The 57,671-nt window shown below is 53.9% G+C and carries 46 protein-coding genes and 1 pseudogene (2 of these 47 only partly in view); 14 read left to right on the top strand and 33 right to left on the bottom strand.

The window, feature by feature from the left end:
* A protein-coding gene (locus H7U12_RS03820; RefSeq protein ID WP_186633121.1) for a glycosyltransferase crosses the window boundary here: on the top strand, window positions 1–918 show its 3' portion. The gene continues 48 nt to the left of window position 1, outside the view; 918 of the gene's 966 nt are visible here — the last part of the coding sequence; the start codon falls outside the window, past its left edge; its stop codon occupies window positions 916–918.
* Window positions 919–1,220: 302 nt separating this feature from the next.
* Here the strand turns inward: H7U12_RS03820 and H7U12_RS03815 are convergent, their stop codons facing one another.
* The 10 genes from H7U12_RS03815 to H7U12_RS03770 all read right to left on the bottom strand — a co-directional run bounded on the left by H7U12_RS03815 (window position 1,221) and on the right by H7U12_RS03770 (window position 14,162).
* Entirely contained in the window at window positions 1,221–3,041 is a 1,821-nt protein-coding gene (locus tag H7U12_RS03815) for a HAMP domain-containing sensor histidine kinase (RefSeq protein ID WP_186633118.1), read from the bottom strand.
* A gap of 306 nt (window positions 3,042–3,347) precedes the next feature.
* Window positions 3,348–3,806 carry a hypothetical protein gene (locus H7U12_RS03810; RefSeq protein WP_186633115.1) on the bottom strand — a complete coding sequence of 153 codons (459 nt, stop codon included), beginning with the start codon at window positions 3,804–3,806 and terminating at the stop codon, window positions 3,348–3,350.
* A 144-nt stretch (window positions 3,807–3,950) separates the two neighbouring features.
* The gene (locus H7U12_RS03805; RefSeq protein ID WP_186633112.1) at window positions 3,951–5,087 is read right to left on the bottom strand and encodes a sensor protein KdpD; all 1,137 of its coding nucleotides are present in this window, start codon (window positions 5,085–5,087) and stop codon (window positions 3,951–3,953) included.
* Between the two features lie 169 nt (window positions 5,088–5,256).
* The gene (locus tag H7U12_RS03800; RefSeq protein ID WP_241749101.1) at window positions 5,257–6,405 is read right to left on the bottom strand and encodes a porin; all 1,149 of its coding nucleotides are present in this window, start codon (window positions 6,403–6,405) and stop codon (window positions 5,257–5,259) included.
* Between the two features lie 392 nt (window positions 6,406–6,797).
* On the bottom strand, window positions 6,798–7,361 hold the full coding sequence (locus H7U12_RS03795; protein WP_186633109.1) for a K(+)-transporting ATPase subunit C: 564 nt from the start codon (window positions 7,359–7,361) through the stop codon (window positions 6,798–6,800).
* Between the two features lie 23 nt (window positions 7,362–7,384).
* A complete protein-coding gene (gene kdpB / locus H7U12_RS03790) occupies window positions 7,385–9,442 on the bottom strand; it encodes a potassium-transporting ATPase subunit KdpB (RefSeq protein WP_206683861.1) in 2,058 nt (685 codons plus the stop codon).
* Window positions 9,443–9,553: 111 nt separating this feature from the next.
* Window positions 9,554–11,269, bottom strand: coding sequence for a potassium-transporting ATPase subunit KdpA (gene kdpA / locus H7U12_RS03785; RefSeq protein WP_186633106.1), 1,716 nt, complete (start codon window positions 11,267–11,269; stop codon window positions 9,554–9,556).
* Between the two features lie 44 nt (window positions 11,270–11,313).
* Window positions 11,314–11,391: a K(+)-transporting ATPase subunit F gene (gene kdpF, locus H7U12_RS22935; RefSeq protein WP_123134921.1), complete on the bottom strand. Its 78-nt coding sequence runs from the start codon at window positions 11,389–11,391 to the stop codon at window positions 11,314–11,316.
* A gap of 30 nt (window positions 11,392–11,421) precedes the next feature.
* Entirely contained in the window at window positions 11,422–11,775 is a 354-nt protein-coding gene (locus tag H7U12_RS03775; RefSeq protein ID WP_186633104.1) for a DUF7674 family protein, read from the bottom strand.
* Window positions 11,776–12,794: 1,019 nt separating this feature from the next.
* The gene (locus tag H7U12_RS03770; protein WP_186633101.1) at window positions 12,795–14,162 is read right to left on the bottom strand and encodes a sigma-54-dependent transcriptional regulator; all 1,368 of its coding nucleotides are present in this window, start codon (window positions 14,160–14,162) and stop codon (window positions 12,795–12,797) included.
* A gap of 132 nt (window positions 14,163–14,294) precedes the next feature.
* Between H7U12_RS03770 and H7U12_RS03765 the strand changes: the two genes are divergently transcribed.
* The gene (locus H7U12_RS03765) at window positions 14,295–15,101 is read left to right on the top strand and encodes a hypothetical protein (protein WP_186633098.1); all 807 of its coding nucleotides are present in this window, start codon (window positions 14,295–14,297) and stop codon (window positions 15,099–15,101) included.
* A gap of 168 nt (window positions 15,102–15,269) precedes the next feature.
* On the opposite strand, the gene H7U12_RS03760 is transcribed toward H7U12_RS03765, so the two are convergent.
* On the bottom strand, window positions 15,270–15,668 hold the full coding sequence (locus H7U12_RS03760; RefSeq protein ID WP_186633095.1) for a response regulator: 399 nt from the start codon (window positions 15,666–15,668) through the stop codon (window positions 15,270–15,272).
* A 283-nt stretch (window positions 15,669–15,951) separates the two neighbouring features.
* Here H7U12_RS03760 and H7U12_RS03755 point away from each other — a divergent pair, with 283 nt between their 5' ends.
* On the top strand, window positions 15,952–17,166 hold the full coding sequence (locus H7U12_RS03755; RefSeq protein WP_186633091.1) for a sensor histidine kinase: 1,215 nt from the start codon (window positions 15,952–15,954) through the stop codon (window positions 17,164–17,166).
* An 82-nt stretch (window positions 17,167–17,248) separates the two neighbouring features.
* On the top strand, window positions 17,249–17,743 hold the full coding sequence (locus H7U12_RS03750; RefSeq protein WP_186633088.1) for a 2'-5' RNA ligase family protein: 495 nt from the start codon (window positions 17,249–17,251) through the stop codon (window positions 17,741–17,743).
* Window positions 17,744–17,803: 60 nt separating this feature from the next.
* On the opposite strand, the gene H7U12_RS03745 is transcribed toward H7U12_RS03750, so the two are convergent.
* Both H7U12_RS03745 and H7U12_RS03740 read right to left on the bottom strand, forming a co-directional pair.
* On the bottom strand, window positions 17,804–19,591 hold the full coding sequence (locus H7U12_RS03745) for a cytochrome-c peroxidase (RefSeq protein ID WP_186633085.1): 1,788 nt from the start codon (window positions 19,589–19,591) through the stop codon (window positions 17,804–17,806).
* Between the two features lie 105 nt (window positions 19,592–19,696).
* Entirely contained in the window at window positions 19,697–21,199 is a 1,503-nt protein-coding gene (locus H7U12_RS03740; protein ID WP_206683860.1) for a PhoX family protein, read from the bottom strand.
* Window positions 21,200–21,582: 383 nt separating this feature from the next.
* Here H7U12_RS03740 and H7U12_RS03735 point away from each other — a divergent pair, with 383 nt between their 5' ends.
* Both H7U12_RS03735 and H7U12_RS03730 read left to right on the top strand, forming a co-directional pair.
* Entirely contained in the window at window positions 21,583–22,329 is a 747-nt protein-coding gene (locus H7U12_RS03735) for a peptidase (protein ID WP_186633082.1), read from the top strand.
* Complete coding sequence (locus H7U12_RS03730; RefSeq protein WP_186633079.1) at window positions 22,319–23,161, top strand: transglutaminase-like domain-containing protein; 843 nt, start codon at window positions 22,319–22,321, stop codon at window positions 23,159–23,161. Before H7U12_RS03735 ends, H7U12_RS03730 begins: the two co-directional genes overlap by 11 nt.
* 386 nt (window positions 23,162–23,547) lie before the next feature.
* On the opposite strand, the gene H7U12_RS03725 is transcribed toward H7U12_RS03730, so the two are convergent.
* Window positions 23,548–24,579 (bottom strand): spore photoproduct lyase family protein, encoded by a 1,032-nt coding sequence (locus H7U12_RS03725; protein ID WP_186633076.1) that lies wholly within the window; start codon window positions 24,577–24,579, stop codon window positions 23,548–23,550.
* 205 nt (window positions 24,580–24,784) lie between these two features.
* Between H7U12_RS03725 and H7U12_RS03720 the strand changes: the two genes are divergently transcribed.
* Entirely contained in the window at window positions 24,785–25,864 is a 1,080-nt protein-coding gene (locus tag H7U12_RS03720; protein ID WP_186633073.1) for a spore photoproduct lyase family protein, read from the top strand.
* A 463-nt stretch (window positions 25,865–26,327) separates the two neighbouring features.
* Here H7U12_RS03720 and H7U12_RS03715 read toward each other — a convergent pair whose 3' ends face one another.
* The 7 genes from H7U12_RS03715 to H7U12_RS03685 form a co-directional block, all read right to left on the bottom strand.
* Window positions 26,328–27,023, bottom strand: coding sequence for a LytR/AlgR family response regulator transcription factor (locus H7U12_RS03715; RefSeq protein WP_241749094.1), 696 nt, complete (start codon window positions 27,021–27,023; stop codon window positions 26,328–26,330).
* 15 nt (window positions 27,024–27,038) lie between these two features.
* Entirely contained in the window at window positions 27,039–28,547 is a 1,509-nt protein-coding gene (locus H7U12_RS03710) for a sensor histidine kinase (RefSeq protein ID WP_186633070.1), read from the bottom strand.
* Between the two features lie 621 nt (window positions 28,548–29,168).
* Window positions 29,169–29,348: a hypothetical protein gene (locus tag H7U12_RS03705; RefSeq protein ID WP_186633068.1), complete on the bottom strand. Its 180-nt coding sequence runs from the start codon at window positions 29,346–29,348 to the stop codon at window positions 29,169–29,171.
* Between the two features lie 236 nt (window positions 29,349–29,584).
* Window positions 29,585–29,968: a DUF3037 domain-containing protein gene (locus tag H7U12_RS03700; protein ID WP_186633065.1), complete on the bottom strand. Its 384-nt coding sequence runs from the start codon at window positions 29,966–29,968 to the stop codon at window positions 29,585–29,587.
* Window positions 29,946–30,743 (bottom strand): HipA family kinase, encoded by a 798-nt coding sequence (locus H7U12_RS03695; RefSeq protein ID WP_186633062.1) that lies wholly within the window; start codon window positions 30,741–30,743, stop codon window positions 29,946–29,948. The genes H7U12_RS03700 and H7U12_RS03695 overlap by 23 nt, the downstream gene beginning before the upstream one ends.
* Window positions 30,744–30,983: 240 nt before the next feature.
* Window positions 30,984–31,418: a hypothetical protein gene (locus tag H7U12_RS03690; protein ID WP_186633059.1), complete on the bottom strand. Its 435-nt coding sequence runs from the start codon at window positions 31,416–31,418 to the stop codon at window positions 30,984–30,986.
* 236 nt (window positions 31,419–31,654) lie between these two features.
* The gene (locus H7U12_RS03685; protein ID WP_186633054.1) at window positions 31,655–33,211 is read right to left on the bottom strand and encodes a DUF3943 domain-containing protein; all 1,557 of its coding nucleotides are present in this window, start codon (window positions 33,209–33,211) and stop codon (window positions 31,655–31,657) included.
* 403 nt (window positions 33,212–33,614) lie between these two features.
* Between H7U12_RS03685 and msrB the strand changes: the two genes are divergently transcribed.
* Entirely contained in the window at window positions 33,615–34,088 is a 474-nt protein-coding gene (gene msrB, locus H7U12_RS03680) for a peptide-methionine (R)-S-oxide reductase MsrB (protein WP_186633051.1), read from the top strand.
* 470 nt (window positions 34,089–34,558) lie between these two features.
* Here the strand turns inward: msrB and H7U12_RS03675 are convergent, their stop codons facing one another.
* The gene (locus tag H7U12_RS03675) at window positions 34,559–36,787 is read right to left on the bottom strand and encodes a M3 family metallopeptidase (protein ID WP_206683859.1); all 2,229 of its coding nucleotides are present in this window, start codon (window positions 36,785–36,787) and stop codon (window positions 34,559–34,561) included.
* A 173-nt stretch (window positions 36,788–36,960) separates the two neighbouring features.
* Entirely contained in the window at window positions 36,961–37,248 is a 288-nt protein-coding gene (locus H7U12_RS03670; protein ID WP_186633048.1) for a hypothetical protein, read from the bottom strand.
* Here H7U12_RS03670 and H7U12_RS03665 point away from each other — a divergent pair.
* A complete protein-coding gene (locus H7U12_RS03665; RefSeq protein ID WP_186633045.1) occupies window positions 37,247–40,639 on the top strand; it encodes a DEAD/DEAH box helicase in 3,393 nt (1,130 codons plus the stop codon). The two genes, H7U12_RS03670 and H7U12_RS03665, sit on opposite strands and share 2 nt — an antisense overlap.
* A 36-nt stretch (window positions 40,640–40,675) precedes the next feature.
* Here the strand turns inward: H7U12_RS03665 and drt2 are convergent, their stop codons facing one another.
* Together drt2 and H7U12_RS03655 are read right to left on the bottom strand one after the other, a co-directional pair.
* Entirely contained in the window at window positions 40,676–42,121 is a 1,446-nt protein-coding gene (drt2, locus tag H7U12_RS03660; RefSeq protein WP_186633042.1) for an antiviral reverse transcriptase Drt2, read from the bottom strand.
* Between the two features lie 717 nt (window positions 42,122–42,838).
* Window positions 42,839–42,985 (bottom strand): hypothetical protein, encoded by a 147-nt coding sequence (locus H7U12_RS03655; protein ID WP_186633039.1) that lies wholly within the window; start codon window positions 42,983–42,985, stop codon window positions 42,839–42,841.
* Between the two features lie 218 nt (window positions 42,986–43,203).
* Between H7U12_RS03655 and ggt the strand changes: the two genes are divergently transcribed.
* Window positions 43,204–44,895 (top strand): gamma-glutamyltransferase, encoded by a 1,692-nt coding sequence (gene ggt / locus H7U12_RS03650; RefSeq protein WP_317170744.1) that lies wholly within the window; start codon window positions 43,204–43,206, stop codon window positions 44,893–44,895.
* A 330-nt stretch (window positions 44,896–45,225) separates the two neighbouring features.
* Here the strand turns inward: ggt and H7U12_RS03645 are convergent, their stop codons facing one another.
* The 6 genes and pseudogenes from H7U12_RS03645 to H7U12_RS03620 form a co-directional block, all read right to left on the bottom strand.
* Window positions 45,226–46,401, bottom strand: coding sequence for an MFS transporter (locus H7U12_RS03645; protein WP_186633036.1), 1,176 nt, complete (start codon window positions 46,399–46,401; stop codon window positions 45,226–45,228).
* 107 nt (window positions 46,402–46,508) lie between these two features.
* Window positions 46,509–47,933 (bottom strand): erythromycin esterase family protein, encoded by a 1,425-nt coding sequence (locus H7U12_RS03640; protein ID WP_186633033.1) that lies wholly within the window; start codon window positions 47,931–47,933, stop codon window positions 46,509–46,511.
* A 113-nt stretch (window positions 47,934–48,046) separates the two neighbouring features.
* Window positions 48,047–49,342, bottom strand: a pseudogene (locus tag H7U12_RS03635) (SDR family oxidoreductase); the annotation flags it as partial.
* A gap of 298 nt (window positions 49,343–49,640) precedes the next feature.
* Window positions 49,641–50,474, bottom strand: coding sequence for an alpha/beta fold hydrolase (locus tag H7U12_RS03630; RefSeq protein ID WP_186633027.1), 834 nt, complete (start codon window positions 50,472–50,474; stop codon window positions 49,641–49,643).
* A 120-nt stretch (window positions 50,475–50,594) separates the two neighbouring features.
* On the bottom strand, window positions 50,595–51,299 hold the full coding sequence (locus H7U12_RS03625) for an N-formylglutamate amidohydrolase (RefSeq protein ID WP_186633024.1): 705 nt from the start codon (window positions 51,297–51,299) through the stop codon (window positions 50,595–50,597).
* 78 nt (window positions 51,300–51,377) lie between these two features.
* The gene (locus H7U12_RS03620) at window positions 51,378–52,283 is read right to left on the bottom strand and encodes a S66 peptidase family protein (protein WP_186633021.1); all 906 of its coding nucleotides are present in this window, start codon (window positions 52,281–52,283) and stop codon (window positions 51,378–51,380) included.
* Between the two features lie 357 nt (window positions 52,284–52,640).
* On the opposite strand from H7U12_RS03620, the gene H7U12_RS03615 reads away from it, so the two are divergent.
* From H7U12_RS03615 to H7U12_RS03600, 4 genes are all read left to right on the top strand, one after another.
* A complete protein-coding gene (locus H7U12_RS03615; protein ID WP_186633018.1) occupies window positions 52,641–53,432 on the top strand; it encodes a hypothetical protein in 792 nt (263 codons plus the stop codon).
* A gap of 70 nt (window positions 53,433–53,502) precedes the next feature.
* Window positions 53,503–53,724 (top strand): hypothetical protein, encoded by a 222-nt coding sequence (locus H7U12_RS03610; RefSeq protein ID WP_186633015.1) that lies wholly within the window; start codon window positions 53,503–53,505, stop codon window positions 53,722–53,724.
* Window positions 53,725–53,849: 125 nt separating this feature from the next.
* Complete coding sequence (locus H7U12_RS03605) at window positions 53,850–54,545, top strand: alpha/beta hydrolase (RefSeq protein WP_186633012.1); 696 nt, start codon at window positions 53,850–53,852, stop codon at window positions 54,543–54,545.
* A gap of 153 nt (window positions 54,546–54,698) precedes the next feature.
* A complete protein-coding gene (locus H7U12_RS03600; RefSeq protein WP_186633009.1) occupies window positions 54,699–55,517 on the top strand; it encodes a hypothetical protein in 819 nt (272 codons plus the stop codon).
* Between the two features lie 381 nt (window positions 55,518–55,898).
* On the opposite strand, the gene H7U12_RS03595 is transcribed toward H7U12_RS03600, so the two are convergent.
* Both H7U12_RS03595 and uvrA read right to left on the bottom strand, forming a co-directional pair.
* Complete coding sequence (locus H7U12_RS03595) at window positions 55,899–56,444, bottom strand: REP-associated tyrosine transposase (protein ID WP_186633006.1); 546 nt, start codon at window positions 56,442–56,444, stop codon at window positions 55,899–55,901.
* A 482-nt stretch (window positions 56,445–56,926) separates the two neighbouring features.
* On the bottom strand, window positions 56,927–57,671 hold the 3' portion of the coding sequence (gene uvrA / locus H7U12_RS03590; protein ID WP_186633003.1) for an excinuclease ABC subunit UvrA. 1,799 nt of this gene lie beyond the right edge of the window; only the last 745 of its 2,544 coding nucleotides appear in the window; its start codon lies beyond the right edge, outside the window; its stop codon occupies window positions 56,927–56,929.

Here is a 57,671-nt window from a genome sequence, read left to right as displayed (position 1 = left end):
ACCTATAATCACGAGGCTTTTCTGCGGCAATGCCTGGAAGGCATTTTCATGCAGCAGACCGATTTTCCCTTTGAAGTGGTCATAGGAGAAGACTGCAGTACGGACGGCACCAGGGTCATTTGTGAGGAGTACCGGACCAGGTACCCCGAGGTAGTCACCCTACTCATGCACCAGCAAAACGTTGGAGCCCAGGAAAACGCCAGAAGGACAAGAGAAGCTTGTAAGGGGAAGTACATCGCCCTGTGCGAGGGAGATGACTACTGGACTGACCCTTTGAAACTACAAAAGCAGGCCACTTTCTTGGAAGAAAATGGAGAATTCACCCTTTGCTTCCATAACTGCTATGTCAGGCACGAGACAGCTCCCTCTGAAACCCAGGAACTGTTTCAGCACTACTCCAAGGATATCTACGGCATCCAAGACCTGTTCGGGAAGTGGCTTATTCCAACCGCCTCTGTCATGTTCCGCAATCATCTGTTCGAAGACTATCCAGATTGGCTTCGCAACGCCATCGTGGGAGACACTCCCTTTTATATCCTTATTGCTTCCTTTGGTAAGATCAAACTACTCCCTGGGGTAATGGGGGTATACCGCCGACACCCCGGGGGAGCCACCAATTTTCTGCATGGGTACCACTATTGGGAAAGGATGATTGAGCTTTACACCGGCATGGATGAATACTTTGAATTCAGATATAGAAATGAGATAAACCCTGTTCTGGAATGGTTCCACTACAAGCTAGCGCAGATCGCCTTCAAAAAACATGATTACGAGAAATATAAGCTGTATGCCAGACGATGTGTACGGCGGGACCGGAAACTTTTGCTCCAGTACAGATATTTAGGCATGTACATGGCGTCCTATGCACCCGCTCTCTTCAAGGTATACAGCAGAATAAAAAGCTCCTCGGTTCAGTAATCTATGTTGACCATATTCTACCCCCTAGTTTCCTGCTCAATACCTTTTATTTGTTTGAATACTGCATAGACACGTTCCCTTGTATCTTATTCCTTTCCAGTGATGATCAAAGTTGTTGTCTCTTTTAATCAACTAGTAAACATCATTTGTGAAGCTTATTTTATGTTCTTCTGACGCTAAAAACGCTTTTCCATTGTGTTCCGTCTCTTCAATTACAGCTGAATGTGTCCACTACTAAGATACAGAGCCAAGACTATCCTTGATTCTTATTTTAAGCATTTTGACACTCAAAAAACCCTACTCTATACAGTTAATGTAAACCCAAACGTACTCCCCTGCCCCACTTCACTTTCTACCCAGATGCGGCCGCCCTGCGTCTGGATGAACTCGCGGGAGATGGAAAGGCCCAGACCTGAGCCACCTTTATAGGCTTCTTTCCCCGGAACTTGCACGAAACGCTGGAAAATGCGTTCGTGGTTTTGCGGTTCAATGCCGGGACCGTGGTCTTTCACTTGCACCACCACTTCCCCTTTGCCTTCGCTGGCCGACAAAACAATGGTCTCGTTCTGGGCTGAATAGCGGATGGCGTTGCTCAAGAGGTTGAGCAGCACCCAAGAGGTTTTCTCCACATCGGCTTTCACGGGCGGCAGTTGGGGCGGCAGGGAAATCTCCAGGTGGATGTTCTTTTCGCGGAGCTGTAGCTGGATAGTGTTGGCGGCAAACTGCACAATATCAGCTACGTTGGCGGTGGCAATGTTGAGTTGGATGTTGCCGTTCTCCAGGCGGGCCACGTCCAGCAGCTCGGTGACCATCTTCTGGAGGCGCTGGTTCTCGGTTTTGATGGTGGCGACCAGGTGCTGCTGCTCGTCATTCATTTCGCCAATGCGCTGGTTCTGCAACAGCTTGAGGGAATAGTTGATGGAGGCCAGCGGAGTTTTGAGTTCATGTGAGACCGTGGCCAGAAAGTTAGACTTTACCTGGTCCAGCTTCTTAAAATCGCTCACGTTGCGCAGGGAGAGAATGTAGCCCGCAAATTCCTGCTTGCCCAAAACCTCATTGTAGGCCAGCACCTGAAACACAGATTTGCGGTAGTACGCCTCCTCACCCAGGTCGGTGATGGACAGTACCGCCTCCGGCGAGTCACTGCTTCCGGCCTCTATTCCTTTCAGCAGCTCCTTAAATAAATCGTTCTGCGCGGCCACGTCTTGGGTTTTCGCGCCAATCAGTTTTTCGGGGGGCAGGCCCAGCAGACGGCAGGCGACGGGGTTGGCGAGAATGATTTTTCCTTCGGCATCTAGTAAAATGATGGCCTCGTCCAGGTTGGTGATAATGGACTGGATGCGGTTCTTTTCGGTAATGAGTTCAGACAGGGTAGATTTTTCGTATTCGCGCAGGCGCACCAGCATCTGGTTAAAGACCTTGGACACCGCCCCGAACTCGTCATTGCCTTTGATGGGCAGAGTTTGGGAGAAGTTCCGCTGGGCCACGTACTCCAGCGAGGTGATGAGCTGCTGGATGGGCTGGGTCAGGGCCTCGGGCACACTGAAACAGAACACCAGCGCAAACAAAACGCTACAGGCCAGCAGAGCCAGCGTGTACTGCCACACCCGCTGCGAGGTTTCCTGCGCCTGCTGGTTTTTGAGTTGGAGGGCATCGGTGTTCAGGCTCACCATCTGGTGGATTTTGTCCTGCAGCAACTGGTGCTTAGGCATCACGGTCACAAAGTAGGCTTCAGACGGTACTGCGGCCGAGGTGTGCAGCAATCGCTTCAGCTCAGCGAAGGTCTGGCGCATGGACTCCACCGTCTCCCGTTCGCCAGGCTCTGTGATGTTTTCGCTCTCTTTTTGTAAACTGGCCTCAAAACGCCGAAGGTCGGCACGGGTGCTTTCGGCAATCTCAACGGAGTCGGCTTTCAGGAAAACGGCCTGTTGCTGCGTGACCAGCAGATGGCTCAGGGCGTTGTTCATCTCCTGCCCCAGCTGCACCGAATACAGGTTGTCCTTGAGGATGTTCTGTGCGGCGCGGTCAAGGCGGCTGAGGTTGTAGAGGTTGTAACTGCCCAGGCCCAGCAGCAGGGCCAGCACCACCAGGTACCCCAGCAGGATTTTGGTTTTAAGTTTCATGTAGATTGTAAGGGGGCAATGTTATGTACCATGGAAGCTGTTCGGCGTTTTCTTTTTAGTCTCAACCGCAAGACTCCGCTTGTGCATTAAGACTAAAACTTTTGTTTTAGGGCAATTTTTAAAAAAACAGCCCCTAAACGCGAGCACGCAAGGCACGCATGCACCAGCCAGAATCTGCTAAATGCGATACCCAAAACTTCGTCTCAAAAAGATATTAGGGCAAGCGAAGGAAGGGTTCATTAGCTGTCACTACGTTTGCCGGTCTCTTGTAAACATAATGCAAAGACGTCGGTCAAGTCATGATGATTACACGTTGTTCTGTGTAGTCTTGATTTCTTTTACCAATCCAACTAACTCTTCTGCTTCTAATTTATTTGTTTGGGGCCAGTTATATGGGTTATGTGGTTGGGCGATAAATTTTACAATAGCACGATAAATAGGCAATATCACCGATTTAAAGTCTCCATCTAATTCAAAGAGTTTTTTTCTTTGGGTATTGTCTGAATCCTCAAAACTAATTTTGAATCTATATTTGTCACTGATTCTTTCAAATTCAAAATAGTAGCCTTCAGGCTCTAGATGCCACCAAACTTCTGTATTTATTCCTTTAATCACATTTCTTAAAGAAGTAATCAATTGGTCAATTGGATTTGCTGGAACATCCGAAGCCTCAAATTGTAAATCAAAGTCTCCAAAAGTCAACTTCACAGGAAGCCACCCATGTTCAGGTGCTCCTAATTCCATTTTCAGCTTCTCTATTTTCATAGTTTAAATTACAAAGAACTCCATGATAGCACACAAGCTGGCAGGCCATGTTCTACCAAAACCGAATTTCATTTAGCGGCTCTTTTTCTGAAAATAGGCCAAAAACGGAAAGGTAGCCTTTTTCCGCTTGCCTAAAGTTTCCGGCTAATAATTCACCAAGTAAATATCCGTATCGGTATTGGCCGCGGTAATGCGGGAAATTATTTCGCCCGTGATGCTTTTGCGCCACCAGCGTTGCCAGAAAGAACCCGTGGTGATGCCCAGCGTCACCAGCGTGATTTGCCGCTCGTTCACCTCGCGCAGCACCTCTTCGGCCACTTCTTCGGCTTTCACTTTGAGCACCTGCGCCCCCAGCTCGGTGGCCAACTGTAAATTGTTGATGAGGTGTCGCTGGGTGGCCAGGTTGATGTTGAGGCTCGTCTCGCGGGAGGTCTGCACGTAAAGCAGATACCACTCGGCGTGGTACCTATCGGCCAGCCGGGCCGATTTTCTTATGATTTCCCGCGCGCCCTTGGCGTTGGTGCCGATGCAGGTGAGCAGCTTCTCCGTATGCCGTCGGTCTGGGGTAATGTGGGCGGTGTCAATCTGGCGCTCCAGCTGGTTGGCTACTTCGCGCAGCGCCAACTCGCGCAATTGCAGCAGGTGGTCTTTCTGGAAGAAGTTCCGGAGCGCCGCCTCCACCTTGGCGGGTTCATAGATTTTGCCCGCCTGCAACCGCTCCAGCAACTCCGGAATGGTTAGGTCAATGTTCACCACTTCATCGGCGAGGCGCAGCACGCTGTCGGGTACGCGCTCAGTCACCTCCACGCCCGTGATTTTCTCCACCTGCTGGTTCAGGCTCTCCAGGTGCTGAATGTTCACGGCGCTAATCACGTGAATGCCCGCCTCCAGCAGCTGTACCACGTCTTGCCAGCGCTTCTCGTGGACCGAGCCTGGCACGTTGGTGTGCGCCAGCTCATCTACCACCACCATCTCGGGACGGCGTTGCAGAATGGCGGGCACGTCCATCTCCTCCAGCGAGCGGCCCTTGTAGAAAACTGCCTTACGCGGAATGACGGGCAGCCCTTCCAACTGCTGCACCGTCTCTTTGCGGTTGTGCGTCTCCACGTAACCCACCACCACGTCCACGCCCTGCGCCAGCAGCGCGTGCGCCTCCTGCAACATGCGGTACGTCTTGCCCACGCCCGCCGCCAGCCCGATGTAGATTTTGAACTTCCCCCGCCGCGCGTGCCTGATTAACTCCAGAAAACTCCCGTCCGCTGCGTTTCCGCCTGAAACCATGAATGTAGTATAGAGGATGAAAATTTAAGTTGAAATGTGGTGAAACCCACCCCTACCCCTCCGAGGAGGGGAATTCTCTGCAATAGTAAGAATAACCACTGTTTGCAAAAACTCCCCTCTTGAGAGAGGCAGGGGGGTAAACACGCTTGAGCTCAATCTCGCCTTACAGCTAGAAGGCGAAAGACAAGGAAGTAGTCAACGCCGTATTCTTATCTGTGGGGTTGCCGCTTTCTTTGGTGAAGATGTCATCCTTGGAATCCAGCAGGCGCGCCTCTACCCGCCAGAGCACTTGCGCCGTGGGCGCGAAATCCAGGTTCAGGGAGTAGCCTGCCGTCTGGAAACCGTTGGCAGTTTCAGTTCCAATAATCACCCCGTGCTTGTCATGGTAGTATTCGCCGCGGGCCGCGATGCCTAACTGGGGCAACACCTGGTATTTCACCGCCAGCGTAGGGTTCCACCACCGGCTGTAGCCATCTTCATCCCTCGCTTTCTCTTCCAGACCATAGTCAAAGGCGGCAATCAGGCTCCACTTATCGGCGGGCGAAACGGAGGCGTAGAAGTTGTGGAAGTACCGGCGTTGTTTGGCATTGTCTGGCTTCTCGTTCCCGAAGAACGTGCTGGAGTTGAGCACTACTTTGCTGGACGGTTTAAACGTAATCTGCGTGCCCAGCGCCTTGTTCTGGTTCCCTTCCGCTTCGCGGATGTTCTGCCAGCCGTTGAGCACCAGACCTGTGAGCGTCCATTTCTCCGAGACCTCAAACGTCAGCTTTGCCCCCGCTTCATAGTACGGCGTGTTCTCCGCGCTCAACGAACGAGTTAGCGTTAGGTTGTCCCTTGAAATAGCCGACTCTGCCCCAATGTGCGAAGGGAAAATACCCGCATCCAGCCAGACCTTGGGCAACAGCTGCACGCCCACGTTGGCCTCGTACACGTGCCGCAGCAACTCCTGTTCGGCGACCAGGTTGTATTGGGCGTAGGTGCCCACCATGAGCCCCAGGTTCCCGCGCACCTTGTCCTGCGCGTAGTTTACCCGTAGCAAGGCCAGGTTCACATTAAACTCATTGTGCCGATTGTGGTTGTACAAAAATCCAGGCCGCAGATGGTTCTCCGGTTTATTGAAGTCATAGGCATAGTACACATCCACAAAACCCGTCAGTTGCCAGGGCTTGGCCGGCACGTCCTCAGGAGTGGTTGAAGTTGTGGCGGCCACAGAGGTTGAATCTGCAACGGTTTGCGCCTGCGTAGGCACCGTCAGGCATAAATAAAGGGCAATGGAAAGGGAGAACTTGGTTCTCATGGTGGTAGTTTTCAATTTCATGTTGATTGATGAGAGGCTACATCAAGCCTCAATTACTACGTGTTTAGTTTGTCCCCCTTTGAAGGGGGTAGGGGGATGAAAAAGGCGCTTCAAATTAGAGCTGCTTTTCTTTTACTGCCTTTGCAGCTGTTCCAGATTTGCAATACGTCGCATTGCTGCTGCTCTGGCGTAGGTACTCGGGGATTACAAATCCCCTTTCTCCTTGCTTCCGGATTGCAAATCCGGAAGAGCGGCTTGGTAAAAGCTTTCTGATTTCTACGCTGTTAAATAATTCTCTGCAAAAGTCATCATCCCCCTACCCCCTTCAAAGGGGGACGAAATGGGTTAAGCTGTACTTTCTGTTTTTGGCCTGATTTTCAGAAAACAGGCCAAAAACGGAAAGCGGCTTTCAATTACTTCAGAGCGTCCAACGCCAGGTTCAGTTGCAGCACGTTCACTTTCTCGGGGCCTAGAATACCTAAGAGCGGGGCTTCTACGTGCTGCTGCACCAGCGCCTGAACTTTCTGCTCGGGTAGGTTTCTGGCTTGGGCTACGCGGGCTACTTGCAGGTAGGCGGCCTGGGGCGAAAGGTGTGGGTCTAGGCCGGAGCCGGAGGCGGTTACCAGTTCCGCAGGGATTTGGGCGCGGTTCACGCCGGGGTTGTGGGCCAGAAAGGTGTCAATGCGGGCTTGCACGGTGGTCAGGTAATCGGGGTTGGAGGGGCCTTTGTTGGAGCCCGCGGAACCGGCCGCGTTGTAGTCCACCGCCGAGGGTCTTCCCTGGAAATACCCATCCTGGGTGAAGGCCTGCCCCACGTTAGCGAAGCCCACTACTTTACCGTTGCAGGAAACAGTTTCCCCACCTCCGCCGCCCGGCGAAAGTTTGCCAATGCCAGCCACCAGCGCGGGGTACACGCCCGCTAGCAACACCAGCAGCACCAAAGTCAATTTAATAGAGGCTATTAAATACGTTTTCATGTGTTTACGTTTTTGAGCTGTTTTTAGAAAAAGAGGCCTAAAACGGCGTCTATGAGTTTAATACCAATAAACGGAGCCACCACACCGCCCACCCCGTAGAGCAGCAGGTTCCGGCGCAGCAATGCGCTGGCCCCTATGGGCTTGTAGGCCACGCCACGCAAGGCCAGCGGAATAAGCAGCGGAATGATGATGGCGTTGAAAATAACCGCACTCAGAATAGCGCTCTCGGGGCTGTTGAGGCCCATGATGTTGAGGCCTTGCAGGGCGGGAATGGCCACAATGAAGAGGGCGGGCACAATGGCGAAGTACTTGGCCACGTCATTGGCGATGGAGAATGTGGTGAGCGTGCCGCGCGTGATGAGCAGCTGCTTGCCAATCTCCACAATCTCAATGAGCTTGGTGGGGTCATTGTCCAAGTCCACCATGTTGCCTGCCTCTTTGGCCGCCTGCGTGCCCGAGTTCATGGCCACCCCCACATCGGCCTGGGCCAGGGCGGGCGCATCATTGGTGCCGTCGCCCATCATGGCTACCAGTTTGCCCGCGGCCTGCTCTTTCTTGATGTAGTTGAGCTTGTCTTCGGGCGTGGCCTCGGCGATGAAATCATCTACGCCCGCTTTCTCAGCGATGAATTTGGCGGTCAACGGGTTGTCGCCGGTCACCATCACGGTTTTCACGCCCATCTTCCGGAGGCGCTCAAAACGCTCCTGAATGCCGGGTTTGATGATGTCTTCCAGCTGAATCACGCCCTGCACTTTCTCGTTCTCGGTGACCACCAGCGGCGTGCCCCCGTTGGCGGCAATCTCGTTCACTTTCTCGGCCACGGACTTGGGATAGATATTGCCCGCGTTTTCGGTGAGGCGGCGCATGGAGTCTGAGGCACCTTTCCGGATGCGTAAGCCGTTGGGCAAATCCAGACCGCTGGAACGGGTCTCGGCGGAGAACTTGATGAACTGCACCTGGCTTAAATCAGGCATGGGCACTTCCACGCGCTGTTGCTGGGCCAGCTCCAGAATGGATTTTCCCTCGGGCGTATCATCCGCAATGGAACTGAGCACGGCTTTGGACACGAATTCCCGCTCCTCCACGCCGGGCGCAGGCCAGAATTTGGTGGCCTTTCGGTTCCCGATGGTGATGGTGCCCGTTTTGTCCAACAGAAGCGTGTCAATGTCACCGGCGGTTTCCACGGCCTTGCCCGATTTGGTAATCACGTTCGCCCGCAGCGCCCGGTCCATGCCCGCAATCCCGATGGCCGAGAGCAAGCCCCCGATGGTGGTGGGAATGAGGCATACGAACAGGGCAATGAGCGAGGCGATGGTGATGGGCGTGTTGGCGTACTCCGCGAAGGGTTGCAACGTCACGCACACAATGATGAACACCAGCGTGAAGCCCGCCAGCAGAATGGTCAGCGCAATCTCGTTGGGCGTTTTCTGGCGACTCGCGCCTTCCACCAGCGCAATCATCTTGTCCAGGAACGACTCGCCGGGGGCAGTGGTCACGCGCACCACAATGCGGTCTGAAAGCACCTTGGTGCCGCCCGTCACCGAGGATTTATCACCGCCCGCTTCCCTTATCACCGGCGCCGATTCACCCGTAATCGCCGACTCGTCAATGGAGGCCAAGCCTTCTATGATTTCGCCGTCCGTGGGAATAATATCGCCGGGTTCAGCTAGGAAAATATCGCCTTTCTGGAGCGCGGCCGAGCTGACCGTTTCAATGACCTCAGACTGGTTTCCGCCGGTTTTGGTGAGCTTTTTGGCGGGCGTATCCTGGCGGGTTTTCCGCAGTGATTCGGCCTGGGCCTTGCCCCGCGCCTCGGCGATGGCCTCGGCGAAGTTGGCGAACAGCAGCGTGAGCAGCAGAATGAGAAACACCAGAAAGTTGTAGCCCAGGCTGCCCTGGTTCTGGCTGCCCATGGCCACGCCCATCGTCACCAGCAGCATGATTACGGTGCCAATCTCCACGGTGAACATCACCGGGTTCTTGATGAGGTAGCGGGGATTGAGTTTTATCACCGACTGCTTGAGCGCCTCGCGTACCAGCGGACCTTCCAGCAGCCCCATTTGTCTTTTTTGCACAGACATGTTTTCTAGGATTGAATAAGTTGAGAGGATGCCCGCCCGGGAATTTGCGTTTTTGGCCTGTTTTGGGAAAAAGAGCCGCTAAACGCAAACCTCCGCCGGGGCACCGAAGGTTTAGTAAATGGTGAAATATTCGGCCAGCGGCCCCAGCACCAGGGCGGGGAAGAATGCCAGCGCCGCAATGATGAGTATAACGGCCAGCGTCATGAACCCGAAGGTGGCGGTATCGGTGCGCAGGGTGCCCGCCGACTCCGGCACGTAGCGTTTGCGCGCCAGCAGACCCGCAATGGCCACCGGCCCGATGATGGGCAGGAAGCGCCCCAGCAGCAGCACAAAGCCCGTGCTCACGTTCCAGAACACGTTATTGTCGCCCAACCCCTCAAAACCGGAGCCGTTGTTGGCCGCCGAGGACGTGAACTCATACAGCATCTCGGAGAAGCCGTGGAAGCCCGGGTTGTTGAGCCAGGCCGAGGGTTTCACGGCCCAATCGGCCTCCGGGTAACTGGTGAGCGTGAAGCAGGCCAGCGCGGTGCCCGCCAGAATGAGCAGCGGGTGCAGCAGCGCGATGATGGTCGCGATTTTCATTTCACGGGCCTCCACTTTCTTGCCCAAAAATTCGGGCGTACGGCCCACCATCAAGCCCGAGATGAACACGGCAATGATGAGGAAGATGAAGTAGTTGAGAATGCCCACGCCGCAGCCGCCGTAGAAACAGTTCACGAACATGCCCAGCAGTTGCATGGCCCCGCTCAGCGGCATGGTGCTGTCATGCATGGCGTTCACCGAGCCCGTGGAGATGATGGTGGTCACGGTACTCCAGTACGCTGAGATGGCCGGCCCGAAACGCACTTCCTTGCCTTCCATGGCGCCGGTGGGTTGCAGCAGGTGCAGTTGCGCCAGAGTAGGACTGCCGCCCGTCTCGCTCAGGAGCATAGGAACCAGCAGCAACAGCATGCCCACCGTCATGACCCCGAAGATGGTCCAGGCCAGTTTCTTGCGCCGGATGTACACGCCAAAGGCGATGACCATGGCAATGGGGATGAGCACCTGCGCCACCAGTTCGGTCATGTTGGTGAGGTAATTGGGGTTTTCCAGCGGGTGCGCCGAGTTCACCCCGAACCAGCCGCCGCCGTTGGTGCCCAAATGCTTGATGGCAATCATGCCCGCCGCCGGACCTCTGGACACCTGCACCGAGTCGCCTTCCAGCGTCACGATATCGGCTTTGCCGTCAAAGCTGGTGGGCGTGCCGTTGAAGGCCAGAATAGCCGCAATGACTAAACAGAGGGGCAGCAGAATGCGGGTGCAGCTCAAGACCAGGTAGCGGAAGAAATTGCCCAGTTTCTCAGAGCTTCTCTCTTTGAAGGCATTGAACAGCACCACCACCGCCGCCATGCCCGTCGCCGCTGACACAAATTGCAGGAATGTAATCACGGTGAGCTGGGAAAAGTACGTGAGGCCAGACTCGCCGGAGTAGTGCTGTAGGTTACAGTTCACCAGAAAGGAGATGGCGGTGTTGAAGGCCAAATCTGGGGACATGGAAGGATTGCCGTCGGGGTTGAGCGGCAGGCTGCCCTGGGTAAGCAGAATCACAAACGCCAGTACAAACCACACCAGGTTAATGGTGAGCAAAGCCAGCAGGTGCTGTTTCCAGTTCATTTCGCGGTTGGGGTCAATGCCCGAGATGCGGTAGAGCAGGCGCTCCAGCGGCGCCAGAAAATCAAGGGCCGTTTTCTGGCCCTGATACACCCGGGCAATGTATTTCCCCAGCGGAATGGCCAGCGCCAGGGTGAGCAGGTACGTCACCAGGACGCCTAGTAGTTCAGTTGACATTCTAACTTGTCTTTTTACAGTGGATAAAAGGGAAGGCGGGCGGCTTAGAATTTTTCGGGCCGCAGGAGCACGTAGCACAGATACCCGAAGGTGGCCAGGCTCAAAAGGAATAGAAGGAGCATCATAGCGTTGAATTAGATGGAAACAAATGGTTAAGGCAGTTGGGCATAGGTGAGCTGCTGGGCACAACGCGTTAAGGCCGGCCCCAGCAAAATCCTGAGCTGCATGGAAAGTTGGCTGTTCTGGTACAGGTGCAGCGCGTAGAGGTAGCTGTTCTGCAGGGCCGCCTGCACGCGCTGGTCGCCGTGTTGCCACAGGTGGTTGGCATGCTGGAAACACCGCCGCACCTGCGCCAGGTCCTGTTGGTCAATGAACCGGTTGGTGAACCGAGCGAAGCAGGACAGTTGCCGGTACATGTTGCGTTTGCACTCGGTGTCTTCCAGCTCCGACGTGAGTTCGGGGAACTCCCGCTCCAGTTCGGCCAGTACTTGGTAATGCTCAATCATGGCCGCTGGATTAGACGTGGTCAAAGAAATCAACCGCCCTGAAGAAGAGCCAGAAGCACAGCAGCCCGGAGGCCAGCAAAAGAGAGATAAGCAGTAAAGGGTCCATAGAAATTTTTAAATGGTTCTGCTCCCCTATTGCCAAGCCGTGTGCCAAAACCAGCTGTTGCTTAGGTGTTCCCTGTAAGCCCTTGATTTACAATCCTGTTTTTAGCCTGATTTCAAAAAAGGAACTGCTAAACGGCAAGGGCACCCTACCATTTTGGTAGGGTGCCCTTGCCGTTTTGAAAAGAAGTCAGGCGGTTTGAGTTAGATTTCAGGTTGTAATTGGACGCAGTGAAACCCACCCCTACCCCTCCCAGGAGGGGAATTATCAGCTAGAGAAGGGAGAACGTTGAGCATCCTTTTAAAGGAGCCCATACATTTATTTGCATGCATTCGGCCCCCTTTGAAGGGGGTTGGGGGATGACAAAGGCGGTTGAAGAGGCGTCTGCTTCAGCTATGTAAAATGGAAAGCCGATTCTCGGGAATGTAAAATCCTGTATGAGTAGAACTGCACGAGTAATCATCCCCCTACCCCCTTCAAAGGGGGACGGAATGCGTATCGCTCGGCTGTTCGGGATTTGCAATCCCGAACTTCATTATCTGGGGATTTGTAATCCCCGATGCAGTTCAAACAGTACCGCCTCGGGGATTACAAATCCCCGACTCATTTGCTTCCGGATTGCAAATCCGGAAGAGCTTGTTTTTGGTAAACTTACCAGAACTGCCTTCAGAGGGGGACGGAATGTGTGATTAAAACTAGACATAGCTTCCTTCTGCCAACTTTCCCTTTTCTGCTTCCGTTGCCGGAAATTCCCCTCTTAGGAGGGGCAGAAGTGGGTGAATCGGCATTAGACTTGTACCGCAAGCGTGGTGGAAATCAAAGAAGAATCATTTTTCTGTTTTTGGCCTGATTTCAGAAAAACAGCCGCTAAATGGAAGTCCCAACAGATGCTAGCACCAAATACATCAAGTGAGTTTTAGTGAACGTCTCCCAAGCCGTATTCCTGAATCTTGCGGTACAAGGTGGTGAGGCCGATGTGGAGCAGGCGCGCGGTTTCGGTTTTGTTGCCGCCGGTCTGGGTCAGAATCTTGCGGATGTGGTTTTTCTCAACCGTGCTCAGGGCGGTGTCGCTTTCCACGGCTCCTGCGGAGGTGTTTAGCGACCAGAACTCGGCGGGCAGGAAATCGGGGGTGAGGGTATCGCCCTCGGCGAGGATGACGGCGCGCTCCAGCACGTTCTTCAGTTCCCGGATGTTACCTTTCCAGGGGTAGGCCTGCAGCTTCTGCACAAACTCGGGGCTGAGGTGCTGCAGCCTGGGGTTGAGCTTGGCCGCGAAAACTTGCAGGAAATGTTTGGCTAAGGTAGGAATGTCCTCTTTCCGTTCGCGCAGCGTGGGTACCCGCACCTTGAACACCGAGAGGCGGTAGTACAAATCCGGACGGAAATGCCCGGCTTCGGCCTCGGCGGCCATGTCGCGGTTGGTGGCGGCTACCAGCCGGAAGTTGACCTGGATGGGTTTGGTATCGCCGAGCTTGGTGAAGGTCTGCGTTTCCAGCACGCGCAGGAATTTGGCCTGCAGCTCGGCGGGCATTTCGCCTACCTCGTCCAGAAACAGGGTGCCGGTGTGGGCTTCCTCCAGCAGGCCTTTTTTGTCAGTCATGGCTCCCGTGAAAGCGCCTTTCTTGTACCCAAACAGCTCCGACTCCAGCAAATCTTTGGGGAAGGCGCTGCAGTTAAGGGCCATAAACGGTTTGCCGCGCCGGCTGCTGGCCTGGTGAATGGCCTGCGCGAAGAGTTCCTTGCCCGTGCCCGTCTCCCCTTCCAGCAACACCGTAGAATCAGTGGGGGCGACTTTGGCGGTGAGGTCCTTGGCCTGCCGCAACGCGGGAGAATTACCCAGAATGCTGTCCAGGCTGTACTTCACGCCCACCTGTTTCTCCAGTTCCTGGATGCGCCGCTGCAAACTGGCTTTCTCCATGGCCCGTTCCACCACCACCAGCAGTTGGTCGTCTGAGTCGCCTTTGGTGAGGTAATCGAACGCGCCCATCTTCATGGCCGTCACGCCATCCTGAATGGTACCGTAGGCGGTCATGAGAATCACCTCGGCTTGCGGGTACCTCTGCTTTACTTTCTGGAGCACATTCAGGCCATGGTCATCGGGGAGCTTCACATCAGAGAGCACCACCCACACGTCTTGCGCGTGCTGTTGCATCATTTCCAGGCCCGCGTGCGCTGTGGCGGCCTGCCGCACGTGGTAACCTTCCAGTTCCAGCACGCGCCCCAACACGTGGCGTAGGCGCTCTTCATCGTCAATCAGTAGTAGTTCTCCCGGGTATTTAGCCATGATTGGTGGTTTGTGGCTGCGAAGCTATACGTAAATTCCATACATGGTTCACTGTGACTGACACTAAAAGGTTCTGAAGGATGTGTTTCTATCACTTCTATGGAAAATGGATGAGGCCTGCATCTAAGAGACATGAGAAAGCTATACACCCACCTCTATCTCTCTGTATTTCTTTGCCTTGGCTGCCATAAAAAGGCTGTAGAAACTCCTTTGGAAACCATTCAGCAAAAATATAATTGCGCAAAAGGCTCCATGGAAGCAGCGCATTATCTAATGGGGGAAGATGAGCCAATTCCCAAACTCACCGGGCTACCTGATGGCTTCTTGATTGTAGTAGATACCGCTTACAAAGCCACCAATTTTATCTCCAGCTACGAGCGCTATTGCCGAGAAGAAGCTTCTACCTTAAACACCGCTGATTTAGATTGGCAGGAAGGGTGGAAAAAGCTGTCTGTCCAACAAAAATTGAAGGAGGTGAGAAAGAGCAAAGCCTATTACATAATGATGGCTGACTCTGCCCATTTGCTCAATAATCTAGGGCTAAACCAGGTGTGGGTCATCAATAATACCAAAGACACGGTATCCGTTCAGATGCAGGATGGAAGCTTCATCTGCGTGCTTCAGGCAATGGACAGAACAGGTAAATGGTTGCCGGTGGAGTATTGGCAGTTTAGCAAGTGCGGGAATAGTTACTATGATAAAAAGTTTCCAGCCAAAACCGCCAGCTCCTTTATTACCAAGCTCCCGAAAACAGGTAATTACGCCACTAAGCTCCGTTTTAAGTTACTGGGGAAAGGTAGCTTTTACTATTCCAATGAATTTGTAGGGAAGATAGATCTATGTGATTTTACAGAAGACAGTTTTAGTTACGATACCTACCGGTTTAAGCCTCAGCCACATTACAAACTAGATTCTCTTATAGAGTTGAGTTTTGAATAGTCTCAGATTAAAGTAGAGCGGTGTTTTAGGTCTGTTTTTACGAAAACAGACCCAAAACACCGCTCTAAGACTGGCAAGCAATTCCTTTTTTAAGGCCTTCTTTCAGCCTCTTATTAATAGGGCGCTTACCTCCCGATTTTCGTTTCGGGTGGTATTTTAGAAATAGTATTATTCTTCGCGGAGGGTTCCTTCCAGAAACTCCTGTAGTTGTTTCTTTTTAAGCGGCTTGGGCAGGTAACCGTCCAAGTGAAGGCTGTGGGCCTTTTCCAGATCGGTGGGGTTTTCTGAGGAGGTGAGCATCGCCAGAATGGGGGTACAGGGCAACTCCAACTTCCGGACGGCCTCTACAAACCCGAAACCATCCATCACGGGCATGTTGATGTCAATGAGCACGAGCTCGGGGCAGAGCCCTTCGTCCGTGGCGCTCTGAATTACCTGAATGGCTTCCAGGCCATTTCGGGCGGTAATGATGTGTTTTACCGCTCCTACTCTATTCAGCACCCCCTTCGCCACAAACAAGGCAGCCGGGTCATCATCAATCACCAACGCTGTCACAATCTTCCTCATATGGAAATCGGGGGCAGAGCCCTCCGCATTTAGTTTCCGTATTTCTACTGTCAATTTGAAAGAATGTTGGGGGCTTGGGCCAGTTAAATCCATTTCTTATACAAAAGACGCACTACAAACCCGCTGCCACGTGTTCAACCCCATGAAAATGATCAGGTTAAGGAAAAAAGGCAGCATACTTCTGATTTAGTCATATTTTAATTTTATTTTTACCTATGGTTCTATCTGGGTGTACTCGGGCGGTACCAGTAGTGTCAAGTTCCCCCAACAAGATAGAAGCATAATGATTGACCACCAGGACGAATTGTTCCGTGATCTGGAAGCGGTCCGACAGATACCGGTCGTTCCCCAAATGTTAGAGGTTATCTGCCAGGTAACCGGGATGGGGTTCGCCGCCATCGCCCGCGTGACAGAAGATAGGTGGCTAGCCTGCAGCGTCCGGGACGAGGTGAACTTCGGATTAAAAGAAGGCGGTGAGCTGAAGGTGGAGACGACGCTTTGCCACGAGGTGAAAGGCCAGTGTCAGCTTATTGTCATTGACGATGTCGATCAGGACTCGCAGTACCGGGACCACCACACTCCCCGCATCTATGGGCTCAAGAGCTATATCTCGGTGCCGATCATCTTGAAAGACGGCACTTTTTTTGGGACGCTCTGCGCCATCAACGCCAAGCCAGCTCAGTTGAACAACTCCAAGGTCATCCACCTGTTCACCATGTTTGCGGACCTTCTCTCCTTTCACCTCCAGAGCCTGGAGCTGCTGGAGCGAAGCCAACGGGAGAACAGGGAATTGCTTGACCAAAACAAAACCCTCACCAACACCAACTTTGACCTGGACAGCTTCGTCTACACCGCCTCCCATGACCTGAAATCCCATCTGGCCAACATTGAAGGGCTGCTGGATGCGTTTACCGAGGAATTGGAGAAGGAAGAACTGGATCCCGACGAGCTCCGACAGATTGTGGCGGTGATGCGGTCTTCGCTTCAGCGTTTCACCAACACCATCCGCTCTCTGGTGACGGTTATTGAAGCAGATCAAGATAGCGAGCCAGGAGCAACGGAGGCGGTGAACCTCCAGCAGTTGGTGGAAGACGCCAAACTGGACCTGGCTCACCTGATCCATGAAAGCCGCGCCAGAATAGAGGTTAGCAGCGGGGGCTCGCTCCTGCCAGGCTTCGCGCCCAAAAACCTCCGGAGCATTGTCCATAACCTGCTGAGCAACGCGCTCAAATACCGCTCTCCCGAGCGGGTTCCGGAGGTACTCGTGCAGGCCAACCAAGTAGACGGCAGAACCCACCTTTCGGTCACAGACAATGGCCTGGGCATTCCCAAAGACAAAAAAGACAAGGTGTTCACCATGTTCAAGCGCTTGCATGACCACGTGGAAGGCAGCGGCCTGGGGCTCTACATTGTGAAGCGGATGGTGGATAATGCCGGGGGCGAGATTCAGGTGAGCAGTACCCTGGATGAGGGAACAACTTTCACGGTCATCCTGTAATTGCCTGCCACGGGCGGGAATCCGTAGAGGCTACTACCACCAGCACTACGTCTGTTCCCGTATGCCTCAAAACCCGCTTATCTTGACCGTCACGCTTGACGAAGAAGCCGAAGCCTTCTTCACCGGCCTGAGAGATGCCCACTTTCCGCCGGAAAGGAATTTCCTGAAAGCGCATCTCACCTTGTTTCACCACCTGCCCCCGCAGTACCCTACCCTGGTGGAGGAGCTTGCGGCCCGTTGTCACCGGCAGAAATCCATGACGCTGGAAGTAGCCGGGCTCATGAACATCGGGAAGGGGGTTGCTTACAGGCTGGTGAGTGAAGAACTGCAGCAGCTGCACCAAAGCCTTCAACAACAATGGCAACCGCTGCTCACACCACAGGACAAGCAAAAGCTCAGACCGCACATCACCGTGCAGAACAAAGTAATGCCCGCGCAGGCGAAGGAGTTGGAAAGCACCTTGCGCGAAACCTTTGTTCCTTTCACCATCACAGGAACCGGGCTAACCCTTTGGGAGTACCTGGGTGGCCCCTGGAAATTGTACCAACAGTTCAGCTTTCAACCACTTTCGGTGTAATGGAAGTAAAACAAGTCAGCACTTTCTTCTGCTCCGGCAGGCGTTTTGGGCGCGTTTTCCTTAAAGTGGAGGATCTGTTAACGTATGGAGGAAGGCGATCAGGGCTTTCTGTTCCTCGGCAGTTAAGTGAAGTTCATCAGAGGGCAGGGTCTGGTGCTCCAGGTTCAAGCCCAGGCCGTTGCCTCCTCCGCGGTTGTAGAAATCAATGACTTCTTTCAAGGTTTTATAAGCGCCGTTGTGCATGTAAGGCGCTGTTTTGGCAATGTTTCTGACGGTGGGGGTCTTAAACGCGAATTTCAGTTCGTCAATCTTGTTGTGGACGTACCTTCCCTCGTCGGGGTCAAGGACGGGGTTCTTGCTGCCCGGCGACTGCAACACTCCCAGCACCTCTCCCTCGGTGGTGGAAAAGGAAGGTCCGGCGGTGCCGTTGAATACGGGCATGAAGTGGCAGGTGCCGCATTTCGCCTTGCCCATGAACAGGTTGAAGCCTTTGATTTCCTGGCCGTTCATCTGCCGTTGGTCGCCGCGCATGTACAAATCGAACCGGGACCGGAACGGGGCCAGCGACCGGACGTAAGAAGCCAGCGCCATCATCACGTACCGGGGTTTCAGCTCCTGTTCCATCGTGGGAAATGCCTTCTTGAACGCCGCGACATACGCGGGTTTCTGGCTCAGGCGAACCGCTGCCTCAGCTACTGAGGCGTGCATCTCGTCTTTGTTCGCCATCACATCCATGGCCTGGTTTTCCAGGGTTGGGGAGCGCATGTCATAGAACTGCGCGTGCTGGAGCCCGGCATACAGAAGCGTAGGCGCGTTTCTGGAAACGAATTTGCCCTTTTGCAAGGCATTGCTTTTGGCTAAACCATCGGTGAAGGCGAGTTCTGGTTGGTGGCAACTGCCGCAGGTTCGCCCTCCCGCCGTGAGAATGGGGTTGTGAAACAGGTCTTTGCCTAAAGCTACCTTCTCCGGCGAGGTCCGGGCCTCCAGGGTGCCGGTAAAGAAATCTGGGTTGAACGCCGCGGAGTCAAAAAGCGAGGTTGCCGTGGGATTCAGCGCCAACGCTGACGGTACAAACGGAATCTGCAACTCCTTTTGCCAAGCCACCAGGCGGCTGGTGATGGGCGTGGCGAATCGGTTGATGTACGCCATCCGGTCAAAGGCATCGAAATCAGCACTTTGGGCGGTGAAGGCGATGGCGTCCTTCAATAGCCTTTGCAATGCGGCATTCTCCCCGAAAAAGGACAGCACCTCCCCCACCGAGGCCAAGGCTACCGCCGTCTCTTTTACGCCCGTTTTCGCCAAAGGCGTGTCAAAACCCGAAACGCCCAGAATCATGGTCCGGAAGACTTCCTGTTTGGCGGCATCCAGAATATGGCCCTCGGTCAGCACCGATTCGTCTAAAATCACCCGGGTTCTTTTGAGCGTGGAGAGAAAGGCGTTCACCTCGCGCACCAGTTCTGGTCTGCCGGTCTCCTGCCAAGTGGGATAGAGGAATTCTTCGATGACCTGTAACCCCGAGGGGTCGAACACCCGGGTTTCCTCTATCTCAATCTCGGGCAAGGGCGCTCCGTTCAGCTCACGGCTGGCCGAAGGCGCGTAATACTCGGTAAACCATTCGATCTGCTTGTAGGCTTGGCGGGTTTGATGAAAGGCCTGGCGCACGGCCGTGGAGTCGCCGTGTTGGGCGCTTTTCAACAACTGCTGACCCGCCACAGTCTGCAAGGAATCAAATTCAGCCACCAAATGGGTTTTCACCTGCTCGGGCGTTTGCGGGCCCTTTTCGGGAAAACAGCCCCAAAACAGAAATGAACTCAACAGGAAAGCCCCGGAGATTAACTTATGCATCATCTGGTCTACAGCGGAAAAAAAAACAAAAGCCTTTCCGAAACGGAAGGCTTTTGTGACAAGACAAACAAACAAATGAAGAAGTGGAAGATATTTTGAGGTAAAACCCTAGCGCGGAACTCCGGTCAAGATCACGGTCTGGCCGCCTTCTTTGTTGTTGATCACGCCACTGCCGTCGGCTCCCTTACCACCGGGCAGGAAGCTGTCGCTGGTCCAGGTGTGCGGGTGAATGTTCACGGTGAAGGTGCCGGGGATGCCCACCAGGTCTGAGATGTCCAGCATGGCGCCGTACTCCCAGGAGCTCAGGCGGGTCTCGTTGTTGGGGTTGAACTTGGTATTGAACGTGGCGTCTGACCGGCGATGATCCATCTCCAGCATGGGTTTGATCTGCTTGGTGGCAAGGTTATACTGCCAGATGCGGCCATCATGCTTGTTGTTTTTGTAGTATGAATCGCCGTCTTCCTGAATATAGACGAAGTTCTGGGTCACGCAGATGTTGTCTGGGTTCACGATGCTGTTCCCGGGGTCTACTTCGCCGTCAATCAGGGGCGTCAGTTTACCGGCCAGCGGATTGTTGGCGTCCAGCTCCAGTTTGTACACGCGTCCCCACATGGTGAGTCCGGCTACGGGAGTGATTTTATCGGCTTGGCTTACGCCGGTAGAGGTGAAATAGAGGGTTCTGCTGGCGGCGGCGCTGCCTTTGCCGTAGTCCAGGTCTTCTACGCGGGCAAACTGCAGGGCGCCCTGCTCCACGGTTTGGGCGGCCAGTTGGGCACCGGTGCTGGAAAGCACGTTGCTGTATTCCACAAACTCCACATCGTAGGCGGTGTTCACCTGCATGTCAGTCTCTACGGTGTTCTTGTTGGTGCGGCGCAGCATGTACAGTTTGCCGCCCTGCAGATCTCCGGTGGTGTTGGAGAGGTACAGATTCACCTGCCCCATGCTGTTGGCGGGGTTGCTTTCGTCTTCACCAATGAATATGGCGGTTTTACCGGGGTACGCCACGGCCGGCAACGGCACCGCGTTTTCGGCACTGCATTTCCCTAACGCGGGTAAAACCCGGGTGGGGTTGTTTTTATCCGTGGTGAGCCCGAAGGGGTTGATGGAGTGAATCATGGACTCAATGCCGCTCTCGCCCGCGGTCAGGAACGTGGGGCCGAACCCGTGTTCTGCCGGCGTGGCCAGCGTGGCCGAGCACAGTCTCCAGCGTCCGCCGGCTCCGTCCACAATGTATTCGCCTTTCACGGGTTTCATGTTCTTGTCCAGAAACACCCGGGAAACCGACTGCAGGATTTCATGGTTGGTGATCATGATGAACCCGTCGCTGTTGGGGTCTTTCAGCAAGCCGGCGCCGTCTGGCTGACCACCGTAGATGAACGAGGGAGAGCCTTCCAGTTTGTCTTCGCTGCTGATCAGCGGACTGATTTTCACGGCCTCGAACCCAGACAGCAGTTTCACCAAAGAAGGCGTTACGGACTGGTTCTTGATTTCCACCTCCGAGGTGCCCGGAATGGTGTCATCGGAGGAATCGTCCTCTTTGCAGGCGCCCAGGCAAGCCACCGCGGCCATGGCTACGGACAAAGTAAAGTTTCTGGTACTAAAAGGTTTCATAGACAGAGGTTGTGTTTACTTCTCCAAAAGTAGACCACCGCTATTACCTCTTAATTAGCCCATGTTTAAACCATTGTTAAATCTAAGCACCTTGGGTAACGCTTTGGTAACACACCCCGCTTATTCACCGCAAATACACTCTTCCAGGAAGAAGAGATTTCGGGTTACGTTTTGGTTGGATTGGGCATGGCAAGATAGGTCTGGAGAGGTTTTTGACTTCACCGTAGCCAGGAAAATCGTTTATAAACCATTTTAAGCCCTGTCGCCTTTCCTGACGCACCAACGGGGTGTTTCCGTTTTAGGGCCGTTTTAGCAAAATCGCCGTAAAAACACAAAATGGATGGAGAAGCGTTTGGTATCTTTGAAGGAAGGAAAGCTCCGTTATGACATATTGCTTAGGAATTAAAGTAAAGGAAGGGTTGGTGGCCATTGCCGATACCAGAATCACGGCCGGCTCAGACACCACCGAGAAGAAGAAAATCTACATCCAGCAGCAGGGAAAATACTCGCTCTTCATCATGACCAGCGGGCTGCGGTCTGTGCGCGACAAAGCAGTCCTGTATTTCAAAGAACTCACCGAAGAAGGAGTTGTGCACAACAAGCTCTACAAAGCGGTGAATGATTTTGGCGCGCAGGTAAAACGGGTGGCCAAGGAAGACAAAGAAGCCCTGGAGCAGGCGGGGCTCAAATTCAACCTGCACACCATCATTGGCGGCCAGCTGAAGGATGACGAGGAACACAAGCTCTTTCTGCTGTACCCCGAGGGCAACTGGGTGGAACTGGGCCAGGGCGCACCCTTCGTGGTGATTGGCAATTCCGGCCACGGCCGAGCCATCCTCAACCGGGCAATCACCGAAGATTCTTCCATGCAGCTGGCCCTCAAAACCGGTTTCCTTTCCTTTGACTCTACGCGGGTGAGCGCCAATGACGTGGATTTCCCCATTGATGTGGTGCTGTACCGGAACAACAGCTTTGAGATGGTGGAACACCGCTACACCAAAAAAGACCTGGAAATGATTTCAGAACAATGGGCCGATGAACTGAAATCTGCCCTCAACCGCATTCCGGACGCCTGGATGGACGAAGTTTTCAAAAAAACGCCCCCAGAACGGGAGAACCATGCGCTTTAAGGTTTCTGCCGAGGTGGAGTTTGCAGTTACCTCTGCCTCTACCGTTCTGTTGGGCATCCAGCCTTTCCGGTCTGAGAAACAGCGTATTTTAGAGGAAGCACTGATGGCTTCTTCCCCGGCCACCATACGAGAAGTACTTTCCCCGGTGGGGGAAAAGCGGTTCAATATCATAGAGTTGGCCCATACCGGGAACATCACGTTTTCCTATGCCGGTAAGGTGGAGAATGATATCCAGATCATCCCGGCGGATCAATTAACCGATGTGCCCATCGCCTCCATGCCCGTGGATGTACTTTCCTTACTCAACCCCAGCCGGTATTGCCAGTCAGACCGGCTTTACAAACTGGCCGCGCATAAATTCGGGAAGATTGACCACGCCTTTGAGAAGGTGATGGCCCTCCGGGACTGGATCTATGACAACGTGGAGTACACCGGCGGAATCACCAATACCCAGACCTCGGCGTTTGACACCATCACCGAGCAGGTGGGCGTCTGCCGCGATTTTGCCCACCTGGGCGTTGCTCTTTGCCGGGCACTCACCATCCCGGCCCGCTATTTCACAGGATACGCCTACCAACTCAACCCACCTGATTTTCACGCCTGTTTTGAAGCCTTTCTGGGCGGTCACTGGATTCTCTTTGACGCGACCAAACTGGTACCCCTCAACGGCCTGATCAAAATAGCCACCGGCACCGATGCCGCCGAAACCGCCTTCGCCAGTAGTTTCGGGAACCTCAATTTTCAGCGGGTGGAGGTAAACGTTAGCTCTCTGGACACAACTTTCCAGCCGGTAGACGCTTCCTCCACTACCCAAGGCTATTCGGTTTCTTAAGCGAGGGCCTTCCCTCCTCTTCCGCGAGATCATCGTTGCGTGTGGCAATTACCTTGTGAGGGAGTAAACAATGCTTCTATATCAATAGAAATTCCTTTTGCTGATTTCAGGATTATCTACTCTCTTTCTTTGGCTCACCCGTTTCAGGCCTATTTTCAGGAATCGGGCACAAAAACGCCTCTGCAAAAAGTTGGCAGAGGCGCACTCTCCTACGGGAGAAATCACGATTTGAATTCGATTAAGTACAGTACTGGAACAGACAAATCAGTCGTCCCAACCGCCCTTGTTAGTGTTTTCACCAACAAGCCAAACAGCCACCTTTCCGCCCTTGAGTAAAAAAAAGCAGCAAGGACCAGGCACCTTCCAATACATGAACGAAAGCGTTCCTAGAAGATGTACCGGATGGTACACCAGGGAATCACCTCCTGCTGAAGCGCCTGGAACTCTCTCATCCACCGGGCTTTCAACTGGTATTTGTAGCGTACGTTGATGCCGCCAAACTGGCTTTGCTTCGTTTCCTGGATGGCCGGGTACCATATCATCTCCTCGGCTTTGGGGTTAATGGAAAGATTGAGCTCATGCTGCCATTGGTTGTGCGTGAGAAAGATCACCTCGCATTCCATGGTCTGCTTCAGCTTGGCGGGCACCGCTTCGTTCAGTTGCTCAAACAGCTCGCGGTAATCCTGCAGCCATCCTTCATAGACAATCACCGGCGAGAAGTTGACATGCACGTCATACCCGGCCTGGTAGAAATCCTGGATAGCGGCCAATCGTTTGGCCAGACTATCAGTACGGACGTCTACCAGTTTGCTTACTTTCTGGGGCAGCAGACTGAACCGGATGCGCGTCTTTCCCTGCGGGTCATAGGTCAGCAGCTCGGGGTTCACGAACTTGGTGGCGAAGGTGGCAAACGCCTTGGGATGTTCCCGGAAAAAGTGAATGGCCGTCTGTACCCCGTCAGAGAGGGAAGCGTCTACGGACACATCGGAGTTACACCCAATGTCATAGGTGTAGTACTGCGCGTGGGTTTGGTTCGGGATTTTAGGCCAGGCTTGCTTTTGCACGTGTAGGTGCACCGTTGCCAGAATCTCCTCGGTGTTGGTGAAGAGCGTGATGGGGTTTACGGCTTTGTTTCGGTCCACGTAGCAGTAGGCACAGGCGCCCATGCACCCGTTGGCCAGACTGGGGGCGATGAAATCGGAGCTTCGGCCGCTTTCCCGGCACACCAAGGTTTTCAGGCGGCCTAACACCAGTACATCTGACTTCACCTGGTAATGATTTCCCTCTAGCGGGGGTAACCGGTTATGCTGCACAATCTGCTGCTGCACCGCCTCTGGGTAGGTGCGCAAGGCCTTCTGTCCGCGGTCGTTCAGGGCATCGGGGGTATAAAAAATAGTACTCGGCTGGAAGTTCTGCATACGTTTATACAACAGGCACTCAGCCGCTTAGGTTCATATAAAATTATTTACAAACCGCTGACTACCAATATATTAAATACTTTATTCCAACATTTTAGCTGAATCAATCTGGATGGCATTTTGTTGATTTAATGGCGGCCAAAAGTGCCTTTTCATGAGACAATTCCGCCGCTTCAATCAGCTTATCTTCAGATAAATAACCAACATGGAAGCAGTTCAGGAAATAGAATATACCAAACCCGTTAAGCCTTCTAAGCTATGGATGCCCAAACAGGTACTCATCACGCCGGCCGCTTTGCAGGAACCCTGGGGACAGCAGATGTACGAGCGCGTGCAGGCGCTGGGCCTGCCGGTGCAGGAGTTGAAGAGCAACCGGCTGACGGGGCTCCGGGGCGAGGACGAGCGCGAAACCTACCGCAATGCCAAAAGCACACTGGCCATTGTCACCGCTCCGCCCAGCGCCCTGAAACTGCAACCCATTCCCCCATCCGCCGATTACCAGTTTCACCTGGCCGAGGGATGCCCGGCGCACTGCCAGTACTGCTACCTGGCCGGCAGTTTGCAGGGGCCGCCGGTAATCCGGGCGTTTGCCAACCTTCCCACCATCCTGAACAACTTAGTCAACTACCGCAAGCCGAATGAGGTGACCACCTTTGAGGCCAGTTGCTACACCGATCCGCTGGGCATTGAACACCTCACCGGCAGTCTCTCGGAAACCATCCGGTTCTTTGGCGAACAGGAAAACATGCACCTACGCTGGGTTTCCAAATTTGACCAAGTTGACGGCTTGCTTTCTGTCCCGCATCACGGCCACACCCAGCCCAGAATCAGCCTCAACGCCGACTTCATTTCCCGGAGAATGGAAGGCGGCACTGCTTCTCTGGAAGCGCGTCTGGCCGCGATCCGGAAACTGGCCATGCCGCAATTACTTGGAGGCGGAGGCTACAAAGTAGGCTTGGTGATTGCCCCTATCATGCCCATCCCTGATTGGGAGGAGCAGTACACCCATCTGCTGGACCGGCTGGCCCAGACGCTGGACTTTCCCTGTGAATTTACGTTTGAGCTGATCAGCCACCGGTTTACCCCCGGTTCTAAGGCCCTGCTGCAAGAATGGTACCCCAACACCAGCATCGACTTTGACGAAAGTACCCGCTCTATGAAGTTTAACAAGTTTGGCGGCAAAAAGTACGTCTACACGGCCGCTACCATGCAACAGCTGCGCAGCTTCTTCTACAGCGAACTCAACCGCCGTTTCCCTGCCGCCCCTATCCTGTACTGGACCTGAAAACGCTAGCATCCTCCAAAAGCAAAAGCCGATAAGAAACAACTTACCGGCTTTTGCTTTTGGAGGATGTAAAAAAAACTTCTACACGCATTAGGTTTTCGTTAGCTTGTAGGGTCGTTAAGTTTTAGAAAATAAGACTGGTTCAAGTTTTCAACTTGGACCTAAAATGAGCTGAAGTTTGCAACTTCAGTGAGGCGGCAGCTCAAGCTCTGTAAAAAAGATAATGGGCTTTCCCCTAGTTTAAGCCATTGATTTAGAAATTAACACCTCTGTCCTTTAAAGAAGGTTGAGAAAACATTTACATATGCTGAACTTGATCTAATTGTAGGGGCAATCCCTTGTGGTTGCCCTTCCTGATTTAGCAGATGAACGGTTGACGAAGGCAGACCCTTAAATGCTAGGCCCCTATTTACAGGCCTTTTTTCTGAAAACAGCCCCAAAACAGGCTGGCGTATTCATACTTTTATCTGGCCAGATAAGCGGTTAAACTCTGCCGGAACGCCTCGCTCAGGGGAATGGTTTTGCGGTTGATGGTCACCTGGTGCCGTTCCACTTTTTCAATTTTGCTGGTCGCCACCACATAGGAGCGGTGCACCCGCACGAACTTCTCAGGTGGAAGCAGGTTGATGGCCTCCAGGAAAGTGCTGCGCGACAGGATGTTTTTGTCTTTCAAAGCGAAGGTCACGTAGTTGCCGGTGGCTTCTAAGTACAGAATATCGTCATACAACACCTTGATCTGCTCATACCCGGTTTTGATGTAGAGGTGGTCAGACGTTTCTGAGGTGTTTCTGAAATTATACAGCTCAAACGCTTTGTTGCAGCCTTTTAGAAAGCGGGCCAGGGAGAAAGGCTTCAGCAGGTAGTCCACGGCATCCAGCTCAAAGCTGGTAACGGCGTGTTCTGAGTAGGCGGTGGTAAAGATGACGAGCGGCTTCTTGCTCAGGGAATTGAAGAAATCAATGCCGGAGATATCAGGCATTTTGATATCCAGGAACAGCAGGTCGATGCTTTCTTTCTGCAGGTAATCCAGGGCCTTGAACGCATCGGTGAACTCGGCCTTCAGGTCTACGAACGGGACCTTGGACGCGTGCGACCGGACCACCTCCAGCGCGATGGGCTCGTCATCAATGGCAATGGCTTTCATGGTGGAAACAGACATACGCGTATCCTGTAACTAAGACAGCTGCAAGGTAAGGTGAACGAAGAACTCTTTGCCGGTTTCCCGGATAATTAGTTCGTGCCGGCCGGGGTACAGCAGTTGCAGGCGCTGTTTCACGTTGGTGAGTCCTATGCCGCTCTTATCCTTCTCCGGGTCATTGCCTTGCTTCTCGTGTTTGCTGTTGTTCACATCGAAATACAGCACCGTGTTTTTCACCTCCAGCATGATTTTAATGAACGAGGGCTCCCGGAAACTGATGCCGTGCTTAAAGGCATTCTCCACAAACGGGATCAACAGCATGGGCGATATCTGCGCCAGCCCTACCTCCTGCTGTACATCGGCTTCAATGCGGATGTTGGGGCTCTCATCGGTGCGCAGGCGCTGGAAACTGATATAGTTCTCCAGGTACTCCATCTCGCGGGCCAAAGAGATACGTTCCTGCAGGTTTTCCTGGAGCATGAAGCGCATCATGTTGCCCAACCGCTCAATGCCCTCGCTGGTGCGGTCTGCCTTTTCCTGGATGGCGGTTCCGTAGATGGTGTTCAGGGCGTTGAAGAGAAAGTGCGGGTTGATCTGCGACCGCAGAAAGTCAAAGTTAGCCGCCGACTGCCCCAGCTCTTTCTTCAGGACGTGGATCTCGGCGTTGCCCTGCATCTGTCGCCGGTACAGTAACCAGGAAAGCGGCACCGTGATGAGTAACTGGAAGAAAACGTTGAAGATTGCCATGAACAGGGCAAACTCCTCGTCCTGCGTCAGCAAGTCGGCCACCAGCCCGAGGGGAATTATGGCGGCCAGCAACACCAACACCGTTTTGCCCAGATAGGCTCTGAACGGTTTTGGTTTAGGCATTGATTTGGGAATCAAGGCGTAAAACGAATAGCAGTACAGCAAAATACCCGCCGGACCTATGATGCCCCAGCCATACACCAGTTCACCCTCGGCATCTACCACCAACAGCAGAAACATGCTGATCATCCAGAGAACAAAGGCTGAAACCCCATCGCGGGTGATGATGCGGTACTTCGACTGGATGGCCTCTGAACTGGCCAGCAGGTACAAGCCAATGTATTTGATAAAGGCATAAAACCCGAAAATCAGCAGCAACCGGAAGGCATAGAAATAACTGTTCTGGAAGATGACCTTGTAGGCTTCGTCCTCAGTTCTATAGCGTTGGAAGAGGTAGTTCTTGGAGTAGGTATCGGTGATGCCAAACACCAGCCCCAGGGCCAGAAACGGAAGCAGGGCCAACACGATGTTCGGAACCAAATTCTCCTTCTCAACTATCTTAGGCAGCACCTTGAAATTGAGGAACAGGAAAATCAGGTACAGGAACGTGTACCTGATGAGCCGCGGAAAGAAAAAGTCCTGGTAATAGTAAAACTGAATTCCAGCTTTGTCAAACAGGTACTTTTCCGGGCCTTCAGACGTGGTGTTCAGGAAAAAAACGGCAAAAACAAAAATAGTGGTCGCTCCCCAAAACTCTACTTTCTTGAAGTAAGACGGGTTATTGATGAGATCGTTCATGGGCTGGTTATTTGAAACAATGATAGGGGAACAGCGCCATGTAAAACAATAAAAGTGATGAACACCCCGGAAAATGGGACGAAAGCGGATCTTAGAAAACCAACGCGTACCAGCTTTGTTCTTGGGGCGTATTTTCACCAGCAAGACGCGGCATTTGGATTGTTGGTGAGAACACCAACAAGGACGCAGAAATGGAATGAAAGCTGGTCTTACCGTCCACGCAATTAGGACCGTTACGTTCTATCCCAATGGTTTGGCTCCTTCCAGAAAGCATTGCTATTACTGCCTATTATGAGCCTCGCGGCTCACTGAAGTTGAAAACTTCAGTTCATTGTAGGTCCAAGTTGCAAACTTGAACCAGCTATATTTTTAAAACTTATCGGCCCTACCTCCCCACGCAATAGCTTTGCCCTTGCTGCGTGTTTTCACCAGCAAGCAGAAAGGCGGCTGCAACAGTCTTGTTGGTGATAACACCAACAAGGGCGAGCGGCTTGTAATTGAGAACACCCAATTGGGCGAAAGATGCATGAGCTTTGCAAAATGAAACGCAAAGAAAAAGGAGCGTTGCCGCTCCTGTCATTTCTCTTCCAAAAGCTCTTCCATATCTTGAAGAGCCTAAACTTACTTTTTATCCTTTAGGGCGCCGTACAGCACCGGGCTGAAAAACCGGAGGTTCTCCAGCAGGCAGGTCATGGTATAGAATTTATCCAGATCCACCTCGGCATTCTCGGCCATGTTAAGCAGGAAACCATCCAGGGTTTCCACCAACTTCTCATCAAACTCTTCTTCGGTCATTTTCATGGGATCTTCCTTTACCAGGTTCTGGATTCGCTGTTTACGGGTATCGGCAATGGGTGGAAAGCCTGGAACCGGTACTCTTTTTCTGGCTTTCGGAACACCAGATCACCCGCCGCCAAAAAGAGAACATGATTTTACGCCGGTGAATTCAATGGAAGGCTCTTTTCCGTTTAGCGGCTGTTTTCTGAAAACTGGCCCAAAACGGGAAACCACGTTTGTCGATGCTTTGGCAACTCAGCTCAGAGCACCAACTGGCGGAAAAGACGCTCCAGCGTTTCCTGCGGATCAGCGCATAGACCGGGGTGTACCGCCGAGGTCTGCACGATGGTACTGCGGGTAGCGGTGAGCCACCGGAACCGCGAGGCGATGGGGAACTGGCCAATGGTGCCGCCATTCTTCCCTCCGGCGCAGATTCGCTCAAATGCCTGCAGGCGCTCCTCCAACTCCGGCAGATCAATGGAACCGGCCACGGCCCGGAGGCGGGCTTCGTTCAGGTGAAATACCGTCTTCAGGAACCCGCGTGAGGAGCAGTAGAGAATGACACCCACATTGAGAAACTCTTCCCGTTCCACGCACGGCACCACCCTCAGAACGGCGTACTCAAATAAGTGCTTTTCTTGCATGTTGCGCTTCCTTCACAATGGTTTCTGTATGGGCCAGGCGGATTTCCAAAAACTGGGCGTAGGCCTGCCGGTGTTCTTCTGGGGTGGCAAACGGTGAATCTCCGGTCAGCCAGTCATCGGGGATCAAAGAGACAATGGCCTGGATTTTCTCCGGGGTGAGAATTTGCTTGTAAGCGGCATCTACGGCTTCCAGCTCGCTGGCCCGGGGCAGCAGTACGTGGTCTTTGACCTGCGCGAAGGGCCGCTTGGCCTGCTCCTGCCAGTTCTGCCAAGAATGATGGAAGTAAAACGCCGCGCCGTGGTCAATGAGCCAGAGTTCCTTGTGCCACATGAGCATGTTGGTATTGCGGGCGGTGCGGTCTACGTTGGTGATGAGGCAATCCAGCCAAACTACCTGTGACGCCAGCCGCGCATCTACGGTGTTCACCAGGGCATCAAACGTAATGGCTTTGGAAAGATAATGGAGCCCCAGGTTGAGGCCCTCACTGAAGCGGAGCAGGTCCTGAATCTCCTCGTCGGGCTCGGTTCTCCCGAAACACTCATCCAGGTTGGCAAACACCAGCTCCGGAATCCGGAAACCCAGCAGGCGGGCGATTTCTCCGGCTACCAACTCGGCAATCAGAGCTTTGACGCCCTGGCCCGCGCCTCTGAATTTGAGCACGTAAAGAAACTCATCATCGGCCTCCACAATGGCGGGCAGCGAACCACCCTCACGCAGCGGCGTCACATACCGCACCACGTTCACCGTTCTAAGCTCTGGTTGCGTATCGTTCATATTATTTCAGTGCTTCTTTTCTAAAAATCCACGGAAAGCCCCACCGGCTCATGTCTTGGTTTCACCCCCGCGTCGCCCTTTGGTTCCAGGCCGTTTACTCCGCGACTGATTTCACCGGTTTGCCTACTCAGTGAAGAGCCATTCCAGAACCACGTGTCAGGTAAAACATAATTGATGACTCCGGCAAGAGGCGTTTCTCTTCCTCTGTGGGGAGCTACCAGCGCCAGAACTCCGGCGCAATTATCCTTTCTTGCGGCCTTTCCAGTTTTTGCGGGATTTCTCTTTTTCGCTTTCGGTTTTAAACTGCTCAAATTCTTCGTTGGGCATGGTCACCGCATAGTACGCCGAGGAAAGGATGGTGAGGTCTTCGTCAAAGTCATACTCCAGCGTGAGGTACAGTTGCTTGTTGGGGTTGTGGACGTACTCCTCGCCTTCTTTGTCAAACACCTTGAACTCGTACTCGCCATCGGCGGGTTTCTTACTGCTCACCCGGGCCAGGCAATCGCCGGTGATGACCAGGGGTGTTTCCAGTTCCACCAGGTACTCGAAATCCTGATAATACCGGCCATCTTTCTTGCTGGTCAGGTATTCAATCGAATCCAGGTACACTTCCACGCCTTGGTGCTTGTTGTCGCGCTGCGTGGTGATGTCTAGGATGTTGCCTATAACTTTCATGTGCTTGTGCCGTCAAATAGAGGATGCCGCCAGGTGGCCACCCTCCTCCCGTTAAACGAAGGTAAGGTTTTAAGTTATACAACCCGACTGCAAGGCTGAATCTACCGGCAACTTCCGGATCTCATTAGGCTGCCCCAACAGACACAAACGGTTGTACGCTGCCCGAAAGGCAACTTGCTTTTTCGGCCTGTTTTACGAAAAAGAGCCCTAAAACGCTACCGTTTCTAAACACCAGATTAGTTGTACCGCCCTTTGCGCTGGGAGTCCTGGAGAAACAACTGGAGGAAGATTTTCTGATCAGTGATCACAGCGCGCTGGGTTGGGTAGGCCTCCAGGCGGCGGTTGGTGGTGTACCCGAAATGCTCGTAGCCCAGACTCAGGTTTTTATACACCTGCACCGTTACCCGGGGACGGATGATCCCGATGGAGTTGCTGCCTTCCAGGCCTTCAAAGGTATTCAGCCAGTAATGGTAATAAACAAAGGAAGCCGAGGCGTACCGGCCCAAACTGAGGGTGCTTTCCACTTTCCCGTGCAGACCGGTGGTGTAAACGTAATTGCGCAGGCCGTTTTCATCTGGGGCGAAGCGGGTGCTGTTGCCAGCCAGCGGAATCACGCCCAGGTGCACGTTGGTGTAGAGGTTCAGCTGGTTGGAAAGCGGCATCCGGGTAAACAAACCGCCCCCGAAACCCAGGGCACCTAACTCAAAGTTCCGCGTGTTCCAGTAGTCATAGTACTGAAAAAAACCGGTGAGCAGGTCCAGTTTGCCCACTTGCCCGTTCTTCCCGAACAAAATGCCATACCCGGTAATATTGTTGATGACACCCGAGAGCGTGTCTTTGTCTCCCTTGCTGAACTCGGCCCGGAGCCGGAACAAGTCAAAGGGTTTTCGTTTCTGCAGTTCAAAGGGATTGCCGTAATCCAGCTGCACGTTGAGCATGGCCTTGGTATCGGCGGGGCCGAAGACATCGTCCTGCTTGTCGTTCTGGCGGTGCACCCCGGCAAAGAGCGTGATGTTGAGCGGTTCCTTCTCGTAGACTTCCTTGTTGGTGACCTGGAAGGTTTTGCGCTGGAGCAGGCGGTTCAAGCCGCGCACGGGGTTCACCAGTCCGGCCGCAACCTCGCGCACGACCCTTTCCCGGCCCCGCGTACGGTCATCCAGAATATTGGAGCTGAGGCGGTAGAGAATCTCCCCCAGGGCCGCGCCGTTGAGGGGCGTGTAAATCATGTCATTGTACGAAGGAAGCGTGTTCTCCCCGAAGTACTCCCAACTCAGGCTTCCGCCCACGGCGAAGGGCAGCGATTGCCAGTAGTTGTAGCCCTGCGAGCGGGCGGCGTTGAAGTACAGCGTTCCCTGGTACGGGTGCCCGATGAAGTTGATCCCGAACTCATCGGTGTCCCACTCTGGATTGGAGCGGAGGTTGGTTTTCCAGGTACTGGGGCTCACATAGCCGTAGTCGGCCTTGGCCACGTAGCGGTTAAATCCCATAAAGGCCGCATTGATCCCGATGACCTGGGCCATGGGTTTCCAGAGGGGCTGCCGTTTGTTGTAGACGGGGTCATCGTGGAGCAGATCGCCGTATTTGTTGAACAGCGTGGTGTCCAGCAGGAACGCCTTGGCGGGCTCGGTGCCGCCCGTAGCATCCGTAAACAGCGCTTTCTTGCGTTCCTTGATCTGCTGGAGCTGTTTTTCCCGGCTGCCCCGGCCCGGCGTGATGGAATCTTGAGTGGTAATGATTTGCGCCTGCCCTACTGATAGCCAGAGGCAGAAGAAGAACGTAATTTTATATTTCATACGAAGAGGTTCATATCCGTGGGAAGGTTTCAGAAAAGGCTTCCCGTAATGGTACTAAGCGTATTTACCTGTACCTACAGGCGTCATACGCACACCTCCTGAAAAAGTAGTATTTCCCGTATCTGGTTTGATCCGGGAAAACCCCAGCAAACCTCAACCGGCAGGCGTTTCTGGCTTATTTCCAGGAAAGTAGCCGCAAAGCGCAGCCTTAAAGTCTGAAAATAAATTTCTTCAAAGCCCGAACACCGCTACCCTTGGTTTCCTGCAAAAGCGCGAGGGTCATAACTGGCGGTAAAAGGAACCCGTAAAGAAAAATGCAAGAGAGCTGGCTGTTTGACCGACATGGAACAGCGTCTGGTTCTTTCCTGTTTTCCCCTGCCAATCCTTCTACCCTTTTTGCCCTATGATGCGCTGGAGCGATGTCATTAAATACGCCAAGTACAGCAACCCCGAACCAGCCCGGCGGGTGGAGAAAACCGAAGAGGAATGGCAGCAGCAGCTCACGCCCGCCCAATATCAAATCCTGCGCCTGAAAGGCACCGAATCGCCGTACCGCAATGCCTATTGCCGTTCCTATGAGCCGGGGGTGTATGCCTGCGCCGCCTGCGGAAATCTCTTGTTCAATTCCACCGAGAAATACCACGCCATCTCAGGTTGGCCCAGCTTCACGCAGCCTATCGCCAAAAGCGCCCTCCAATACCTCTTTGACGACAGCCACCAGATGCAGCGCATTGAGGTACAGTGCAACGTTTGTGACGGTCACCTGGGCCACGTGTTCCCGGACGGACCACCGCCCCATGGCCTGCGCTACTGCATCAATTCTGAGAGCATGGTCAGATTAAAGGCTGTTTCTGAAAAGGAGGCAGAAAACGCTTAGTTCAAGACAGGAACTCTTTTGGTTTCTATGGCGACAATTTACGTCCGAGACTTTCTGAGAACGTTTAGAAGCGTGAGCTCTGTAATCAAAATAGCCATAAGGATAATAAATAGTCGCTAAAAACACCAACTGCATCTATTCAACGAAGATTCTCCCCTTGAGGGGAGCTAGAGGGGTGTTTACACCTGCCGGTCCACGTATTGCTTTTTAAGTGTTGCTTCTCTTATTCATAGATACGGTGGTACTAGGTTCTAGAAGGCGTACTCTCCTGTGTAAACACCCCTCTTTATCTCCCCTCAAGGGGAGAATTCATTCTTGAAGCGGTATTGATGATTGATAATGGACAAATCGTTCCTGATTCTCACTATGGCGCGGAAGTTGACTGAGTAACCACTTCTACAAAACAAAAAGCCCCATGTACTTCCCTGTTAAGGGCGCACATGGGGCTTTTCTATGTTCTAAACGTCTGCCTACTTCTTAGACGTTTTAGGAGCAGACGTTTTCTGGCCGGGTACTGGGAAGCCGCGATCGCGCATCAAAGCGTCAATTTTGGCGTCGCGGCCGCGGAACAGGCGGTAAGCCTCGGCGGGGTCCATGGAGTTGCGCGGGGCGAAGAGGTATTTCACCAGCTTGGCGGCTACTTCTTTGTCATAGAATCCGCCGGGGGCTTCTTCAAAGGCTTCGGCGGCATCTGAGGTCAGGACATCGGCCCAGAGGTAACCGTAGTACCCGGTGGCGTAGCCTTCGCCGGAGAACACGTGCGTGAAGTGCGGGGAGCGGTGACGCATCACAATCTCTTTGGGCATCTTCAGGGCGGCCAGGGTTTCGCGCTCGAACTTGTCAGGGTCTAGGCCGGTGGGGTCTGGCAGGGTGTGGTACTTCATGTCCATCAGCGCGGAAGCCAGGAACTCAGTGGTCTCGAAGCCCTGGTTGAAGGTGGCGGCTTTCTTGATCTTGGCCACCAGATCAGCGGGCATTACTTTGCCGGTTTGGTGGTGCTTCAGGAACTGGTTGATCACCTTGTCAGTAGACAGCCAGCGCTCCAGCAACTGGCTCTGGAACTCGGTGTAGTCGCGCACGCCGCTGTTGAGGGTAGGGTATTTCACGTTAGAGGCCAGGAAGTGCAGCGCATGCCCGAACTCATGGAAGAAGGTGGTGGCATCGTCCCAAGAAACCAACACCGGGTCGCCAGGCGCAGGCTTCACAAAGTTGGAGTTGTTGGACGCCAGCACGGTTTTCTTGCCGTCAAAGGTAGAGAAGCTGCGGTACTGCGAGGCCCAGGCCCCGGAACGCTTGCCCGGACGCGCGAACGGGTCCAGGTACCATAAGCCAATGTGCTCCCCAGTGGTTTTATCGGTGACTTCCCACACTTTCACGTCTTCGTGGAACACGGACACGCTGCCGGCGGGTACCGGTTTAAACGCGAAGTTGAACAGCTCACCGGCGGTGTAGAAGATGGCCTGCGTGAGGTTGCCCAGCTCCAGGTACTGCTTCACTTCGTCTGAGTTCAGGTCATACTTCTTCTTGCGCACTTTCTCGGCGTAGTAGCGGTAATCCCAGGGGGCGATGGTGATTTTGGCGCCGCTGGCATTGGCGACCGTCTGCATGTCTTTCACTTCTTCCTTCACCCGGGCCAGGGCAGCGGGCCACACGGCTTCCATCAGGTTCATGGCGTTCTGCGGGTTCTTGGCCATGCGGTTCTGCAAACGCCACTCGGCGTAGGTGTCATAGCCCAGCAGTTTCACGCGTTCATCGCGCAGCGCCAGAATACGGGTGATGTTCTGGTTGTTGTCGTTGGCATCGCCGTTGTCGGCGCGGGAGTAGTAGGTGTTCCAGACTTTCTCGCGCAGGGCCCGGTTATCAGAATACGTCAGGAACTGGTCCATGGAAGACCGGGTGTTGGTGATGGCGTACATGTCCGGTTTGCCGTTGTCAGCGGCAGCTTTGGCGGCGGCCTTCACGAATGACTCCGGCAAACCACCCAGCTGGTCTTTGGTGATGTAGGTCACGTACTTTTCTTCATCCGCCAACACGTTGTTGCCGTAGGCCGTGTACAAGGAGGATAGTTCTTTGTTGATGGCGGCATAGCGCTGCTTGGCCTCGGGGCTCAGGCCCGCGCCTTCCATGGCGAACTCCTCGTAGATGAGCTGCACGGTGCGCTGCTGATCGGCGGGTAAAGGAGATTTCTGGGCATTGTCATAGACGGCCTTGATGCGTTGGAACAAACGCGGGTTCTGCGAAATCTGCGACCGGAAATCAGAGATTTTAGGCGCCAGTTCGGCTTGTATTTTCCGGTACTCGGGGGTGGACATGTTGCTACCCCAGATGCCGTAGTAAATGAAGGCTCGGCCCAGGGCCTCGCCAGCTTTCTCATAAGGCACAATGGTGTTCTCAAACGTGGGCGCGGCCGAGTTATTCACGATCGCGTCGATGTCAGCTAAGTGCAGGGCCATGCCTTTTTCCATGGCTGGCTTGATGTCCGCGAGCTTCATCTTGTCGAACGCCGGAACGCCACCGAAGGGGCCGGTCCATTCGGTTAGCAGCGGGTTGTCCAGTTCCTGCTTCACCTCGGTAGCAGCCGATGTGGCGGGAGCCGTGGCGGTGGGCTGCTGGGGTTGCGTGGAGGTACACCCCACCAGGGCCAGCATCACCAGGAAACTTGGTTTTTTAGAAACTAGTAACGTTTGTTTGCTTATCATAGGTTCGGTTTGTGCTGAGGTGCAGCAGGCACATCGGCGGGTAATTTGAAACTTAAAGGTACTAAAAACATCGCAGAAACGCTTTACCGTACCGGCATGGGCAACTCTTCAAATAAATAGCCTTGAGCCGTTTCAGGAGGGATTTCTGAAAAAGAGGCTTAAAACGCCTGCGCCTAATCTGTTGAAGTTCTGGGAAAGGTTTGGTATTCCTGAAAGGGCAACCACAAGGGATTGCCCCTACCAACAAATGTAGGGGCAATCCCTTGTGGTTGCCCTTGCGCTGCCATTTTGATAGTGGTTATAAATGTCCTTACCTTGCCAAAGCTTAATCCGCCGTTTTCTGCCTCTTTTTGGGAAATCAGCCCTGAAACGCCCATGCATCGCCCCTTTCCTCTGGAGGCAGAAAACGAACCCTTCGCCAGAAAATCATTACCTTCAACCTTTGGAAACACAGGCAACATGGCGGACAGAGAACAGGCACCAGCGGCAAAGAGCACCCACCCCACTGAGTATGAAGTACCCGGCATCACCGTTTCTTCGCTGACGTACGCTCTCATTGCGCGGCACTCCTCCGCCGAGGCCATGGCGGGCGGCACCCTGGGGCTCGACCTGCATCCGGTGCAGATCGAACTCAATGCGGCTACTTTTTCGGGCACTTCGCCTTTGGGCCGTTTTCCGCTTGTTTCTCTAAAACAGCACGAAAACGGCATCACGCTTTCCTGCGACTGCGCCGCTCCCAAACAAGCTTTGTGTTCGCACCAATCGCAGGTGCTGCAAACGCTGCTGAACCGGCAGGAACTGAAAGTTTTCTTTGACGCGGCGCTGCGCCGGGAGAAGATCAAGCCCATGGCCGCCGAGTACGGGCTGGCCGGGGAAGCTGACCTGGATCAGTATTTCTCGCTGGAGTACGGGCACAAAAGTCTGGTCATCAAGCCCCGGCTGCGGGAACTGCTGCCCATCACCCCGGAGTCACAGGTAGTCCTGCAGGAGAAACTGGTGCCCGCTCCCACGCCGCCCTTTCGGCTGGCCGGAACGCCCCGGAAAGAGAATACCCAGTTGATCATGGTGCTGGGCGAGCATAAGTACTACAAGCACCTGAACGTGGAACTGCTGGAGGCGGCCACTACCCAAAGCGGGAAAATCAAGAACCCGCTCAAAACCCTCAATCCGCTGGATTTCATCTGGAAAACCGACCGGGTAGAGGAAATGAAATTCTACACGGCGCTCTCCCGTTTCCAGAACAACTACAACTCTGAGCCCACCGAATCCGATCTGGAAGCACTCAAGGCGCTGGCGCAAAATCCGCTGGGGCTGCACGTGTACCAGCACAACCCCGAGGTATCTAGCAACATCACCGCCAGTTCGGTGGTGCCCGTGGAATTGCGGAAAGCGCCGCTGGAGCTGGTGCTGGAGGTACACGCCAAAGACAATTTTTACACCATCACGCCAACGCTGCACATAGAAGACCAGCCGTACGCCTTGCGGCACTTGCACTTGAAATACGGGCACTTCCTCCAGATAAAACATCGCCTGTATCTGCTGGACAACCCCGACCTGCGCCGCGTGCTAGACTTTTTCCAGAAGCGGGGCGAGTACCTGCTCATCCATGCCTCTAAGTTTGAGGAGTTCCGGGAGACCATTCTGGCCAATCTGGAGACGCGCATCCAGATCTCATACTCCTTCCTGAAACCGGCCACGCCGCAGCAGCTGGAAGAGCAGGGCTTTGATCTGGAGATAGAACGCCTGCTGTACATTTCAGAATCACAGGACTTCATCTTGTTTACGCCCGTGATGCGGTACGGGCACGTGGAGGTACCGGTGTTCACGCAGAAGCAGATTTACGCCAAAGACCTGCTGGGGCAGAGCTTCACCGTGATGCGGGACCGCGAGGCCGAACATAAATTCACGTCGGTTATTCTGCGGGAGCACCCCCAGTTCAAAGACCAACTGCACCTGGACAGCTTTTACCTGCACAAAAGCCGCTTCCTGCTCAACGACTGGTTTCTGGAGGCATTTGAGAGCTGGCGCGAACAGGGCATCACGCTGCTGGGCTTCAAAGACCTGACGGTGACTAAGGTCAATCCGCATAAAGCCAAAATTTCCATTCTGGTGAGCAGCGGCATCAACTGGTTTGACACCTCTTTGGACGTGCAGTTTGGCAAGCAGCGGGCGGGGCTCAAAGACCTGCACCGCGCCCTGCGCAACAAGCAGCGGTTTGTAACGCTGGACGATGGCACCCAGGGCATTCTGCCGCAGGAGTGGCTGGAACGGTTGCAGAAATACTTTGCCGTGGGCGAGGTGGCCGGCGATCACCTGCGCACGGCCAAGATGAACTTCAGCGCCCTGGAAGACCTCTACGAAACCGAAGTCCTGAGCCAGGAGGTGCGCGAAGAACTGGCCTTATACCGCGAGAAACTCACCCATTTCACCCACATAGAAGAAGTGCCGGTACCCGAAGGTTTGCAGACTACGCTTCGGCCGTACCAGCGCCAAGGCCTCAACTGGCTCAACTTCCTGGATCAGTTCAACTTTGGCGGTTGTTTAGCGGATGACATGGGGCTGGGCAAGACGGTGCAGGTGCTGGCATTTCTGCTGGGGCAGCGCGGCAAAGTCGCTCAAAATACCAACCTGGTGGTGGTGCCTACGTCTTTGCTGTTCAACTGGCAGGAAGAGGTAGCCAAGTTCGCGCCCAGCTTAAAGGTATTCACGCTCTACGGAAACCAGCGCGTGCAACACCTGGCCCAGCTGGAGGCCTATGAACTGGTGCTCACCACCTACGGCACCCTGCTCTCAGACATCGCGCTGCTCAAGAACTACCGCTTCAATTACGTGGTGCTGGACGAGAGCCAGAACATCAAGAACCCGCAGAGCCAGCGGTACCGCGCGGTGCGGCTCTTACAGGCCCGTAACCGGCTGGTGCTCACGGGCACGCCGCTGGAGAACAACACCTATGACCTGTACGGGCAACTGAGTTTCGCGTGCCCGGGGCTGCTGGGCAACCAGCGCTACTTTAGAGACATTTATGCCAAGCCCATTGACCAGTTCAAAGACTTCCGGAAGGCCAAAGAACTGCAGCGCAAGATAAGTCCGTTCCTGCTGCGGCGCACCAAAGAGCAGGTGGCCCAGGAGCTTCCGCCCAAAACCGAGATGGTGCTGTACTGCCAGATGGGCGAGGCGCAGCGCGAACTCTACGCCGCCCACGAGCGCGAAATCAGGGAGTTTATCTCGGCGCAGGACGAGGCCGAAATCCAGAAGCACCCCATGCACGTGCTGCGGGGCCTCACGCGCCTGCGCCAGATCTGCAACTCCCCCGCCCTGCTGCCCGACGATGCGGGTGTGGGCGAACCCTCGGCCAAGCTGGAGGTGCTGCTGGAGCAGATAGAAAGCAAGGCACCGCACCACAAGATTCTGGTGTTCTCGCAGTTTGTGTCTATGCTGCACCTCATTGAAACCGCCCTGCAAGCGCGCGGCATTGGCTATGTGACGCTCACCGGGCAAACCAAAGACCGGCAAGGCGCGGTGGCGGCGTTCCAGGGGCAGGAAGACGTGCGGGTGTTCTTGATCAGCCTCAAAGCGGGCGGCACCGGCCTCAACCTCACCTCTGCCGACTATGTGTACCTGGTAGACCCGTGGTGGAACCCCGCCGTGGAAAACCAGGCCATTGACCGCACCTACCGCATCGGCCAGGACAAACCCGTGGTCGCCGTCCGGCTCATCTGCCCCAACACCGTGGAAGAAAAAATGCAGAAACTACAGGCCAGTAAAAAGGAACTGGTGCAGGATTTGGTCAAGACCGATGGCGGTCTGCTGAAAGCCATGAGCAAGCAAGACTTGCTGGCGTTGTTGGGGTGAAGTGTTTATGAAAAAGGGTATCAACCTATCAGTATATTAATCTAATGTATTTTCAAAACTATCTATACCTAAAAATGAAGTAAAGACTTTATCTTTTCTTTTCATCAAGTCTTCTTTTTTCTGTGCTTTTTTGTTGATCAAAGATTTCACAAAACTAACATTATTCTTTATCTGACGACTTACAGTTTTAGATTCATGTATCTTTGCACTTCTTTTTACATATGTAATAAAATTTCTTTTCCCATGATCACTATACCTCCTCAATACTCTTCTTTTAAATATTACATTCCCCTTTGATCTTTTACCATAAGCTCTCTTCAACGTTTCCCTCACATTTGCATGTAGCCTTGAATGATATCTAGACATACTTGATGATCTTACATAAGTGTTATTACCATCAAACTCAAAGCCCAAATACTGCATCCTATTAGACTTACCAACAGGCTTATGCGCTAATAACTTATTGTCAAATGAGACACAAAAATGAGTTATATCTGTTTTACCTTCATGAAGCTCTAAATCTAACTTACAAACTTCTTCTGCAACCTTACTTATAAAATTTCTATAATCTCCAGTTGGACAAATAATTAAAATATCATCACTATACCTTCTATAAAACGCATCATTATCATCAGAAAATTTCTTTAATTCAATATCAAAATTGATCATAAATAGATTAGATAGCAAAGCACTAATTGGGCTACCTTGAGGAATTCCCTTCTCATTTAATTTACCATCCGTTTCATTCCTACAGATCTTTTTACCTTTTCTGATTACATTTTTAAATTCATCAACGGTACATACCCTATCTCTATTTACGCCTCTGCTAAAATTTTCATCCAAGAACTCCTTACTTACAAAACTGTATTTAGTAAGCGATTTGAAGATATTATAATGATCTCTTGGCAAAGTCGGATAACCTAAAATATTACTCCATCTCTCTTTTAACTTTACATGCGATATATTATCAAAGAATTGTTTAACATCAAAGGCTATAGCGGTACATTCTCTTTTCTGCTCAACATATTCAAACGCTTCTTGAGCAAAGTGTATATTTGATTTTTTATCTATACTCCTGTAAGCAATTACATTTTTTATCAACTTCTCAGCTTTCAGTTTTTCTTCATATGCCTCTTCAAGAATCACTGAATACCAAGAATATATTGACGAATCGAAATGACTAGCATAGCATATTTCTCTAATTTTAGGCTCTTTATATCTACGAAGATTCTTTTTATTAGACTTATAATACTCGTACTTAGGAAATATTAGTTTCCCTTTTATAAGTGGAAAGAAACTATGTTTCGCTATATTATCTGGATTTGAAAAAAAATTTTTAAATTTTAATTTGACTTTTTCATTTGGAAGCCACAGCTTTCTATCAAAATGCAAATACTGCCTTTTAACTGATCTATTATTTTTAAGGTCGTAGCATTTATACTCTTTCTCAAGCCACTTTTCCCAAATTAAATCAAAGTCCATTACAGAAAAGGTTTAAAAGTCAAAACCCAAGGTCAATCAGACGACGTGATCTATGACCTTGGGTGCAAACATGTTGGAATTCCACCAAACACATCATCTACTTGGTATTGCCAAGAGTAACGTCAATGGACAAATGTGATAATGAGAACAATTTCAAACTTCCTAGCCAACAAACTTATGTTTCGCACTATCCTAGCATTCGCTCTGTTTAATGTCAACCTGACCAGTAATCAGCTGGAGCAGGAAGTTGCAGATTTATCGATAAATGTGGAACTTCCGGTTGAGATCAACGTTAAATGCGTCCTTTAAGCCTTGCGCTTAAAGCATAACAAACATACAAATTTCATATTTAAAAACAATATACTTTAATACGCATATTTTTTTTATAATAATTAAAGAATTAGAGTTTATGCTGGACTAACGTGATTGTTTGAATACGGCTGTATTCTCAACCTTAACTCCTCTAAACTAATCTAGTTCTAACTTCCTCTAACCTCTACCATAGATGAGTTGGCAAAGTAACCTTCTATGATTAGCATTACCGGAATAGGGCACCAGAACACTGGAGACTCGGAGAAGTACATCCTCTAGTTGAAAAGCTAAATAATTTTGGACATGACTTTATATATAGTCCCCTCGAACCGAGATAAAGACATTCCTACGATCTGTACCTAGCATTTCTGTTCAACTAGAAGAGACATGTTTCAGCCTCTTTTCCTAAAAACAGCCCATAAACGCACCTTCCCCTACTCCCGCAGCTTCTTCAAGGTCGCCGCTCAGTTTCTCATGGTGGAAGATGGAGTCATGCACCACGCGGGCCTGTTGGCCGGTGTCCTCGGCTTTCTGGAAGAAGAGGTTGTCCACGTGACAGTTGGGTGTCTTTGAAGTACTGGCCCATGTTCTGCAACAGCATCTTGGTTTCCTCCAGACCGCGTAAGGTCTAATTAGAAAACCGACAAAGTCCATTTTGGGCCTGTTTTCCCAAAAACAGACCCAAAACGCACGGGTGGTACTTCTAGCAAAGAAACCGAACCTCTCCTGCGCTCTGGCGGTAAAATCATCCAACACCAACGCCCAACCACGTGCCTTACAGACAACTCACGTTTCTCTTCCTGCTCCTGACTTTGGTGGGCTGCAGCCGTCCCAATCTACATCAGAGAGGATTAGTCACCCAGAAAGCCATGGTGGTCTCTGCGCACCCGCTGGCCTCGGCCGTAGGGTCCGATATTCTGCGCCGAGGCGGCAATGCCGTAGATGCGGCCGTGGCGGTACAGTTTGCCCTGGCCGTGGTCTACCCCGATGCCGGAAACATTGGCGGCGGCGGATTTCTGGTGCTTCGGCAGAAAGATGGCACGCTTAATACCCTGGACTACCGCGAGAAAGCCCCCGCCGCCGCCCACCGTGACATGTACCTCAACGGCCAGGGCGAAGTCATCGAGAACCTGAGTTACAAAGGGCATCTGGCCCCGGGCGTGCCCGGCACGGTAGACGGCATGGTGCAGGCGCACCAGAAATATGGTCGGCTCCCCTGGGCCATGTTGGTGCAACCGGCGGTACAGCTGGCGGCCCAAGGCTTTCCGCTTACCCCCAAAGAGGCCAAAAAGCTGAACCAGCAACGCAAGGATTTCCTCCAGTACAACACCGTTCGGCCCGATTTCATTTTGAAAGACCGTTGGCGCGCAGGCGATACCCTCCGGCTGCAAGACCTGGCCCGCACGCTGGAGCGGATTCGGGACCAAGGCCGGGCCGGTTTCTACGAAGGCCGCACCGCAGAACTGCTCACCGCCGAAATGAAACGCGGCACCGGCATCATCACCGCCGCTGATCTGGCCGACTACCGCGCCGTCTGGCGAGCGCCCATCACCGGACAGGTGGGCGACTACCGCATCATCTCCATGCCTCCCCCGTCCAGCGGCGGCATCTCTTTGATTCAACTGCTCACCATCGCGCAGGACTACCCCCTGAAGGCCTGGGGCTGGAACACGGTGGCCACCTCGCACCTCATGGTGGAAGCCGAACGCCGCGTGTACGCCGACCGCGCCCGGCATTTTGGCGATGCTGATTTCTATGAAGTTCCGGTAAAAGGGCTCTTAAACCCGGCCTACATCAAGAGTCGCATGCAGGGCTATTCGCCCCAAAAAGCCACCTCCAGCAATACCGTATCAGCGGGCACGCCGCCCCTGCCCGAAGGCCCCAACACCACCCACTACTCCATTGTAGACCCAGAGGGCAACGCCGTCTCGGTGACCACCACCTTGAACAGCAGTTTCGGGAGCAAGGTGTTTGTGGGCGGGGCCGGATTCCTGCTCAACAACGAGATGGACGATTTCAGCATCAAGCCCGGTTACCCCAACAGCTACGGCCTGGTGGGCGAAGAAGCCAACGCCATTGCGCCGGGCAAACGCATGCTCAGTTCCATGACGCCCACCATTCTGGAGAAAGACGGCAGGCTGTTCATGGTCATCGGGGCTATGGGCGGCTCCACCATCATTACCACCGTGTACCAGATCATCCAGAACGTAACCGTTCACGGCCACACCATGCAGGGCGCGGTCAACGCCGGTCGGTTCCACCACCAATGGAAACCCAACTGGATTTTGTCTGAATGGGGCGCGCTGGGTTTCGGCACGGGTCTGGGGCTTTGGCTCAAAGGACACAAAATCGCCCCTAAAACGGGAGGCATCGGGCGGGCGGCCGGCATCCTGGTCTTACCCGATGGCACCCTGGAAGGCGGCGCTGATCCTAGGGGCGATGATGCGGCGGCGGGGTTTTGATTTTTTATGTAGGGGCAATCCCTGGTGGTTGCCCTTTTCTGTTTCTAACGTGACTACGCTTCTGCTAGTAGAAAATTTTCCGATAGCCGATTCTCCCCTTGAGGGGAGATAAAGAGGGGTGTTTACAAAGGAGAGTACGAATTCCAGAACCTATATCAGTTCGTATCACAAAGCAAAATCAGCAATGCGTGAACCGGCAGGTGTAAACACCCCTCTTCGCTCCCCTCAAGGGGAGAATCTGAACGTGTGAGGGCAACCACCAGGGATTGCGCCTACCCAATAAAAAATCTGAAAGCGTTTTGGGGCCATTTTCCGCAAAACGGTCCTGAATCAGGCGACCTCCTTGGCTTCTACCGCCAACGGTTCTGATGTAGTGCTTTCCAGCCGGAAGAACAGGCGGGCGATGGGAATGAGCATGAGACCAGCCAGGGCGAAGGCGATGAAGGAGACCTTCAAATCAAACGCGTGCGCCAGGTACCCGATCATGGGCGGCCCGATGAGCATGCCCACAATCCCGAAGGTGGCGATAAGGGAAATGGCGATGCCGGGCGAGTACGTTTTGGAGGAACCAGCCAGCGTATAGGTCATGGGAATCACGGAGGCGGTGCCAAACCCCACCAGCGAAAACCCGATCATGGCGGGCCAGAAACTGGGGAACAGCACGGCCAGCGAAATGCCCGAGAAAACCAGCACGCCGCTCAGCATGTAGGTGGTGCGCATGCCAATCTTGTCAATAATGACATCAGACAGAAACCGCGAGAGCGCCATAAACGACATGAACGTGAGATAGCCCACCGTAAACACTTCTTCTTTCACTACCTGCTGGAAGTAAATGCCGCTCCAGTCAAACATACCGCCCTCGCAGACGGCCGCAAAGAACACCAGCAAGCCCAGGTACAGGATGAACGGATCGGGTTTCTTGAAGGACAGCTTGTTCCCGGACGTGGCCGTATCGTTCTGGATCAGGAAACGGAAAGCCAGCAACGTCGCCAGAATGCTTACCACTGAAACCGTGATCAGGTGCGGCACCATAGGCACCTGCAGGGTAATCAGCAACGTGGTGAAGCCCACGCCTATAATGCCGCCGGTGCTCCACAACCCGTGGAAAGACCCGTTGATTTTCTTGTCAAACTGCTTCTGCACCGTAATGGCCTGCGTATTCACCGCGATGTTGAAGATGCGCATGCTCAACGAGAACAGAAACAACACCACCGACAAAAGCACCGGCGTGGAGGCCAGCCCAATAAAAGAAAGCGCGATGGAGTTCAGCAGGAAACCCACCGCCAGCGGAATCCTGGTCTCAAACTTAGACACCAGCCACCCCGACAGCGGCACCCCGATGAGCGAGGAAATAGGCATGGTGAGCAGGATGGTGCCCAGCTCGGCTTCGTTCAGGTGTAAGGCTTGTTTGATGGTGGGAATCCGGGAGGCCCAGCTGGCGAAATTGAATCCGGAGAGAAAAAAGAACACACTCAACGCAACGCGCTGTTTTTGAAGTAACTGCATGATCCTGAGATAAGGACGCAAAGATGCGCTATTTTAAGTGAGCGGGCCCAAAAACTTCCGTTTTGGGCCTGCTTTCCAGAAAACGGGTGTAAAACGTAATCTACGGATTAAGTGCCCGATGGGTAAAGATCAGGCGGTTCGTTTCGGGCGGTGATGGTTTGGAGGGGGCGCAGCGCCCGGGTGCTGTCTATGTACAGAAAGGCATCATAGCGCTTGGGCATCACGGAAGGTACGTAGTTGCCCAGGTGCTCTATTTTGGGGTTGTACACCACGCCAATGGCCCGGTGCCCCACCGGCCGGTTCAACACCTTGTTTTCCCGTAGGTCCTTTGAGAAAATGATCTTATTGGCGGGGCTCAGTTGGTGCAGAATCTGCTCCCAGCTGCCTTGGGTGGCGGGCGGCACGGGCATTTTTTTCATGGGTGCGCCCCAACTGCTGGCGGCAATCACAGAACCCTGGTAAGACCCGAACCCCACGATGAACACGTTCTCCTCGCCGTATTCTTTGCGCACCAGTTGCCCCACGTTCACCTCGCCACTGCTGGCCATGTCGGTGTAGCGGGCATCGCCCACGTGGGTGTTGTGTTCCCAGACAATGGCCTTGGCCTCGGGTCCGTGGAAGTCCAGCAGGCGTTTGAGGGTTTGGGCCATGTGGTGGTCGCGGATGTTCCAGGACTCGGTGTTGCTGCTCACGGCGGCGCGGTAGTAACGTTCGCCGTTCAGGGCCACCAGCGCGTTCTGCTCAGCCACAAACTGCGCCTCGGTGCGGGGACTTCCCTCCGGCGGATTCTGCCGCTGAATCTCTTTCCAGAGGCGGCTCGTCTCGGCGCGGCAATTCGCCGAGGCGCTGGCCACGGCTTCGGCGTACTGCATGGCATCGGAAGAGAACGGCTGGAAGCACTGGTGCACGCCTTTGGCTACTTTCACCAGTTCGGGGTTGTTTTTGACGTACGGCATCAGCTCGGTCATGGACTCCCAGAGGCAGTACACGTCCAGGCCGTAGAAGCCCACCTTCTCGCCGGCCGGTTTGTTTTGGTTGTAGCCGTTGAGCCAGGTCACCAGACCGGCAATCTCGTAGTTGCCCCACATCCAGGTGGGCCAGCGGTTATACTGCTCCAGCAGGGTCACCGCGGCGGCGCTGTCTTTCCGGGGTCCTTTGATGAAGTTATTCACGCGGTAAGAATCGGCCCACTCGCCTTCCACGGCCACAAAGTCAAAGCCTTTCTCCTGCATGAGCCGCCGGGTGATGGCGGCCCGCCACTCATAATATTCCGCCGTCCCGTGCGAGGCTTCGCCCAGTAAAACGACCTTGGCGTCGCCGATTTCCCGCAGCAGCACATCCAGGTCCTGTTCATTCCTGAGCGGATGATTGGGAATGGTCAGCGTGACGGCTTTTTCTTTCTTCTGGGAGACGGGTTGCACCGGGGCCTGCGCCCCCCTTTGCTGGGGAGGCGCCTCTTTACAGCCCAAAATCAGAAAACAGAGCAAAAACAAGCCCCAACCGCTCCGGCAATTTCTCTTCCTCTTGTTCATACAGCACTTCCTTTCTGGTGAAAAATGCACACATCAACCCCTCTGCGGCCTTGCAGCGCGTTAACTACGGTGCGTAAAAGGCAGGGATTATCCCAAAACGAACCTCCCTCGACTTACGCGCCCAACCCTTTGGTTTCTCCCCCAAGGCCGCCGGTATGCGTCCCCGTGACGCCGGAGTTAGGAGTACCGGTGCTTCCCGACGTTGGATTACCTGTAGTGCCGGTGCTAGTACTACCCGTGATGCCCGATGTTGGTCCAGCGGCGGTTCCGGGGGTACTTCCATGCGCAATGATGGTGGTGCCGTGTAACCCGGCGGTGTTGTTCTGCTGGCGCTCCAGGGTACTGCCGCGGTGCGTCCCGGAGATGGGGTCAGGCTGCAAAGAGGGTTCAGGATGCGCGGGTGGCCAGGTTCTTGCCGAACTCGGGGTAGCCGGGCGTGGATGATTTTTCAACCTGGAATAGTAAACGGCCCCCAAAGCACCGGCCAGCGCCAGCCCGGCCACCGCCGCGATAGTGGTGCCTTTCTTCTTGCTCGAATCCTCGGGTAACCAGCCGCCGTTCACCTTGTTCCAGTTGGTGAGCGGTTCATACAGGTTGCCCTGGTACGGCCGCGATGGTTTCCGTTTGAAGTGCTGGCTGGAAATCATCTTCTGCATGTACTTGTCAAACAGCTGGGCCGGCGACACCAGCCGCTGGAACCGCATCATGCGCGACATATTGCCCACGGTTACCTGCTCCTGCGGTTTCTTGGTGAGCCGGTAAATGGTTCTGGCCACGCGTTTGGCCGGAATCACCGGTTTGGGCGCTTTCACCGCATGGCCCATGTAGTTGCCGGCGTGCTGGAAAATGGGCGTGTCAATGACGGCGGGCATCACGCAGCACACGTGGATGTCTTCCTCATCGGCGAGTTCCTGCGACAGGCTGATGCTCATGCCCCGGATGGCGAACTTGCTGGTGGTGTACGGAATGGAGAACGGCTGCCCCACCAGCGCCACCATAGATGACACGTTGATGAGCGTACCGTAGCCCTGCGACCGAAACTGCCGGATGGCCGCCCGTGCGCCGTAGATGTAGCCAAACAGGTTGATCTCCATCAGTTGCCGGATGTCCTGGGTGGGGATTTCCTCAAAATGCCCGAAAAGCCCTACGGCCGCGTTGTTCACCCAGACATCAAACCCACCGAAGGATTCCCGCGCCTGGGCCGCCAGGGCGTTTATGTCTTCTTCCTTGGCCACATCGGTGGGGATGGCCAGCGCCCGCCCACCCAGGCTGTTGCATTCCTGGGCTACTTCCTCTAAACCGGCCCCAAAACGGGCGGCAAGTACCAGATCATATCCTCTTCGGGCAAACTCAAAGGCGGTAGCCCGGCCAATTCCGCTAGATGCTCCTGTGATGACTGCAATCATATCGCGCTTCTTTTTAAAAGTACATTCCTAGAGTAAAAGGTACGCCGGGGTTGGGCTTAAGTTTTTGGCGGTAAAAGAATTAGGTATTTCCCACATCAGTGAGGTGCGATCTTCCCGCAAAGATGGCAGTCAGGAAATTGGATAGATTTAATTGCTGGGAGGCAGGCTGATAAGGCAACTCAGCCGCCTTCCGAGGTGAATACCTTTCCGCTGGCTGGTGAAAACAAGCAGTAAACGCGATGACAGTATATGCTGGCTTTACGAAAGAGGTTCTTCCTCCCGACAGCCGGGGCGAGTTCTTTCAGATACCGTAGTGTTCCTGCAAAATCTGCACGAAAGCGGGTTGGTTGTGGGACCACGGAATATGACCGCACGACGGAATAATATACGTGCTTGCCGTGGGGAAGCGTTGCCGCACGTATTTTTTGCTTTCGCCGATAATGTCCTGGTCGCCGTAGGTGATGGTGACCTTGAACGCCGGGTCTGGCATGACCGGCAGCAGCGGACTGGTGAGCACCGTTTTCACCGTCTGGTTAATAGCCCTGGCTTTGACGCAGTTTACCTCAAAACGCTCCGGATACGATACCTCAAAACCCCGGTTGAAATTCACCAGCGCCTGGCGGTAAAACGTACGATGGCCTTTGTCGCTCCCCAACACACCCAAGGCAGCGCCCAGGCTCATGGTCAACATTTCCTTTAGGCTGCTTTTCCGGCGGTTGTACCTGGTGATCTCCAGGGAAGTCTCGGCCCACTGGCGGCCGGTGCCGGAAGCGGGGCTGCACAGAAACAGACTCAACAGCCGGTTCTTATGGGTATGCGCATAGATCTCGGCGTACAGCCCACCCCAGGAATGCCCCAGCAAATGGAATTTCTCCAGCTGGAAAAGGTCCGCAATCCGGTTAATGTCAGACGTGTAATGCTCCAGGGAATAGTCCTGCGAAGGATTGGGCGATTTCAGCGTGCCGCGCTGGTGAAACGTAATCACCTGGAAATACCGAGACAGGAACTTGACCAGAAAAGTCAGACCGTTGGGCACGCCGGGCCCGCCGTGCAGGAGAATGACCGTTTCTTTGCCGCTGTTGGGGTACGCCTGGGTGTACAGCGTGGTGTCCTGATTCCGGATGAGCATTTCCATCTGAGCGTACTTTTAGAGGTTTCATCTACCTGGGGCAGGCAACCGCGCCTACTTTCCTATACTTACATCTCATGAACGGGTTTTGAGCCTGATTTCAGAAAACAGGCTCAAAACCGCCTCTCAGGTTTTAAGCACGGCTTTTACGGCGGAGGTCATTTCGTCCAGCAGCTGCTGCCACACACTTGCCTCGCCGTTCAGGAAAAACTTCTGGTTGATTTCCAGCTCAAACCCGGCGTACTGCGCATCAGAAAATTTCTGCCGGAGGTACGTGGGGAAGCCATCGTCTACGCCGGGGTAAGGCGAGTTGTAGAAAACCTGACGGGCGGGGTTCTGCCGGTGAAGTTCCGCTTTCAATTGATGGGCGTAGGCTTCCTCCCGGGCTCTGGCCGGGTCAAACAGAAGCCCGATTTCCGCTTCCCGCACCTTTCCTTCCAGCACCGGGGTGAACGTGTGCACCGCCAGATGCAGCACCTGGTTTCCGGCGGCTATCTCATCCCTTATTTTACGCTCCACCTCCGCGCGGTGCGGGGCATAGTACGTCTCCAGAATGCGCTGCTTTTCGGTATTGGGCAATTTTTTGGTAAACTCCGAGAAAAGCTCCTCGCTGTCCGGCGACCGGTTGGCTTCTATCAGTAGCCGGGAGTACGTGGTGTAATACAGCGGCAGAGCAAGGGTTTGGGCCATGTGCCGAGCCAGGCGCAGAGCCCCGAAATCAATGGCTTTGTGCGAGTAGAGCACCTCTTCCTTTCCCTTGAAAAGAGACGCGTATTCTGCGGGCACCTCAAACCCGGCGTGTTCACAGGTGAGAAGACAGATGGTTGGCATAACGATAGATGAAATGTGAAAACCCTACTTTGGGCCTCATTTTAGTAAAGCAGCCCTCAAACGGACCATGGTGGTTTTTTATCCCGAGAACCGGATAACAGAACCTTTCTCCGATACGTCCAGGTGCACCAGCGTCCCGAAGATCAGGGCTTTGTTCACTTTGCCGTGTCCCGCCGGAAACCCGAAACACACCGGAAAATCATATTCCTGGACCGCGTCCAGAATGATCTCCTCGGGCGTTTTCCCGAAGGGCGGGTCATCTTCCTCAATCTCTACCAGTTCCCCCACCAGCAGGCCGCGCACGTATTCAAACTTCCCGGCCTTCTTCAACGAAGTAAGGTAACTGTCCAGCCGGAACTTGTGCTCGCCCACTTCCTCCAGAAATAAGATTTTCCCGTTCGAGTTCACCTCTGAGATGGTGCCTTTGGCGTTGCACAGCACACTGGTGGTCCCGCCCACCAACATCCCCTCGGTTTTCCCTTTGCGGTTCAAGGGATGCGCCTTTACATGGTATTCCAGCTTCTCCCCGAACAGGGCTTTCCGGAGGGTTTCCCAGGACTGGGCCTGGTACCCGGCCTCCAGATCGGCGGCCATGGTGGCGTGGATGGTGGCGGTACTCAGCATGCCCTGCACGTGGCTGTGCAGAAACGTGGTATCACTGTAGCCCACCAGCCATTTGGGGTGGTACTTGAAGGCGCTGAAATCCACCTGGTCAATAATCCGGATGATGCCGTACCCACCCGTGGTTTGGAGCACGGCCCTGATCTCAGGATTGTCCAACATCTGTTGCAGGTCTTTTTTCCGGAGCTCGTCTGGTCCCGCGAAGCTGCCGTGCCGCGCCCCGATGGTTTTGCCCAGCACCGGCTCCAGTTTCCACTCCTTCAGGATGCCCTCCAGCTGCTCTATATACGCCGGCTCTGTGTAGCTACTGGTGCTGATGACGCCAACTTGGTCTCCGGCTTTCAGGGAAGGGGGAATGATCATGGTGTCTTTTTTTTCTCCCCCGAACGGCAGAAAAGGCCGTTGAGTTGAGCAGCGAAATAAAACGGGTAGTTTCTGCTTTCCAGATCACGTATTTCTACGGAGGAGCACCAGCGCTGGAATTGCCCTTTGGCTTTACACCAGGGAAGTCTGCGGCAAGCCGGAAAAAGAAAACACTACATTCTGATTCTAAAACACACAATCAGGTAATCGGCTGGGATTCCTGCCCCGGAAAGCGAAGACAAGTTCTTCCCGTTTTAAGCCTCTTTTCAGGAAAACGGTCCCAAAGCGCCTGTCAGGATACTGACCAGGAAACGACATAAACGGGGAGACCGCAAGATTGCGTAGTTTTGCCGGACGATGAAAAGGCAGACCGGGTTAGCAGAGGAAGAGACAGAGGCGAAAATGCCGGCCAAGGCCGAAAGAAACGGCATCAACCTGCAGAACGAGCGGTCACTGCACGCAGGCCTGAAACAATGGTATGCTCAGCCGCAGGACCGGTTGGAGGTGCCGGTGGATGGGTTTGTGATTGACCTGGTGCGCGGCACGCAGCTGGTGGAGATACAGACGCGTAACTTCACCGCCATCCGCCCCAAACTGCAGGCCCTCCTGAAAGACCACCGGGTGCACCTGCTGCACCCCATCACCTATGAGAAATGGGTGGTGCAGGTAGACGGCAAAGGCACGTCTGTGCTCTCGCGCCGCAAATCCACCTACCGGGGTGCCCTCACCGATCTGTTTGAGGAACTGGTCCGGTTGCCGGAACTGGTGAAGCAGGCCGGGTTTACCCTGGAGTTTCCCCTGATTCGGGAAGAGGAAGTCCGGTGCCGCGACGGCAAAGGCAGCAAGCACCGCAAGAAAGTCAGCATCAAAGACCGCAAGCTGCTGGAGGTCATCAGCACGCACCGTTTTACCACCACCCGCGACTTCCTGCAGTTTCTGCCGCCCCACCTACCCCAGCCGTTCGCTAACCGCGACCTGGCCGCCGCCTTGCTCCTCCCCCTCCACCGCTGCCGCCAGATCACCTACTGCCTCCGCAAGATGGACGCGCTCACCGTAGTGGGAAAGAACCGAAACGAACTTCTCTTCCAAATCACGCCCGAGGATGCTGAGGAGAACGGCACATCCGCAGCCGTATCTCCGGCGGATTAAGGTTTCCGTTTCAGGGTTATTTTGAAGAAAACAGCCCCGAAACACCCACTCCATACAAAGAAGCGGTTTTATGTTTCAGAAACATCTGGTGCCAGCGTCTGGTTATGTAAACGTTTTGAGGATGTTTTTACAAAACATGCCTGAAACAGAGACAGGCGGGGCAGCATGCGGCACTGGCAAACGCAAACGACAGAACGACCCAGCATCGGAGAAGTGTTTTGAGACCATTTTCAGAAAAACAGCTTCAAAGCGCCAGTTATCAGCTAAAATCGCCCATAAAATTCAAAATTGAGGGCTGTTTCCGCTTGCTTTCTGCCGCGTTTTATGCTGTATTTCATGCTGTTACCCGAAATCCGGGAAAACTAGCCGCTTTTTTGCCGTAAGCATCATTTTGTGGACCCGTAAAGAGAAAGCCCCATGAGAACCTCCCGAGACAGCTATAGCACCGGTCGCCTCACCACCCGCTACGGGGTGCCCACGCCCCAAGCGACCGCCGCCGTACCCGGATTGCATTCCTTGGGACTGGACTCAGAGAAAGACGGGCTGCTATACATCCCCGCGGGATATGACCCCAGCCAGCCGGCGGCTTTGGCGGTGATGCTGCACGGCTCGGGCGGAACTCCGGCGCAAGGAATGGGACTGCTCCAACGCTTCGCCGATACCCACAACCTCATTATCATCGCCCCGGCTTCGCGCAAATACACCTGGGATGTGATCGTGCGCGATTCCTTCGGCCCCGACGTCATCTACATTGACCAGGCGTTACACCAGGTTTTCGGAAACTATGCCATCAACCCGGCCAAAGTGGCCGTTGGCGGATTCTCAGACGGGGCCTCGTACGCGTTGTGCCTGGGCCTCACCAACGGCGATGTGTTTACCCACGTGATCGCCTTCTCGCCGGGCTTCGGGTTTACCCGCGAAAAACACGGCGCGCCCGTCCTCTTCCTCTCGCACGGCACCCGGGACAAGGTGTTGCCCATTGATCCGTGTGCCCGGCAGGTGCACCGTGATTTATCCCGGCAAGGGATGCAGGTGCATTATCTGGAGTTTGACGGTGAACACGAGATTCCTTCCAACATCTCGCAGGCCGCCATAGACTGGTTTCTGCACTAAGGCAGCCCCCACCGGGAACGTTTCACGGCGGGCCAGGTTCGGCAACGGCCTTCCAGGCATCTGCTTCTTCCCTTCCATTCGTCCCGGCCGGGCTAAACCATGTGGCGTGCGGCCCGTTAAATTTCTGGTAATGTTCACTTAAACCGATAGACCATGGAGAGAGACAACCGAGACCGATCTGACTTCGGGAGGAACCAGCACCACAACCAGCATCACCAGAGCCACCAGTACCACGCACCTGATTGGGACTCCGGCGACCGCTACTGGGACGACCGTCACCAGCACCCACTCCACAGCGCGCAGTTTGACCGCTTCGGGCAAGGCTACGGCCGTCCGGAACCGCAGCACCCGTCCCATTCCCCTAACTCGTACCGCCACGACCAGCAGGACCGTCGTCGTCCATACCAGGAAAACTACAGCCAAGACCAGGACCGGTTCGGAGAGACGTACCAGCAGGACTTCCGCCATGACCCTACCCTGCCCCGAGGAGGCCAAGACGATGACCGCCTGGGCAACATCCGGCAGGGCTACGGGATCTCCAGCTACGACGGCACCTCAGACCGCTTCAACACCCTCAACAGCGAGCACCGCTACGGCTACCGCCAGGACGAGCAAGCCTACTACTCCGGGGACCGCGACGGTTACAACCGCAGCCAATTGGGCGGTGGCTTGGGCGAGTCTGGCCTGCACTCTGACCGGGGCATTCCGGACTACGGCACCCATTCCTTTCAGGACCCCTACGGCGCGGGGCTGGGCAGCACCTACGGCGGGACTAACTACGGCGGAGGCACGGGCTACACCGGTGGTCACCAAGGCGGCACCTGGGGCCACAACACCTACGGCACGTCCTCGGGCAACCTGATCGGCTACGGTCCCATGGGAGACAGCACCTACGGCAGTGGCCAGGGCAGCTCCGGCGGCACCTCCTCCCAGAACTCGGGCCGCGGCAGCGGGGAGTTGGGTGGGTTTTAAGCTCCTATTATTTTTTAATTGAATAAAGGGTTAGGGTGCGTTTTTAAGACGTTTTGGAGAAAACAGCCTTAGAACGCCCCCTTCCTCCTGTTTTTCCAGCCGCTTGTTCGAGCGGAACGGTAACTAGCGGCTGGTTTAGTGCCAGTTAGAAATTGGCTTTGCGAAAAATTTGGGAAGGCGTGGGTTGCCAGTGGCTAACTGGCTCTCATTTCTACTTTACGCTTCGGCTGCACTCACTCTTGAAATAAGAATAGGCAAAAAAACTTTCCTGAATGATGCATGAGCCACCACTACTTTGTCACATTTCTTAAGCTGTTTTACTTGCGTTGATCCTGTAACAATCCCAGAGTTATTAGGCACTTCTGCCCTATCTCACCATCCCTACTCAAAATCAAGACCTATTATCCCCTTTCCCCCGCTGTAATCAATGGCACTGCTGCATTTCCAATGATGAGGTTCAGACACAAACCCAGCTTCTACCGGATTTTCATGAATGTAGTGTAGCTTTTGATCAATTACGGCCGGACTCCAAAGCTCAATAGGCTGGTTATGCTGTTGCCAGAACTGCCGTTTCTGCACATTACTGTTTTTCATCCCAGCCCGCTCCATGAGCCACAACATCCACTCTTTCCGGCTTTCCTGTGGATTCTCTGCAATGGCCCTGAGCAATAGTTTAGATGAGTAAGATTTGAAATCCCGCAGCACCTCCCCCGGATTGTTGTCTTTCGCCCGGAAAAGTAAATGCAGGTGACTAGGCATCACACACCAGGCAAAGATCTCCAAACCCTTTTGCTTCCGGCAGTAGTCCAGGTTCTCCGTGATGATGTTGCAATATTCATCCCGCGTGAACACATCTATCCAATACACCACCGCAAAACTCACAAAGTACAGGCCTTCTTTGTTGTAGAACTTATACTTTCGGCTCATGTAGAAAGACGTTAGATCCCTTGCATTTCATCCGTTATACGATGGATACTTCTCTTCGACAATCTTCCCTTTCTTTGCTGGCATTATGGAAAATTAGAAGCAAATATATTGAGACAGATTCAATCAGAAATCTCTCGCTGGCGCGAGCCTCTGGCTCGTGTCCACGCATACCTGATCCTCTTCTGCACTTCAGCAAGTGTCATGATCAGCAATGCGTGAGGACACGAGCCAGAGGCTCGCGCCAGCGTCAGGAAAATATTATAAGCAAAGCGTTTAAAGAGATGCAAGCAGAGATCCCTCGCTGGCGCGAGCGTCCCGCTCGTGTCCTCACGCCTAGTCCTCTTCTGCACTTCAGCAAGTGTCATGATCAGCAATGCGTGAGGACACGAGCCGGAGGCTCGCGCCAGCGGTTCTGCAGTGTCGGCTGCAAGTTTATATTAGCCGTTTTCCCGAAAATTGCCTTAAAACGCAACAAGCTTAAATCACCTCTCCAACTCCCGCCCAAGAAACGGAGCCGTCTTGCTTCCTGGCACCTGCACTACTTGCTCCGGGGTACCGGCGGCTACAATCTGGCCACCCTCCTCTCCGGCGCCGGGGCCAATGTCCATGACCCAATCAGAGGCAGCGGCGACGCGCATGGTGTGTTCTACCACGATGACCGTGTTGCCGGCGTCTACTAACCTCTCCAACTGGGCCATGAGCTTGTCTACGTCGGAGGGGTGCAGGCCGGTGGTGGGTTCGTCTAGGACGTACAGGGTGTTGCCGCGGCTGAGGCGTTGGAGCTCGGTGGCGAGTTTGATGCGCTGGGCTTCGCCGCCGGAGAGTTCGGTGGCGGGCTGGCCCAGGCGCAGGTAGCCCAGGCCTACATCGCGCAACACGGTGAGGATGCGGCGGAGGACGGGTTCTTCGTCAAAGAATTCCCAGGCGGCGTCTACGGTGAGGTGGAGGACATCGGCGATGTTGAGGTCGCGGTAGGTGACTTCCAGGGTTGGGGCGTTGTAGCGGGCTCCGTGGCAGACCGGGCAGGGCGCGTACACGCTGGGCAGAAAGAGCAGTTCCACCATCACGAAACCTTCGCCCTGGCAGTTTTCGCAGCGGCCTTTGGTGACGTTGAACGAGAAGCGGCCGGCGTCATAGCGGCGGGTTTTGGCCAAGGGCGTCTCCGCGAAGAGTTTGCGCACGTGGTCGAAGAGGCCGGTGTAGGTGGCCATGTTGGAGCGGGGCGTG

Origin of the sequence: Rufibacter sediminis (assembly GCF_014269285.1) — a bacterium.
Taxonomy (GTDB): domain Bacteria; phylum Bacteroidota; class Bacteroidia; order Cytophagales; family Hymenobacteraceae; genus Nibribacter; species Nibribacter sediminis.
Note: the sequence above shows the minus strand (reverse complement) of the source record. Positions and strands in the feature narration are given on the sequence as shown.

What these genes read in the sequence shown, in the direction of transcription:
- H7U12_RS03815 (WP_186633118.1), bottom strand. Translation starts at nt 3,041, where the DNA reads ATGAAACTTAAAACCAAAATCCTGCTGGGGTACCTGGTGGTGCTGGCC.
- H7U12_RS03810 (WP_186633115.1), bottom strand. Translation starts at nt 3,806, where the DNA reads ATGAAAATAGAGAAGCTGAAAATGGAATTAGGAGCACCTGAACATGGG.
- H7U12_RS03805 (WP_186633112.1), bottom strand. Translation starts at nt 5,087, where the DNA reads ATGGTTTCAGGCGGAAACGCAGCGGACGGGAGTTTTCTGGAGTTAATC.
- H7U12_RS03800 (WP_241749101.1), bottom strand. Translation starts at nt 6,405, where the DNA reads ATGAAATTGAAAACTACCACCATGAGAACCAAGTTCTCCCTTTCCATT.
- H7U12_RS03795 (WP_186633109.1), bottom strand. Translation starts at nt 7,361, where the DNA reads ATGAAAACGTATTTAATAGCCTCTATTAAATTGACTTTGGTGCTGCTG.
- kdpB (WP_206683861.1), bottom strand. Translation starts at nt 9,442, where the DNA reads ATGTCTGTGCAAAAAAGACAAATGGGGCTGCTGGAAGGTCCGCTGGTA.
- kdpA (WP_186633106.1), bottom strand. Translation starts at nt 11,269, where the DNA reads ATGTCAACTGAACTACTAGGCGTCCTGGTGACGTACCTGCTCACCCTG.
- kdpF (WP_123134921.1), bottom strand. Translation starts at nt 11,391, where the DNA reads ATGCTCCTTCTATTCCTTTTGAGCCTGGCCACCTTCGGGTATCTGTGC.
- H7U12_RS03775 (WP_186633104.1), bottom strand. Translation starts at nt 11,775, where the DNA reads ATGATTGAGCATTACCAAGTACTGGCCGAACTGGAGCGGGAGTTCCCC.
- H7U12_RS03770 (WP_186633101.1), bottom strand. Translation starts at nt 14,162, where the DNA reads ATGGCTAAATACCCGGGAGAACTACTACTGATTGACGATGAAGAGCGC.
- H7U12_RS03765 (WP_186633098.1), top strand. Translation starts at nt 14,295, where the DNA reads ATGAGAAAGCTATACACCCACCTCTATCTCTCTGTATTTCTTTGCCTT.
- H7U12_RS03760 (WP_186633095.1), bottom strand. Translation starts at nt 15,668, where the DNA reads ATGAGGAAGATTGTGACAGCGTTGGTGATTGATGATGACCCGGCTGCC.
- H7U12_RS03755 (WP_186633091.1), top strand. Translation starts at nt 15,952, where the DNA reads ATGATTGACCACCAGGACGAATTGTTCCGTGATCTGGAAGCGGTCCGA.
- H7U12_RS03745 (WP_186633085.1), bottom strand. Translation starts at nt 19,591, where the DNA reads ATGATGCATAAGTTAATCTCCGGGGCTTTCCTGTTGAGTTCATTTCTG.
- H7U12_RS03740 (WP_206683860.1), bottom strand. Translation starts at nt 21,199, where the DNA reads ATGAAACCTTTTAGTACCAGAAACTTTACTTTGTCCGTAGCCATGGCC.
- H7U12_RS03735 (WP_186633082.1), top strand. Translation starts at nt 21,583, where the DNA reads ATGACATATTGCTTAGGAATTAAAGTAAAGGAAGGGTTGGTGGCCATT.
- H7U12_RS03730 (WP_186633079.1), top strand. Translation starts at nt 22,319, where the DNA reads ATGCGCTTTAAGGTTTCTGCCGAGGTGGAGTTTGCAGTTACCTCTGCC.
- H7U12_RS03725 (WP_186633076.1), bottom strand. Translation starts at nt 24,579, where the DNA reads ATGCAGAACTTCCAGCCGAGTACTATTTTTTATACCCCCGATGCCCTG.
- H7U12_RS03720 (WP_186633073.1), top strand. Translation starts at nt 24,785, where the DNA reads ATGGAAGCAGTTCAGGAAATAGAATATACCAAACCCGTTAAGCCTTCT.
- H7U12_RS03715 (WP_241749094.1), bottom strand. Translation starts at nt 27,023, where the DNA reads ATGTCTGTTTCCACCATGAAAGCCATTGCCATTGATGACGAGCCCATC.
- H7U12_RS03710 (WP_186633070.1), bottom strand. Translation starts at nt 28,547, where the DNA reads ATGAACGATCTCATCAATAACCCGTCTTACTTCAAGAAAGTAGAGTTT.
- H7U12_RS03705 (WP_186633068.1), bottom strand. Translation starts at nt 29,348, where the DNA reads ATGAAAATGACCGAAGAAGAGTTTGATGAGAAGTTGGTGGAAACCCTG.
- H7U12_RS03700 (WP_186633065.1), bottom strand. Translation starts at nt 29,968, where the DNA reads ATGCAAGAAAAGCACTTATTTGAGTACGCCGTTCTGAGGGTGGTGCCG.
- H7U12_RS03695 (WP_186633062.1), bottom strand. Translation starts at nt 30,743, where the DNA reads ATGAACGATACGCAACCAGAGCTTAGAACGGTGAACGTGGTGCGGTAT.
- H7U12_RS03690 (WP_186633059.1), bottom strand. Translation starts at nt 31,418, where the DNA reads ATGAAAGTTATAGGCAACATCCTAGACATCACCACGCAGCGCGACAAC.
- H7U12_RS03685 (WP_186633054.1), bottom strand. Translation starts at nt 33,211, where the DNA reads ATGAAATATAAAATTACGTTCTTCTTCTGCCTCTGGCTATCAGTAGGG.
- msrB (WP_186633051.1), top strand. Translation starts at nt 33,615, where the DNA reads ATGATGCGCTGGAGCGATGTCATTAAATACGCCAAGTACAGCAACCCC.
- H7U12_RS03675 (WP_206683859.1), bottom strand. Translation starts at nt 36,787, where the DNA reads ATGATAAGCAAACAAACGTTACTAGTTTCTAAAAAACCAAGTTTCCTG.
- H7U12_RS03665 (WP_186633045.1), top strand. Translation starts at nt 37,247, where the DNA reads ATGGCGGACAGAGAACAGGCACCAGCGGCAAAGAGCACCCACCCCACT.
- H7U12_RS03670 (WP_186633048.1), bottom strand. Translation starts at nt 37,248, where the DNA reads ATGTTGCCTGTGTTTCCAAAGGTTGAAGGTAATGATTTTCTGGCGAAG.
- drt2 (WP_186633042.1), bottom strand. Translation starts at nt 42,121, where the DNA reads ATGGACTTTGATTTAATTTGGGAAAAGTGGCTTGAGAAAGAGTATAAA.
- H7U12_RS03645 (WP_186633036.1), bottom strand. Translation starts at nt 46,401, where the DNA reads ATGCAGTTACTTCAAAAACAGCGCGTTGCGTTGAGTGTGTTCTTTTTT.
- H7U12_RS03640 (WP_186633033.1), bottom strand. Translation starts at nt 47,933, where the DNA reads ATGAACAAGAGGAAGAGAAATTGCCGGAGCGGTTGGGGCTTGTTTTTG.
- H7U12_RS03630 (WP_186633027.1), bottom strand. Translation starts at nt 50,474, where the DNA reads ATGGAAATGCTCATCCGGAATCAGGACACCACGCTGTACACCCAGGCG.
- H7U12_RS03625 (WP_186633024.1), bottom strand. Translation starts at nt 51,299, where the DNA reads ATGCCAACCATCTGTCTTCTCACCTGTGAACACGCCGGGTTTGAGGTG.
- H7U12_RS03620 (WP_186633021.1), bottom strand. Translation starts at nt 52,283, where the DNA reads ATGATCATTCCCCCTTCCCTGAAAGCCGGAGACCAAGTTGGCGTCATC.
- H7U12_RS03615 (WP_186633018.1), top strand. Translation starts at nt 52,641, where the DNA reads ATGAAAAGGCAGACCGGGTTAGCAGAGGAAGAGACAGAGGCGAAAATG.
- H7U12_RS03610 (WP_186633015.1), top strand. Translation starts at nt 53,503, where the DNA reads ATGTTTCAGAAACATCTGGTGCCAGCGTCTGGTTATGTAAACGTTTTG.
- H7U12_RS03605 (WP_186633012.1), top strand. Translation starts at nt 53,850, where the DNA reads ATGAGAACCTCCCGAGACAGCTATAGCACCGGTCGCCTCACCACCCGC.
- H7U12_RS03600 (WP_186633009.1), top strand. Translation starts at nt 54,699, where the DNA reads ATGGAGAGAGACAACCGAGACCGATCTGACTTCGGGAGGAACCAGCAC.
- H7U12_RS03595 (WP_186633006.1), bottom strand. Translation starts at nt 56,444, where the DNA reads ATGAGCCGAAAGTATAAGTTCTACAACAAAGAAGGCCTGTACTTTGTG.